The organism is Streptomyces sp. NPDC042336, from assembly GCF_055581985.1.
Genome location: NZ_JBVJEA010000001.1, coordinates 982226 through 1037789 on the forward strand (window position 1 = coordinate 982226; position 55564 = coordinate 1037789).

53 protein-coding genes (2 of these 53 cut by a window edge) are annotated in these 55564 nt (G+C 72.7%); 17 read left to right on the forward strand and 36 right to left on the reverse strand.

Annotation, left to right across the window (positions count from 1 at the left end; genetic code table 11):
• From ACZ6IM_RS04540 to ACZ6IM_RS04560, 5 genes are all read right to left on the reverse strand, one after another.
• Window positions 1–431, reverse strand: partial view of an SDR family oxidoreductase gene (locus ACZ6IM_RS04540; protein WP_469554185.1) — the 5' portion only. 655 nt of this gene lie to the left of the window's left edge; the window shows 431 of its 1086 coding nt (coding positions 1–431); the start codon lies at window positions 429–431; its stop codon lies beyond the left edge, outside the window.
• A gap of 71 nt (window positions 432–502) precedes the next feature.
• The gene (locus ACZ6IM_RS04545) at window positions 503–1135 is read right to left on the reverse strand and encodes a winged helix-turn-helix domain-containing protein (RefSeq protein WP_469554187.1); all 633 of its coding nucleotides are present in this window, start codon (window positions 1133–1135) and stop codon (window positions 503–505) included.
• Window positions 1136–1474: 339 nt separating this feature from the next.
• Window positions 1475–2383, reverse strand: a complete 909-nt coding sequence (locus ACZ6IM_RS04550) for a DUF6891 domain-containing protein (protein WP_469554189.1) — start codon at window positions 2381–2383, stop codon at window positions 1475–1477.
• 40 nt (window positions 2384–2423) lie between these two features.
• A complete protein-coding gene (gene glnII / locus ACZ6IM_RS04555; protein WP_052839915.1) occupies window positions 2424–3455 on the reverse strand; it encodes a glutamine synthetase in 1032 nt (343 codons plus the stop codon).
• A 136-nt stretch (window positions 3456–3591) separates the two neighbouring features.
• Window positions 3592–4068 carry a MarR family transcriptional regulator gene (locus ACZ6IM_RS04560; protein WP_469554191.1) on the reverse strand — a complete coding sequence of 159 codons (477 nt, stop codon included), beginning with the start codon at window positions 4066–4068 and terminating at the stop codon, window positions 3592–3594.
• Between the two features lie 117 nt (window positions 4069–4185).
• Here ACZ6IM_RS04560 and ACZ6IM_RS04565 point away from each other — a divergent pair, with 117 nt between their 5' ends.
• On the forward strand, window positions 4186–5058 hold the full coding sequence (locus tag ACZ6IM_RS04565) for an alpha/beta fold hydrolase (RefSeq protein ID WP_469554193.1): 873 nt from the start codon (window positions 4186–4188) through the stop codon (window positions 5056–5058).
• A gap of 3 nt (window positions 5059–5061) precedes the next feature.
• Here ACZ6IM_RS04565 and ACZ6IM_RS04570 read toward each other — a convergent pair whose 3' ends face one another.
• Together ACZ6IM_RS04570 and ACZ6IM_RS04575 are read right to left on the reverse strand one after the other, a co-directional pair.
• The gene (locus ACZ6IM_RS04570; protein WP_469554195.1) at window positions 5062–5730 is read right to left on the reverse strand and encodes a hypothetical protein; all 669 of its coding nucleotides are present in this window, start codon (window positions 5728–5730) and stop codon (window positions 5062–5064) included.
• Window positions 5731–5847: 117 nt separating this feature from the next.
• Window positions 5848–6207: an arsenate reductase family protein gene (locus ACZ6IM_RS04575; protein WP_052839912.1), complete on the reverse strand. Its 360-nt coding sequence runs from the start codon at window positions 6205–6207 to the stop codon at window positions 5848–5850.
• Between the two features lie 175 nt (window positions 6208–6382).
• Here ACZ6IM_RS04575 and ACZ6IM_RS04580 point away from each other — a divergent pair, with 175 nt between their 5' ends.
• Entirely contained in the window at window positions 6383–6697 is a 315-nt protein-coding gene (locus tag ACZ6IM_RS04580; RefSeq protein ID WP_052840238.1) for a hypothetical protein, read from the forward strand.
• Window positions 6698–6815: 118 nt separating this feature from the next.
• On the opposite strand, the gene pspAB is transcribed toward ACZ6IM_RS04580, so the two are convergent.
• The 3 genes from pspAB to ACZ6IM_RS04595 form a co-directional block, all read right to left on the reverse strand.
• Entirely contained in the window at window positions 6816–7394 is a 579-nt protein-coding gene (gene pspAB, locus ACZ6IM_RS04585; RefSeq protein ID WP_469554197.1) for a PspA-associated protein PspAB, read from the reverse strand.
• A 9-nt stretch (window positions 7395–7403) separates the two neighbouring features.
• Window positions 7404–8318 carry a zinc metalloprotease HtpX gene (gene htpX / locus ACZ6IM_RS04590; protein WP_052840237.1) on the reverse strand — a complete coding sequence of 305 codons (915 nt, stop codon included), beginning with the start codon at window positions 8316–8318 and terminating at the stop codon, window positions 7404–7406.
• An 80-nt stretch (window positions 8319–8398) separates the two neighbouring features.
• Complete coding sequence (locus tag ACZ6IM_RS04595; protein ID WP_052839910.1) at window positions 8399–8770, reverse strand: winged helix-turn-helix transcriptional regulator; 372 nt, start codon at window positions 8768–8770, stop codon at window positions 8399–8401.
• A gap of 93 nt (window positions 8771–8863) precedes the next feature.
• Here ACZ6IM_RS04595 and ACZ6IM_RS04600 point away from each other — a divergent pair, with 93 nt between their 5' ends.
• Entirely contained in the window at window positions 8864–9703 is an 840-nt protein-coding gene (locus tag ACZ6IM_RS04600) for an SDR family oxidoreductase (RefSeq protein WP_469554200.1), read from the forward strand.
• 39 nt (window positions 9704–9742) lie between these two features.
• Here the strand turns inward: ACZ6IM_RS04600 and ACZ6IM_RS04605 are convergent, their stop codons facing one another.
• Window positions 9743–10003, reverse strand: a complete 261-nt coding sequence (locus ACZ6IM_RS04605; RefSeq protein ID WP_171987129.1) for an SCO2583/SCO2584 N-terminal domain-containing protein — start codon at window positions 10001–10003, stop codon at window positions 9743–9745.
• Window positions 10004–10174: 171 nt separating this feature from the next.
• Entirely contained in the window at window positions 10175–11584 is a 1410-nt protein-coding gene (glnA, locus tag ACZ6IM_RS04610; protein ID WP_052839907.1) for a type I glutamate--ammonia ligase, read from the reverse strand.
• A gap of 220 nt (window positions 11585–11804) precedes the next feature.
• On the opposite strand from glnA, the gene ACZ6IM_RS04615 reads away from it, so the two are divergent.
• A complete protein-coding gene (locus ACZ6IM_RS04615) occupies window positions 11805–12272 on the forward strand; it encodes an RDD family protein (protein WP_052839906.1) in 468 nt (155 codons plus the stop codon).
• Window positions 12273–12378: 106 nt separating this feature from the next.
• On the opposite strand, the gene ACZ6IM_RS04620 is transcribed toward ACZ6IM_RS04615, so the two are convergent.
• From ACZ6IM_RS04620 to lipB, 4 genes are all read right to left on the reverse strand, one after another.
• Window positions 12379–13083 carry a DUF4191 domain-containing protein gene (locus ACZ6IM_RS04620; RefSeq protein ID WP_030189212.1) on the reverse strand — a complete coding sequence of 235 codons (705 nt, stop codon included), beginning with the start codon at window positions 13081–13083 and terminating at the stop codon, window positions 12379–12381.
• Window positions 13084–13173: 90 nt separating this feature from the next.
• Window positions 13174–13389 (reverse strand): SCO2195 family GlnR-regulated protein, encoded by a 216-nt coding sequence (locus ACZ6IM_RS04625; protein WP_052839905.1) that lies wholly within the window; start codon window positions 13387–13389, stop codon window positions 13174–13176.
• Window positions 13390–13633: 244 nt separating this feature from the next.
• A complete protein-coding gene (gene lipA, locus ACZ6IM_RS04630) occupies window positions 13634–14587 on the reverse strand; it encodes a lipoyl synthase (RefSeq protein ID WP_469554204.1) in 954 nt (317 codons plus the stop codon).
• 174 nt (window positions 14588–14761) lie between these two features.
• Entirely contained in the window at window positions 14762–15559 is a 798-nt protein-coding gene (lipB, locus tag ACZ6IM_RS04635) for a lipoyl(octanoyl) transferase LipB (protein ID WP_052839903.1), read from the reverse strand.
• Between the two features lie 234 nt (window positions 15560–15793).
• Here lipB and ACZ6IM_RS04640 point away from each other — a divergent pair, with 234 nt between their 5' ends.
• Window positions 15794–17257: a hypothetical protein gene (locus ACZ6IM_RS04640; protein WP_052839902.1), complete on the forward strand. Its 1464-nt coding sequence runs from the start codon at window positions 15794–15796 to the stop codon at window positions 17255–17257.
• 29 nt (window positions 17258–17286) lie between these two features.
• On the opposite strand, the gene ACZ6IM_RS04645 is transcribed toward ACZ6IM_RS04640, so the two are convergent.
• Together ACZ6IM_RS04645 and ACZ6IM_RS04650 are read right to left on the reverse strand one after the other, a co-directional pair.
• Window positions 17287–18690 (reverse strand): NAD(P)/FAD-dependent oxidoreductase, encoded by a 1404-nt coding sequence (locus tag ACZ6IM_RS04645; RefSeq protein WP_052839901.1) that lies wholly within the window; start codon window positions 18688–18690, stop codon window positions 17287–17289.
• A 260-nt stretch (window positions 18691–18950) separates the two neighbouring features.
• Window positions 18951–19883: a TIGR01777 family oxidoreductase gene (locus ACZ6IM_RS04650; RefSeq protein ID WP_469554260.1), complete on the reverse strand. Its 933-nt coding sequence runs from the start codon at window positions 19881–19883 to the stop codon at window positions 18951–18953.
• Between the two features lie 161 nt (window positions 19884–20044).
• Between ACZ6IM_RS04650 and ACZ6IM_RS04655 the strand changes: the two genes are divergently transcribed.
• The gene (locus ACZ6IM_RS04655; RefSeq protein ID WP_052840235.1) at window positions 20045–20569 is read left to right on the forward strand and encodes a GNAT family N-acetyltransferase; all 525 of its coding nucleotides are present in this window, start codon (window positions 20045–20047) and stop codon (window positions 20567–20569) included.
• On the opposite strand, the gene ACZ6IM_RS04660 is transcribed toward ACZ6IM_RS04655, so the two are convergent.
• Window positions 20559–21743: a MarP family serine protease gene (locus tag ACZ6IM_RS04660; protein WP_052839900.1), complete on the reverse strand. Its 1185-nt coding sequence runs from the start codon at window positions 21741–21743 to the stop codon at window positions 20559–20561. The genes ACZ6IM_RS04655 and ACZ6IM_RS04660 overlap by 11 nt on opposite strands.
• 108 nt (window positions 21744–21851) lie before the next feature.
• Here ACZ6IM_RS04660 and ACZ6IM_RS04665 point away from each other — a divergent pair, with 108 nt between their 5' ends.
• On the forward strand, window positions 21852–22775 hold the full coding sequence (locus tag ACZ6IM_RS04665; protein WP_052839899.1) for a peptidoglycan recognition protein family protein: 924 nt from the start codon (window positions 21852–21854) through the stop codon (window positions 22773–22775).
• A 24-nt stretch (window positions 22776–22799) separates the two neighbouring features.
• Here the strand turns inward: ACZ6IM_RS04665 and ACZ6IM_RS04670 are convergent, their stop codons facing one another.
• The 7 genes from ACZ6IM_RS04670 to ACZ6IM_RS04700 form a co-directional block, all read right to left on the reverse strand.
• Window positions 22800–23321, reverse strand: a complete 522-nt coding sequence (locus ACZ6IM_RS04670; protein ID WP_469554262.1) for a DUF4240 domain-containing protein — start codon at window positions 23319–23321, stop codon at window positions 22800–22802.
• Window positions 23322–24015: 694 nt separating this feature from the next.
• Window positions 24016–24996, reverse strand: coding sequence for a helix-turn-helix transcriptional regulator (locus ACZ6IM_RS04675; protein WP_052839897.1), 981 nt, complete (start codon window positions 24994–24996; stop codon window positions 24016–24018).
• Between the two features lie 71 nt (window positions 24997–25067).
• The gene (aceE, locus tag ACZ6IM_RS04680) at window positions 25068–27773 is read right to left on the reverse strand and encodes a pyruvate dehydrogenase (acetyl-transferring), homodimeric type (RefSeq protein WP_052839896.1); all 2706 of its coding nucleotides are present in this window, start codon (window positions 27771–27773) and stop codon (window positions 25068–25070) included.
• Between the two features lie 436 nt (window positions 27774–28209).
• Window positions 28210–28833 (reverse strand): GntR family transcriptional regulator, encoded by a 624-nt coding sequence (locus ACZ6IM_RS04685; protein ID WP_052839895.1) that lies wholly within the window; start codon window positions 28831–28833, stop codon window positions 28210–28212.
• 208 nt (window positions 28834–29041) lie between these two features.
• Complete coding sequence (gene sucB, locus ACZ6IM_RS04690) at window positions 29042–30817, reverse strand: 2-oxoglutarate dehydrogenase, E2 component, dihydrolipoamide succinyltransferase (RefSeq protein WP_469554208.1); 1776 nt, start codon at window positions 30815–30817, stop codon at window positions 29042–29044.
• 62 nt (window positions 30818–30879) lie between these two features.
• A complete protein-coding gene (gene lpdA / locus ACZ6IM_RS04695; RefSeq protein ID WP_052839893.1) occupies window positions 30880–32268 on the reverse strand; it encodes a dihydrolipoyl dehydrogenase in 1389 nt (462 codons plus the stop codon).
• Between the two features lie 397 nt (window positions 32269–32665).
• On the reverse strand, window positions 32666–34204 hold the full coding sequence (locus ACZ6IM_RS04700) for a leucyl aminopeptidase (protein ID WP_052839892.1): 1539 nt from the start codon (window positions 34202–34204) through the stop codon (window positions 32666–32668).
• Between the two features lie 251 nt (window positions 34205–34455).
• On the opposite strand from ACZ6IM_RS04700, the gene ACZ6IM_RS04705 reads away from it, so the two are divergent.
• The gene (locus ACZ6IM_RS04705; RefSeq protein ID WP_052839891.1) at window positions 34456–35250 is read left to right on the forward strand and encodes an endo alpha-1,4 polygalactosaminidase; all 795 of its coding nucleotides are present in this window, start codon (window positions 34456–34458) and stop codon (window positions 35248–35250) included.
• Window positions 35251–35259: 9 nt separating this feature from the next.
• Here the strand turns inward: ACZ6IM_RS04705 and ACZ6IM_RS04710 are convergent, their stop codons facing one another.
• Window positions 35260–36042: an adenosylcobinamide-GDP ribazoletransferase gene (locus tag ACZ6IM_RS04710; protein WP_052839890.1), complete on the reverse strand. Its 783-nt coding sequence runs from the start codon at window positions 36040–36042 to the stop codon at window positions 35260–35262.
• A gap of 60 nt (window positions 36043–36102) precedes the next feature.
• Between ACZ6IM_RS04710 and ACZ6IM_RS04715 the strand changes: the two genes are divergently transcribed.
• A complete protein-coding gene (locus ACZ6IM_RS04715; protein ID WP_469554211.1) occupies window positions 36103–36843 on the forward strand; it encodes a hypothetical protein in 741 nt (246 codons plus the stop codon).
• A 640-nt stretch (window positions 36844–37483) separates the two neighbouring features.
• Here ACZ6IM_RS04715 and cobT read toward each other — a convergent pair.
• Entirely contained in the window at window positions 37484–38542 is a 1059-nt protein-coding gene (cobT, locus tag ACZ6IM_RS04720) for a nicotinate-nucleotide--dimethylbenzimidazole phosphoribosyltransferase (RefSeq protein WP_052839889.1), read from the reverse strand.
• 154 nt (window positions 38543–38696) lie between these two features.
• Here cobT and ACZ6IM_RS04725 point away from each other — a divergent pair, with 154 nt between their 5' ends.
• A complete protein-coding gene (locus ACZ6IM_RS04725; protein ID WP_469554213.1) occupies window positions 38697–39410 on the forward strand; it encodes a class I SAM-dependent methyltransferase in 714 nt (237 codons plus the stop codon).
• Here the strand turns inward: ACZ6IM_RS04725 and ACZ6IM_RS04730 are convergent.
• The gene (locus ACZ6IM_RS04730; RefSeq protein ID WP_469554215.1) at window positions 39399–40598 is read right to left on the reverse strand and encodes a bifunctional adenosylcobinamide kinase/adenosylcobinamide-phosphate guanylyltransferase; all 1200 of its coding nucleotides are present in this window, start codon (window positions 40596–40598) and stop codon (window positions 39399–39401) included. The two genes, ACZ6IM_RS04725 and ACZ6IM_RS04730, sit on opposite strands and share 12 nt — an antisense overlap.
• Before the next feature lie 184 nt (window positions 40599–40782).
• Here ACZ6IM_RS04730 and ACZ6IM_RS04735 point away from each other — a divergent pair, with 184 nt between their 5' ends.
• Window positions 40783–41031, forward strand: coding sequence for a hypothetical protein (locus ACZ6IM_RS04735; RefSeq protein ID WP_052840234.1), 249 nt, complete (start codon window positions 40783–40785; stop codon window positions 41029–41031).
• Window positions 41032–41062: 31 nt separating this feature from the next.
• Here ACZ6IM_RS04735 and ACZ6IM_RS04740 read toward each other — a convergent pair whose 3' ends face one another.
• The 3 genes from ACZ6IM_RS04740 to ACZ6IM_RS04750 form a co-directional block, all read right to left on the reverse strand.
• Window positions 41063–42151, reverse strand: coding sequence for a S1C family serine protease (locus ACZ6IM_RS04740; RefSeq protein WP_469554218.1), 1089 nt, complete (start codon window positions 42149–42151; stop codon window positions 41063–41065).
• 79 nt (window positions 42152–42230) lie between these two features.
• Entirely contained in the window at window positions 42231–42932 is a 702-nt protein-coding gene (locus ACZ6IM_RS04745) for a class I SAM-dependent methyltransferase (RefSeq protein WP_052839885.1), read from the reverse strand.
• An 83-nt stretch (window positions 42933–43015) separates the two neighbouring features.
• Window positions 43016–43654 (reverse strand): DUF3043 domain-containing protein, encoded by a 639-nt coding sequence (locus ACZ6IM_RS04750; RefSeq protein ID WP_469554263.1) that lies wholly within the window; start codon window positions 43652–43654, stop codon window positions 43016–43018.
• Window positions 43655–43939: 285 nt separating this feature from the next.
• On the opposite strand from ACZ6IM_RS04750, the gene ACZ6IM_RS04755 reads away from it, so the two are divergent.
• The 5 genes from ACZ6IM_RS04755 (at window position 43940) to ACZ6IM_RS04775 (ending at window position 50321) form a co-directional block, all read left to right on the forward strand.
• Window positions 43940–44737 carry a PspA/IM30 family protein gene (locus tag ACZ6IM_RS04755; RefSeq protein WP_469554219.1) on the forward strand — a complete coding sequence of 266 codons (798 nt, stop codon included), beginning with the start codon at window positions 43940–43942 and terminating at the stop codon, window positions 44735–44737.
• A gap of 22 nt (window positions 44738–44759) precedes the next feature.
• Window positions 44760–45044 carry a PspA-associated protein PspAA gene (pspAA, locus tag ACZ6IM_RS04760; RefSeq protein ID WP_052839882.1) on the forward strand — a complete coding sequence of 95 codons (285 nt, stop codon included), beginning with the start codon at window positions 44760–44762 and terminating at the stop codon, window positions 45042–45044.
• A 61-nt stretch (window positions 45045–45105) separates the two neighbouring features.
• Window positions 45106–46347, forward strand: a complete 1242-nt coding sequence (locus ACZ6IM_RS04765; protein ID WP_052839881.1) for a sensor histidine kinase — start codon at window positions 45106–45108, stop codon at window positions 46345–46347.
• A complete protein-coding gene (locus ACZ6IM_RS04770) occupies window positions 46344–47027 on the forward strand; it encodes a response regulator (RefSeq protein ID WP_052839880.1) in 684 nt (227 codons plus the stop codon). Before ACZ6IM_RS04765 ends, ACZ6IM_RS04770 begins: the two co-directional genes overlap by 4 nt.
• Window positions 47028–47207: 180 nt before the next feature.
• A complete protein-coding gene (locus tag ACZ6IM_RS04775; protein ID WP_469554222.1) occupies window positions 47208–50321 on the forward strand; it encodes an efflux RND transporter permease subunit in 3114 nt (1037 codons plus the stop codon).
• Window positions 50322–50384: 63 nt separating this feature from the next.
• Here ACZ6IM_RS04775 and ACZ6IM_RS04780 read toward each other — a convergent pair whose 3' ends face one another.
• The 3 genes from ACZ6IM_RS04780 to nadA form a co-directional block, all read right to left on the reverse strand.
• Window positions 50385–51893, reverse strand: coding sequence for a DUF4246 domain-containing protein (locus ACZ6IM_RS04780; protein ID WP_469554223.1), 1509 nt, complete (start codon window positions 51891–51893; stop codon window positions 50385–50387).
• Between the two features lie 98 nt (window positions 51894–51991).
• Window positions 51992–52147, reverse strand: a complete 156-nt coding sequence (locus tag ACZ6IM_RS04785) for a hypothetical protein (protein WP_469554224.1) — start codon at window positions 52145–52147, stop codon at window positions 51992–51994.
• Window positions 52148–52346: 199 nt separating this feature from the next.
• On the reverse strand, window positions 52347–53531 hold the full coding sequence (gene nadA / locus ACZ6IM_RS04790) for a quinolinate synthase NadA (RefSeq protein ID WP_469554225.1): 1185 nt from the start codon (window positions 53529–53531) through the stop codon (window positions 52347–52349).
• Between the two features lie 291 nt (window positions 53532–53822).
• On the opposite strand from nadA, the gene ACZ6IM_RS04795 reads away from it, so the two are divergent.
• The gene (locus ACZ6IM_RS04795; RefSeq protein ID WP_052839876.1) at window positions 53823–54179 is read left to right on the forward strand and encodes a HesB/IscA family protein; all 357 of its coding nucleotides are present in this window, start codon (window positions 53823–53825) and stop codon (window positions 54177–54179) included.
• Window positions 54180–54282: 103 nt separating this feature from the next.
• Here ACZ6IM_RS04795 and ACZ6IM_RS04800 read toward each other — a convergent pair whose 3' ends face one another.
• A protein-coding gene (locus tag ACZ6IM_RS04800; RefSeq protein WP_469554227.1) for a hypothetical protein crosses the window boundary here: on the reverse strand, window positions 54283–55564 show its 3' portion. 260 nt of this gene lie beyond the right edge of the window; 1282 of the gene's 1542 nt are visible here — the last part of the coding sequence; the start codon falls outside the window, past its right edge; the stop codon is at window positions 54283–54285.

The window sequence follows — 55564 nt, forward strand, 5'->3', positions numbered from 1 at the left end:
TCCGCGCCGAAGGCGTCCAGGACGGCCAGCTCGGCGCCCCGCTTGTCCCGGGCGTAGTCGCTCTGCCCGGCGTGCGCCGAGGCGCCCTCGACGAGCGGGGCGTCCTCGGCGTACCCGGCGGGCGGGGCCCAGGCGTACACCGAGCAGCTCGACACGTACACGTACCGTCCGGCGCGGTCCCGCAGCAGCCGCGCCGCGTCCCGCACCGCGCGGGGCGCCGCCGACCAGGTGTCGACGACGGCGTCCCACGTGCCCTCGGCCAGCGCGGCGAGCCCGTCGGGCGCGGTGCGGTCGCCGTGCAGCGCCCGCGCTCCGGGGGGCGGGGCGTGCCGTCCGCGGTGCAGGACGGTCACCTCCCAGCCGCGGCCGAGCGCCGCCTCGACCACGGCCCGCCCCACGAACTCCGTACCGCCCAGCACCAGTAGTCTCATGCCGCCACTGTGCCGGGCGCGGCGGCCGCGGGGAACGCCCCTCTGCCGTCAGCAGAGAGGCGGATGCCGGCTCAGCGTCCCGCGGGCGGCGTGTACTTGTAGCCGACGCGCCGCACGGTCTGGATCGTGTGCCGGTGCTCCGCGCCGAGCTTCCGGCGCAGCCGGGCCACGTGCACGTCGACGGTGCGGCCGTCGCCCACGTGTCCGTAGCCCCACACCGTGGTGACCAGCTGGTCCCGGGTGTGCACCCGGTGCGGATGTGTGACGAGGTGCGCGAGCAGTTCGAACTCCAGGTAGGTCAGGTCCAGTTCACGTCCTTCCACGGCGGCGATGCGCCGCGCGGGATCGATCCGGACGAGCGGGGCGTCGTCCTGAACCCGGTCCTGGGCGCGGCCCCGGGTCCGGCCCCGGGCGCCGTCGCCGTGGTCCTCGGGCGAGGGTCCGGCCACGCCCAGCGGACGGAACGGCGGCTGCTGGTCCGCCGGGACCAGTACGAGGTAGCCGACCATCGGCGGGTGCCCCGGCAGCGCGGGCAGGGTGTGCGCGGGCGCGGGCAGCCAAGTGGCGCCCGGCGGCAGCAGATCGGCGACGTCCACCACCTCGTCCCGGTCCACGGCGCGCAGCCGGTGCCGGGGGCCGCCGGAGTCGGGGCGGACGGTGGGGGAGTCGAGGGTGACGGTGGACAGGGAACGGGTGGTCGCCATGAGACGTCAGCTCTTTCGCGCGAGAGGTTCGTCGGGAAGGGCGACGGGCGCGAGTCGTGGTCGGGCGCGTCGCGGGACGTACGTCGTGCGCACCGGCGGAAGGCGCAGAAGGCCTGGGATGTGCGGCTTCCTAGCGGGCCGGCGCGATCGTCGCGCGGCAACACACCCGGTCGAAGTCGTCGTGCTGACGGGAAGGCCAGAAGGGCTCGAGGTCATGGCGACCCGTCGCTGCGTACTTCCGGAAACTGGCCATGGACCCATTGAAGCAGACGGCGGCAAAGGAGAGGAGACTCCTCTCAGTGCGTGGACGCCCTTGGCGTGAACCAGCCCCCGGGCCGGTCAACCCTCCAGCCGTTTGCGCCAGTCCAGCGGGGTGACGGAGATGGCGCTGCCCGGATCGCCGTCCCACTCCGTGGACAGCCCGGACCCCGCGAACGCCGCCACGACCTCGTGTCCGACGGCCGTGGTGGTCTCCTCGGAGCCGTCGAAACCGCCGTAGTACAGCATGAGGCCGTGCCCCTCGGCGGCGGCCTCGGTGCTCTGCCGGTGGAAGAAGACGAAGCCCCGGGCGCCCTCGCGCTCCGCGCCGATCTCGGCGGTGCCGCAGCCCCGGCAGCAGGCGAAGTTCTCCCGGGCGGTGACACCGGCCGCGTCCAGGGCCCGGAAGACCCGGGTGAGCCGGTCCGGGTCGGTGGTCTCCTCGCCCCAGGCATCCTGCTCGGCCAGCCGCTCCAGCCACAGCCGGTCCACCAACTGCCGGGCCTGGGCGCGGGACACGGGCCGCTCGCCGTACGCGCCGCCGACGAGGTGTTCCTCCGCGATCTCGGACAGCGTCCCGCGGTCGTCGTAGCCGCAGCGGAGCTGCTCGCGCACCCGCCGCTCGACCTGCGCGCGGACCTCGTCCGGCAGGGCCGGGACCTCTTCCTGCGGCGGGACGGGCACCGGCTCCCAGGCGACGCCCGCGTCCCAGCCGGTCAACAGGCCGGCGACGCGGTGGGGGTCGTCGAGGTCGGTGCCGAAGAACGCGTCCACGGCGGCCCGGTGCTCCAGCCGGTACGCCCCGCCCTCCTCGTGCCACACCTGCGCGAACACGTCCGGGACGTCCGGGATTCGCTGGAGCACCAGGAAGCGGTCGCCGGCGGAGCCGATGCGGGTCACCAGCTCCCGCAGCTCCGCCGCCCGGATCCGGGTGCGCGTCTGCCAGTTCTCCGTCTCGACCCTGATGGCGAGGACCCCGTCGATCTCCATGTCCCCACCGTCGCACGTGCCACTGACAGCGCGGTGTGGGTCAGACCTGGCCGGCCTTCTCCAGGGCCGTGCAGCAGGTGTCGACGAGCAGGCGCGTCACGACGTACGGGTCGACGTTGGCGTTGGGACGCCGGTCCTCGATGTAGCCCTTGCCGTCCTTCTCGACCTGCCACGGGATGCGCACCGAGGCGCCGCGGTCGGAGACGCCGTAGGAGTACTCGTTCCACGGGGCGGTCTCGTGCAGGCCGGTGAGGCGGTCGTCGATGCCGGCGCCGTAGTTCTTGACGTGGTCGAGGGGCTTGGAGCCCTCACCGAGTGACTCGGCCGCGGTGATGATCGCGTCGTAGCCCTCGCGCATCGCCTTGGTGGAGAAGTTGGTGTGCGCGCCCGCGCCGTTCCAGTCGCCCTTGACCGGCTTGGGGTCGAGGGTGGCGGAGACCTCGAAGTCCTCCGCGGTGCGGTAGAGCAGCCAGCGGGCCACCCACAGCTGGTCGGAGACCTCCAGCGGCGCCAGCGGGCCGACCTGGAACTCCCACTGGCCGGGCATGACCTCGGCGTTGATGCCGGAGATGCCGAGACCGGCCTTCAGGCAGTTCTCCAGGTGGGCCTCGACCACCTCGCGGCCGAAGATCTCGTCCGAGCCGACACCGCAGTAGTAGCCGCCCTGCGCGGCCGGGAAGCCGCCCTCGGGGAAGCCGAGCGGGCGGGCGCCCTTGAAGAAGGTGTACTCCTGCTCGATGCCGAAGACCGGCTCCTGCGCGGCGAAGCGCTCGGACAGCTCGGCCAGCGCGGCGCGGGTGTTGCTCGGGTGCGGCGTCATGTCCGTGTCCAGGACCTCGCACAGCACCAGGATGTCCTCGCCGCCGCGGATCGGGTCGGGGCAGGAGAAGACCGGCCGGAGCACGCAGTCCGAGGAGCTGCCCTCGGCCTGGTTGGTGGAGGAGCCGTCGAAGCCCCAGATCGGCAGGGCGTCCAGGCCGGCGGGGGCGTCCGTGATGATCTTCGTCTTGGAACGGAGCTTGGCCGTCGGCTCGGTGCCGTCGATCCAGATGTACTCGGCCTTGAAGGTCACGGGGCCACATCCTTCGGGGTGGGTCTCGGCGCACGTGCGGGTGCGGCGGCGCGGGGGCGGCAGGGGTGCCGCGTCTACTGCGGTGCAGCGTGCCAACGGGCGATTTCCCGACCGTTGCCCGTATGTGAACCCCGTGTTACCCGGGGTCGTTGTGGTGCGGCTCACGCCCCTCGTCCCCGGACGCCTCCCGTACGCCGGTCAAGAAGCCCCTGATCGCCGCCAGTTCCCGCTCGTCGTACCCGCGCAGCAGGTCCACCGCCCGCCCGATCAGCGGTCCGAAGTGGGACCAGCCCAGCGCCACGGCCCGTTCGTCCACCTCGACGGTGACCCTGCGCCGGTCCCGTCCGTCGCGCACCCGGCGCACGTGGCCGGCCCGCTCCAGCCGGTCGACCAGCGCCGTCGTCCCCGCGGAGTTCAGCCCCAGCGCGGCACCCAGGCGTCCGGCGGTCATCGCCTCGCCCGACCGCGCGGCGTCCATGAGCGCGATGAGCGCACGCACGTCGGTGGGGTGCATGCCGTTGCGCTGGGCGAACCGGGCGCTGTGCGCGCCCAGTTCGACGGCGACCGCGCGCAGGAGGTGGACGAGCTCCATCTCCGGTCCCTGCTCGGACATGGGGGCGCTCCCTTCGGCCCCTTCGGGCGATCGCCTCGCTCGACAAGTATCTCGTTGAGCGAGATAATACCGGGAAAGCAGGGAACAGGGGAACGAACGATGCAGGGGGGACCGCTCATGAGCGCTCGCGGCGCGTACGACGCAGGCCGTTTCCGGGACGCCTACGACAAGGTCATGGCCAAGTGGCCCGCCGGGACCGAGGCGGTGACCGTGCCCACCCCCTTCGGCGAGACGCACGTCAACGTGACCGGCCCGGCCGGCGGCCGTCCCCTCGTCCTGCTGCCGGGCGGCGGCGCGGCGACCTCCGCGTCCTGGTTCGAGCAGGCCGCCGAGCTGTCCCGTACCCACCGCGTCCATGCCGTCGACCTGATCGGCGCCCCCGGCCGCAGCACACCGGCCGGCGACCGCCACCCCCGTACGGTCGCCGACCTCACCGGCTGGCTGGACGCCCTCCTCGACGGCCTCGGCATCGAGGAGACAGACCTCGGCGGCCACTCCTACGGCGCCTGGATCGCCCTGCACCACACCCTGCACGCACCCGGCCGGGTACGCCGCCTGTTCCTCCTGGACCCGACCCAGTGCTTCGCCGGGTTCAAGGCGGCCTACCTGCTGCACGCGCTGCCGATGCTGCTGCGGCCCACGCCCCGCCGGGTGCGTGCCTTCCTGGACTGGGAGACCGGCGAGATCCCCCTCGACGCCGACTGGCTCGCCCTCCAGGAGGCCGCCGTCGGCTTCCCCGAGCGCAAGCCGGTCACCGGACCGCGCCCGGCCCCGGAGGCACTGCGCGCCCTGGAGGTGCCGGTCCTGCTGCTCCTGGCCGGGAGCAGCAGGACGCACGACCCCGCCGAGGTGGCGGACCGGGCGCGGACCCTGCTGCCGCTTGTGGAGACGGACATCCTGCCGGGCGTGTCCCACCACGCGCTGCCGCAGTCCGCGCCGTCCGGCCTGGGCCGCCGCCTCGGCGACTTCCTGGCCGCGCCGGGGGACTGAGCCTCAGCCGACCTTCTCGATCAGCGCCCGCCGGATCAGGAACCTGCCTTCCTCGCGGACCTGCTCGAACGCCGCGTCGTTGAGCAGCGCACAGCTTCCCGAGACCGAGTTCACCTCCACGGTCGTGGACTTGCCGTTGTCGAGGTTGGTCACCCTGAGCCTGGTGCCCACCGGGAACTGGTTGCTGGAGGCGGCGGGCGCGCCGGCCTCGCCGGAGAGGGTGACGGTGGAACCGGCACAGACCTGCTCGCCGGCCTGCGCGGCGTCCTGGCCGCTGCCCTGGCCCGCCTCCTGCCCGGTCTGGGGCGGCTGCGCGGTCTGGGGCGGCTGCGCGGCCTGGGAGTCCTGAGCCGACTCCCCGACCGCGCACCCGGAGGCCGCCTGCTTGCGCTCGATCTCCGCGACGACTGCCTCGCGGTTCTCGATCCGGGCCTGCGACTGCGCGTCGGGAGCGGCCCGCTGGCCCTCGATGAACCGCTGGTTGTTGCCGAGCGCGGTGGCCAGGCCCTGGCAGACGCCCGAGTCCTGGGCGGCCTTCGTCCGCGCGTCCTGGGTGGTCTGCGCGGCGTTCGAGGCGTTCGCCATGACGAAGGCGCTGCCACCGGCCATCGTGGCGGCGCCGACCAGCAGGGCGATCTTCTTCTTCGTACCGAGAGTTCTCCTGCGCGACATCCGCGCCTCCTGAAGAGGTAGGGGAGCGTACGCCGCTACGTACGAGATACCGAACGGAGTTGCTCACGGTCGCGCCGATGCGCGCACGTAACCTGCGTCACACCGTCGGGCCCCGGACTACCGGGACAGGGCGTCGCGGACCGCCTCGTCGGTGCGGCCCACCACGGCCGTTCCGTCGTCCGCCGTGATGATGGGGCGCTGGATCAGCTTGGGGTGTTCGGCGAGCGCGGTGATCCAGCGCTCGCGTGACGCCTCGTCACGGGGCCAGTCCTTCAGGCCCAGTTCCTTGGCGGCCGCCTCCTGGGTGCGGGTGATGTCCCACGGTTCGAGTCCGAGCCGGGTGAGCACCTCGCGGATCTCGTCCGCGCTCGGTACGTCCTCCAGGTAGCGGCGGACGGTGTAGTCGGCCCCTTCGGCGTCGAGCAGGCTGATCGCGCTGCGGCACTTCGAGCAGGCCGGGTTGATCCAGATCTCCATGCCGCACACGGTAGCCGGAGGGGTCCGGAAACCCGTTCACCACGTGGGTCACAGCGACCCCGAAAGCCCTTGTGGGCAGGGACTTTTGTCAGTGGTGGGCGGTAAAATAGAAGCAGTGTTCGAGGGTGTCGCCGGGAAGTCCGGACGGCGCCCCGACCGCGTCAGGAGGATGCCCGTGCCCGCTGCCGCACTGAAGCCGAAGCCGTTGCCCACCCAGTCCACCGCCAAGCGGCCCGTCCTGCTCGACCTGCCGTACGCACCCGTGGAGAAGCGCCCGCTGCCGGCGGGCCGCCCCCGCGAGTGGTACGTGACGCACAACCGCCGGCTCAAGGCGATGCGCCTCGCCATCGCCCTGCTCGACTCCGGCGTCTACCTGCCCGACCAGGCGCGCAACGAGAGGATACGGAGCGCCGCGCTGGCGATCGGGGTTCATCCGCCGTCGGACACGACGTGCCACATGGTGCGGGCGTTGATGCGGTACTCGCGGTGAGCGGGGCGCCGGGTGCCGTGTCTTCTCCGGTGCCCGGCGTTCGCGTTGCCGTCCCCGGGGCTGCGCCCCCAGACCCCCGCCGCGGCCCGGGCGGCCTCGTCCTGAGGTGCCGGACGGGTCAGAGGCCGGGCGCTCCCCACACGGGGAACCAGCGGCCCAGGTCGCCCTCCACCGGCAGCTCGTCGGCGAGCGCCGCACGTATCCGCAGCTCCAGGGCGTTGTCCCGCTGCTGCCGTTGGCCGGGCAGGGGCGCGAAGGGGTAGAACGTACCTCGCTTGTAGAGGTAGACGAGGGCGAGCCGCCGCCCGTCGTCGGCCGCGAAACCGGCCAGGGAACACAGCAGCCGTGGGCCGAACCCGGCGCCCTCCAAGGTGCTGTTCACCGCGTGCAGGTCGTTCACCAGGAGCGGCAGCTCCCCCGGGGAGCGGTGCGAGACGAGCCAGGAGTAGCCGTAGGAGTCGTGGGTCAGCTCCACCGGCGTGCGGCCCGCGTCTGCGTCCAGCAGGGCGCGGATCTCGCGGTGCGTGCGCTCGAAGGCGGCGCCCTCGACGGTCGCGAAGCACACCGCCCCCTGCCCGGTCGGCTGGAACCCGGCGGCGGCCTCCAAGCCCACCGCCGCCGAGGGCAGGGCGAAGAGCCGGTCGAGATCCGGGCCCACGGCCCTGGACCGGCCGAGCAGGATGTCCAGCAGTCCCATGCCCGCGCCTCAGGCCCTGCCGGGGGTCGTCGCCTCACCCAGCTCGGCGGAGATCCGGCCCAGTTGGCCGAGCCGCTGCTCCAGGCTGGGATGGGTGGCGAAGAACCGGCCGAGGCCGGGGTCGCTGCCGAAGGCCGGGGTGAAGTAGAAGGCGTTGAAGGCCTGGGCGGTGCGCAGGTCCTTGGTCGGGATGCGGGCGATGTCGCCGGTGACCTTGGTGAGGGCGGCCGCCAGGGCCGAGGGGCGCCCGGTGAGCAGGGCCGCGGCCCGGTCGGCCGCCAGCTCCCGGTACCGGGACAGGGCCCGGATCAGCAGGAAGCTGAGCGCGTACACGGCCGCCGAGACGCCCATCACGACCGCCAGGACCGCCATCGTGTTCTGGTCCCGGCGCCCGCCGAACAGCTGGGAGTAGAAGGCGAACCGCACGATCAGCCCCGCGATCACGCCGAGGAACGACGCCACCGTGATCACCGCGACGTCCTTGTGCGCCACGTGCGACAGCTCGTGCGCCAGCACGCCCTCCAGCTCCGCGGGCTCCAGCCGCCGCAGCAGCCCGGTGGTGACACAGACCACCGCGTTGTCCGGGTTGCGGCCGGTGGCGAAGGCGTTGGGCATCTCCATCTCCGACACCGCGACCACCGGCTTCGGCATGTCGGCCATCGCCGCCAGCCGGTCCACCACCCCGTGCAGCTCCGGATACTCGTCCCGCTCCACGATCCGGCCGCGCATCGCGAACAGCGCGATCCGGTCGGAGAACCAGTACTGCGCCGCGAACACCAGCGCCACGATCACCACGACCAGGACCCAGGACTTCAGCAGCGCGATCAGCGCGGCGACGAACCCCACGTACAACAGGCCGAGCAGGAACAGGGTGATCCCCATGCGCACGGTCAGTCGCCGGTCACTCCGGAAGCGGCTCCGCATCTCCACCACCTCACAGTCGGGCACTCGTCCCGCTGTCCAGTGTGCACCCGTCGCCCCGGAGGCCAGGGGTGCCGGCACCCCTAGGGCGGGCCGAGCGGCGACAGCCGGCGGGTGATCCGGTCGAACAGGTCCGTCAGCGGCTCCCCGATGTCCCGGCCGAACTCGGTCAGGCCGTACGTGACCTGCGGCGGCGTCGTCGGCTCGACCTTCCGCCAGACCAGGCCGTCGGCGACCAGTGTGCGCAGGGTCTGGGCCAGCATCTTCTCGCTGATGCCCTGGATGCTCTCGCGCAGCTCGTAGAACCGGAGGTCGTTGCGCCGCAGGGAGATAAGCACCCAGATGCCCCACCTGCTGGTGACGTGGTCGACCACGTCGCGCGCCAGGCAGTCGGTGTGAAACACGTCATACCGCTCGCCGGTCCCGGCCCGTCTGCGCTGCACGCCTTCCGTCATGTCATGAGCTTACCTTCAGGTATGCCCTTACCGAAAGTTAGTTCACGCTCCTAGCGTGAAGGCCCACAGAGGACATCCGAGAAGGAGCTGGACATGATCGTGGTGACTGGGGCTACCGGGAACATCGGGCGGCCGCTGACGCGGGCGCTGGCCGAGGCGGGCGAGCAGGTGACGGCGGTGTCACGGCACCCGGCGGCGGTGCCGGACGGCGTCCGCCACATGGTGGCCGACCTCGCCGAACCGGCCGGGCTGCGCCCCGCGCTGGCCGGGGCGAAGTCGCTGTTCCTGCTGCTCTCCGGCGATCTGCACGCCCGCGGGGCCGAGCCCGCCGACCTCATCGGCGAAGCCGCGGACAGCGGGGTCCGCCGCATCGTCCTGCTCTCCACGCTCGGCGTGGTGACCAGGCCCTTCGGGGCGACGCGGATCGCGATGCGCGCGCTGGAGGACACGCTGCGAGCATCCGGACTGGAATGGGCCCTCCTGCGGCCCGGCGGCTTCGCCTCCAACGCACTGTGGTGGGCCGAGTCCGTCCGCGCCCGACGGGTCGTCGCCGCGCCCTTCGGCGACACCGGAGTGCCGGTCGTCGACCCCGCGGACATCGCCGCGGTGGCCGCGGCCTGTCTGCTGGAGGACCGGCACACCGGCGGCGCGTACGAGCTGACCGGCCCGGAGGTGATCACTCCGCGCGGGCAGACGGAGGCCATCGCCGCCGCGCTGGGCGCGCCCGTGGCGTTCCACGAGCTGACCCGCGACGAGGCCAGGGCCGTCATGGCGCGGAGCATGCCGGCCGAGCTCGCCGACGACACCCTGGACATCCTCGGCAACCCGAGCCCGGCCGAACTGCGCGTCAGCCCGGACGTCGAGCGCGTCCTCGGCCGCGCCCCGCGCCCCTTCGCCGACTGGGCCGCCCGCAACGTCGACGCCTTCCGCTGAGACCGGCGCCACCGGCGCCACCGGCAGGCCCTGTCAGGTCTAGTAGGGCGCCCGGAAGTTGATGTAGCCGAGCAGCACGATCACCGCGGCCACACAGCCGAGCACCACGGCGGTGGACACCCACGACGACCGGCGCCCCGAGCCCACGTGATCGGGGTCGGCGCGGAACGGGACCGGGCCGGGAGGGTTCTCCTTCCAGCGCGCGGCGAGCATCCGGGCCCGCGCCGAGGGCTCCTTGTGCTCGGCGCCCTCCGCCCACCTCAGGTCGTACTCGCGCTCCTCGTCGTCGCGCTCCGGCATCTCCGGCACTCTCCCCGTCCCCCTGACTCGAACAACCGTGTCAGTGGACATGATCCCGGTCCGTCCGCACCCTGTGAAGGGTTTTCGGCCACGCACGACGGCGCCCCCGCCCCCGTGGGAACGGGGACGGGGGCGCCGGTCAGCCGGTCAACGGGCCGGTCGACGAGTCGATCACACGTCGAAGTACATCTCGAACTCGTGCGGGTGCGGGCGGAGCTGCAGCGGCGCGATCTCGTTGGCGCGCTTGAAGTCGATCCACGTCTCGATCAGGTCCGGCGTGAAGACGTCGCCCTGGAGCAGGAACTCGTGGTCCGACTCGAGGCGGTCGAGGACCGCGCCGAGGGAGGTCGGGACCTGGGCCACGTTGGCGTGCTCCTCGGGAGCCAGCTCGTAGAGGTCCTTGTCGATCGGCTCGGCCGGCTCGATCTTGTTCTTGATGCCGTCCAGGCCCGCCAGCAGCAGCGCCGAGAAGGCCAGGTACGGGTTGCCGGAGGCGTCCGGGGCGCGGAACTCGACGCGCTTGGCCTTCGGGTTCGAGCCCGTGATCGGGATCCGCATCGCGGCCGAGCGGTTGCGCTGCGAGTACACCAGGTTCACCGGCGCCTCGAAGCCCGGCACCAGGCGGTGGTACGAGTTCACCGTCGGGTTGGTGAAGGCCAGCAGCGACGGGGCGTGCTTGAGGATGCCGCCGATGTAGTACCGGGCGGTGTCCGACAGACCGGCGTAGCCCTGCTCGTCGTAGAAGAGCGGCTCGCCGCCCGACCACAGCGACTGGTGGACGTGCATGCCCGAGCCGTTGTCACCGAAGATCGGCTTCGGCATGAAGGTCGCCGTCTTGCCGTTCTTCCAGGCCACGTTCTTCACGATGTACTTGAAGAGCTGGAGGTCGTCCGCGGCCGCGAGCAGCGTGTTGAACTTGTAGTTGATCTCCGCCTGGCCGGCGGTGCCCACCTCGTGGTGCTGGCGCTCGACCTTCAGGCCGGACCGCTCCAGCTCCAGGGAGATCTCGGCGCGCAGGTCGGCGAAGTGGTCGACCGGCGGGACCGGGAAGTAGCCGCCCTTGTAGCGGACCTTGTAACCGCGGTTGTCCTCCAGAGCACCGGTGTTCCAGGCGCCGGCCTCGGAGTCGATGTGGTAGAAGGACTCGTTCGCGCTGGTGGCGAAGCGGACGGAGTCGAAGACGTAGAACTCGGCCTCGGGACCGAAGAACGCCGTGTCGGCGATGCCCGTGGAGGCCAGGTACGCCTCGGCCTTCTTCGCCACGTTCCGCGGGTCGCGGGAGTACTGCTCGCCCGTGATCGGGTCGTGGATGAAGAAGTTGATGTTGAGCGTCTTGTCCCGGCGGAACGGGTCGACGCGCGCGGTCGACAGGTCGGGGCGCAGGGCCATGTCCGACTCGTGGATGGCCTGGAAGCCGCGGATCGACGATCCGTCGAAGGCCTGCTCGGCGTCGGGGTCGAACGCCTCGGCGGGCAACGTGAAGTGCTGCATGACGCCCGGCAGGTCGCAGAACCGGACATCGACGAACTTGACGTCCTCGTCCGCGATGAACTTCTTGACGTCGTCGGCGTTCTGGAACATCCAGCTCCTCCTACTCCCGACCGTCCCGCCGGGCTGGTAGATCGTTCGTGCGGCCAGTGCGGGTGGCACACGCTTCGTCGACCCTAGGGACGGGTGATTTCTCGGGCGTGACCCATTTGTTTCACAGAAGTTAACCGGCTCCCTCCCCAGCCTAGGCCGGATGGAGGGCCCGCACACCCCGCCGTTCCCGGTACGTATACGGGCGCAGTACCGTGTTCGGGTGGACAACAGGCAAGCAATCGGATCGTGGCTCTCCGGTCCCCGCGCGGCCGTGGAAGAGGCCGGCGCCGATCTCGGACACCGCGGCGAGCAGCTCGGTCTGCCCGAGGAGGGACCGGGCTCGATCGCCCGCCCGGGCAGGCGGCTCGGCGCGCTGGCCGTCGACTGGGCCCTGTGCTCCCTGATCGCATACGGGCTGATCACGGGCAGCTACGGACAGACGGCGAGCAACTGGGCGCTGCTGATCTTCTTCGTGCTGAGCGTGCTGACCGTCGGCACGGTCGGCTTCACCCCCGGCAAGCGCCTGCTGGGCCTGCGGGTCGTGGACCTCGCCACCGGCCGCCCCAGCCCGCTGCGCGCCCTGCTCCGCTCGGTCCTGCTGTGCCTCGCCCTCCCGGCGCTGATCTGGGACCGCGACGGCCGGGGCCTGCACGACCGGCTGGCACGCACCGTGGAAGTCCGGATCTGACCCACGCACCACGACGCGGGCCGGAGGGCCGGTACGGCGATGGGGGGCCGCCCGAGTGATCGGGCGGCCCCCCATCGCCGTACCGGCGTCTCGGAGTCCTGCGGGGTCAGCGCTGCCTGGGGTTGCCGCCGCGGGGCATCCGCATGCCCTTGGGCATCGGGCCCTTGGGCAACGGCATGTTGCTCATCAGGTCGCCCAGGGCGCGCAGCCGGTCGTTGGTCACGGTGACCTGCGGGCCGCTCAGGACGCGGGGGAGCTTGAGCATGGTCGTGCGGAGCTTCTTCAGCTCGACCTGACCCTCGCCGGTGCCCACGAGCAGGTCGTGCACGGGGACGTCGGCGACGATGCGGTTCATCTTCTTCTTCTCGGCCGCGAGCAGGGACTTCACCCGGTTCGGGTTGCCCTCGGCGACCAGCACGATGCCGGCCTTGCCGACCGCGCGGTGCACCACGTCCTGGTTGCGGTTCATCGCCACCGCGGGGGTCGTCGTCCAGCCCCGGCCGATGTTGTCCAGTACGGCCGCCGCCGCGCCCGGCTGTCCCTCCATCTGCCCGAAGGCCGCCCGCTCGGCCCGGCGCCCGAAGACGATCGCCGTCGCGAGGAAGGCGAGCAGCAGGCCCAGGATGCCGAGATAGATGGGGTGACCGATCAAGAAACCGATCGCGAGGAGGACACCGAAGACGACGATGCCGACACCCGCGAGCACAAGACCGATCTTCTTGTCGGCCTTGCGGGTCATCTTGTAGGTCAGAGCGATCTGCTTCAGTCGCCCGGGATTCGCAGCGTCCGCTGCAGGTTCCTTCCTCGCCATGGCACGAAGTCTACGTGCCCCCGAAAGCGCCGACGACGCCAGTGCCCGGCAGCGCCCGGCCGTGCCCGTCGGGGGAGGGGCGGGACGTGGTCAGGGGCGGCCGACGACGGACTGCCGCAGCGCGCGCTCCGTCTCGATCCGGTCCTTGGCGCGGCGGCGGTCCTCCAGGACGGAGTTCCAGGCGTTGCGCCGGGCGGTGCGCTGGCCGCCGCTCATCAGCAGCGACTCGACGGCCCGCAGGGCGGTGGTGAACGACGGGATGGCGGTGGCGCGGACGGCGGTGGGGCGAACGGGTGCGGCCTGCATGGTGGAGGTCCCCCCTCGGTACGGCTCCGGGTACGGAGACGGGTGTACGTGATGGTGTACGTGCTGTGATTCCAGGGTCACTGATTGGTGTTACCAGGGCGTGACCCGCCGGTCAAACGGACATGAAGCCGCGTTGCCGGCTCCTGGAACGGGCTCGCGGCCCCGACCGGTGTCCTCATCAGCGAGGACGGTCGGGGCCGCGGCGTATCGGCCATTACTGGCCAGTAGGGACTTGTGCGGGAATTCACACGGTGGCGGACCGGCGCTGCTCCATGGCCATTCCGTAGAGCCGTCCGGCCCGGTACGACGAGCGGACCAGCGGGCCCGACATCACGCCGGAGAAACCGATCTGCTCGGCCTCCTCCTTCAGCTCCACGAACTCCTGCGGCTTGACCCAGCGCTCCACGGGGTGGTGGCGCACGGACGGACGCAGGTACTGCGTGATGGTGATCAGCTCGCAGCCGGCCTCGTGCAGCTGCTTCAGCGCCTCGCTGATCTCCTCGCGGGTCTCGCCCATGCCGAGGATCAGGTTCGACTTGGTGACCAGGCCGTAGTCGCGGGCCTCGGTGATGACCTTCAGGGAACGCTCGTAGCGGAAGCCGGGGCGGATGCGCTTGAAGATCCGCGGGACGGTCTCGACGTTGTGCGCGAAGACCTCGGGGCGGGAGTCGAAGACCTCACGGAGCAGCTCCGGCACCGCGTTGAAGTCGGGGGCCAGCAGCTCGACCTTGGTGCGGCCGGCCTCGCGGCCGGCGGTCTGCTGGTGGATCTGGCGCACCGTCTCCGCGTACAGCCACGCGCCGCCGTCCGGGAGGTCGTCGCGGGCGACGCCGGTGATGGTGGCGTAGTTCAGGTCCATGGTGACCACGGACTCGCCGACGCGGCGCGGCTCGTCGCGGTCGAGCGCCTCGGGCTTGCCCGTGTCGATCTGGCAGAAGTCACAGCGCCGGGTGCACTGGTCGCCGCCGATGAGGAAGGTCGCCTCGCGGTCCTCCCAGCACTCGTAGATGTTGGGACAGCCGGCTTCCTGGCAGACCGTGTGCAGGCCCTCGCTCTTCACGAGGTTCTGCATCTTCGTGTACTCGGGGCCCATTTTCGCCCGGGTCTTGATCCACTCGGGCTTGCGCTCGATGGGGGTCTGGCTGTTGCGGACCTCCAGGCGCAGCATCTTGCGTCCGTCGGGTGCGACTGCGGACACGACCGGCTCCCTAGCGTTTGATTCTTCGGCGTTCTTAAGCGTACGCCCGTTGATTTGAATGCCCGGCGAGGGTGCTGGCCGCTGGGGGCTGCCGCCCCCAGGCCCCCGCTCCGGCCCTGGACGGACCTGGTCCTCAAACGCCGGACGGGCTGGGTTTATGCCCCGTTGCTGGATTCAGGCCGGTGTCTTCTCGATGACCCTCGGCTTGAGTTCCGCGTTCTCCAGGACGTCCCGGAGGTGGCGCTCGACCACCGGGAGGACCTCCTCGATGGTCACGTCGCGGCCGAGTTCGCCCGCCAGGGAGGCGACGCCCGCGTCCCGGATGCCGCAGGGGATGATCTTGTCGAACCACTTGTTGTCGGGGTTCACGTTGAACGAGAAGCCGTGCATCGTGACGCCCTTGGCGACCCGGATGCCGATCGCGGCGATCTTGCGGTCCTCGCGGCGCTGGCCGGCGTTGGACGGGGCGTAGTCGGGGCCGTTGAGCCGGGGGTCGAACTCCTCGTCCGTCAGACGCGGATCGAAGTCCAGGGACAGGCCGCCGAGCTTCGGGCGCTGCTCGACCGGGTCGCCGAGGACCCAGACGCCGCTGCGGCCCTCGACCCGGGTGGTCTGGAGACCGAACTCCGCGCAGGTGCGGATCAGGGCCTCCTCCAGGCGGCGCACGTGGGCCACCACGTCGACCGGACGCGGGAGCTTCTGGATGGGGTAGCCCACCAGCTGGCCCGGGCCGTGCCAGGTGATCTTGCCGCCGCGGTCCACGTCGATCACCGGCGTGCCGTCCAGGGGACGCTCGCTGTCCTCGGTGCGCCGGCCGGCGGTGTAGACCGGCGGGTGTTCGAGGAGCAGCACGGTGTCGGGGACCTCGTCGGCGAACCGCGCGGCGTGCACCCGGCGCTGTTCGTCCCACGCCTCCCGGTACTCGACGCGTTCGGCACCGAAGCCCATCCGGACGAAGCGCAGCTCACTCACGGCACGTGCCTCCCTGCAAGGTCGTAAGGCACGAAGCGTGCCCCCGCCACTGTACGACCGCCCGCTCGTCGTCAGCCGGGCGGGCAATCCTCACACGATCGGATGAATGCTGGGCGAATTGTGCGATCGGGTGCTTACTCTCCGCTACATTCACGCCGTTCACGAGGCCATAAGGGCTGCTCACAGGCGCTCCGGGCATTCGAACGCCCGGAAGGCAGGAGACCGCACCGCACCATGACGGAACGACCCGCGCAGCGCACCCCCAACCGCCAGCTCGCCGCGCTCATCGCCGAAGCGGGGTTCTCGAACGCGGGTCTCGCGCGTCGCGTCGACCAGCTCGGACTCGAACACGGCCTGGACCTGAGATACGACAAGACGTCCGTCACCCGGTGGCTGCGCGGCCAGCAGCCCCGCGGCACCACCCCGGCCCTGATCGCCGAGGTCTTCACCCGGCGCCTGGGCCGCCGCCTGACCGCCCAGGACCTGGGCCTGGACGCCTGCGCGCCCGTCTACGCGGGCCTGGAGTTCGCCGGGAGCCCGGAAGAGGCGGTCGACATCGTCGCCGGGCTGTGGCGCAAGGACTCCGGCAGCCACGCCGAGCTGCGGAAGATCGCCTTCACCCCGGCCGGGCTCGTCGTGCCCAGCCGCGACTGGCTGATCGGCCGCGCCGACGAGAAGGTGGCCCGCACCGAGGTGCCCGTCCGCATCCCCGCGCAGGGCCGCCCCTCGGCCCCCCGGCTCGCCGTTCCGCTCGACCCGTCCAGGCGCCGGGCCCCCGCCGAGCGCGGCCCCGGCCAGAAGGTCAGCGGCGGCGACCTCGCCGCGCTGCGCTCGGTCGGCGAGCTGTTCCGCAGCCTCGACGACCGGTACGGCGGGGGCCACGCCCGCCAGGCCCTCGTGCGCTACCTGGAGCACGAAGTGGAGCCGATGCTCCGCGGCACCTACGGCGAGCAGACCGGCCGGCGCCTCTTCGCGGCCGCCGCCGACCTCACCCGGCTCGCGGGCTGGACCTCGTACGACATCGCCGCGCACGGCCTCGCCCAGCGGTACTTCGTGCAGGCGCTGCGGCTGTCGCAGGCCGCGGCGGACCGGGCGTACGGCTCGTACGTGCTGGTCACCATGAGCCGGCAGGCCGTCTACCTGGGCCACGGGCGGGAGGCCGTGCAGCTCGCGCGGGTGGCGCAGCAGGGCGTGGGGACCTCCGCGCCGCCGGTGGTGCAGACCCTGCTGCACGCCGCCGAGGCGCGGGCGCACGGCGTCCTCGGGGAGGTGCGGGCGTGCACGGCGGCGCTGGTGCGGGCCGAGCGCGCGATGGAAGCCGCCCGGCCCGGCGACGAGGTGCCGCACTGGGCGCGCTTCTTCGACGAGGCGCAGCTCGCCGACGAGTTCGGGCACTGCCACCGCGACCTCCAGCAGTTCCGCGCCGCCGCCCAGCACGCGGAACGCTCACTCCAACTGCGCGCCCCCGTCTACGCCCGCAGCAGGCTGTTCTGCCGGGTCGTGCTCGCCACCGCCCGGCTCGGCCTCGGCGAGCTCGACCAGGCCTGCCAGCTGGCCGCCGAGGCGGCGGGGCAGGCGGCCGAGATGCGCTCGGTGCGGGCCGCGGAGTACGTCCGCGACTTCGAACGCCGCCTGGAGCCCTACCGGGACGCCGCCCCGGTGCGGGGGTACCGGGACAAGGTGGCCGCCCTGGGGTGAGCTGCCCGGGCCGCCCGGGCGGCCCGGTGCTAAGCCGCTCGGGTCGACGCCGGGGCCTCCGCCGTGTGCATCGGCCGGCTCGCGCCCAGGTCGGCCAGGATCGCCGCCGAGGCCCGGTGGCCCGAGTGCAGGGCGCCCTGGGCGGTGCTGGTGTCACGGTGGTCGCCGCACACGTACAGCCCGGCCAGCAGCCGTACCGGCCTGCGCGGGTCGTGCGGCGGGCGCATCGCGGGCACCGCCTCGGGGGTGTGGTGCACGGCGAGCGTCTCCCAGCGGGTGGTCGAGGTGCCGTAGAGCCGGGACAGGTGGATGCGTACGGCGGTGTCGAGGCCGGCCCGGGGAGGGCCGAGGACCGTCGACGAGACGAGGGTGCGTCCGGCGGGTGCGCGGGACGGGTCCACCTGGCTGACCTGCGCCGTGTGGGCGACCGGGCCGCCCCGGTCGGCGTCAAGCAGCAGGGCCGCGCCGGTGGTCGTCGGCTCGTCGGTCGTGTGGTGGACCACCGTCACCGGGTGGAAGTCCGGCACCCGCAGCCCCGGCAGCAGTTCGGCCGCCGCGCGGGCGTCGGTCGCCACCAGGACGGCCCGGCAGCGGATGACACCGTGCTCCGCGGTGGTCACGGCGTTGGTCGCGACCGAGGTGACGCGGACCCCGGTGTGCACGGTGCCCGGCGGCAGCGGCCGCGCCATGTGCTCCGGCAGGGCTTCGGCGCCGCCCTCCGGCAGCGCGAGCCGCCCACCGGCGAAGGCGCGCAGCGCGAGGTCCGCGCACCGGCTGGACGTGGTGAGGTCCGGGTCGTACAGCAGGGCGGCGAGCAGCGGGCGCAGGAAGCCGTCGATCGTGCGGGCCGGCAGTCCCCGGGCCGCCAGCGCCCGGGCGGCGGGCAGCTCCGGCCGGGCCAGCAGACGTTCGGCCGGCGTGTGCGCGAGCCGGGCCAGCGCGGCGCCGAGCCGGGCCTGGTCCACGGCGGTGCCGAGCGGGGCGCCGGCGCGGGTGCGGGGCGCGGCGACGGGCCCGCCGGACGCGCTGGGCGGGTTGATCGCGCGCCGGGGCGCGGGCATCGAGCGGGGGGCGCTCGCCAGGGCGCGCACCGCATGGAGTGCGCCCCGTGCGCTTCGTCCGCCCGCCGGGGCGCCCGCGCGATGGTGACGGCCCTCGCTGTGCAGCAGGACCCCGGGGGCGAAGGGCAGCAGCGCGAGACCGTCGAGCCCGGGGGTGCTGCGCAGTTCGGGATAGGCCGTGGACAGCAGCTGTCCGATTCTGTCGAGCCGGAAACCGTCGACCTTCTCGGTGGCCATCCGGCCGCCCACCGTGTGGGCGGCCTCCAGGACCGTGGTCGTCACTCCTGCGCTGGTCAGCCGTTGCGCCGCGGCGAGTCCGGCGATCCCGGCCCCCACGACGACGACGTCCGCCTGGTACGCGGGCTCAAGCACGTGCCCCTCCTCGAGGTTGCGCGGCCGCTGGAGACGTGATGCCCCCAACAGGCTTGAGGAATACCCGAGTTCGAGACGAGGTTAGGGCCCGGACCGGTCAACGGGAATCGTGCGGGGGCAGCACACGGTCGCACAGTGGTCGCATACGGGTGGGACACGGTCGCCAGGAGGTCGCGATGCGGGCGCCATGTGGTCGCGATGTCGTCGTGAAGCGACCGGCACGCGGTGGGTACGCGGTCGGTACACGTCGCCGGGCGCGGCTACAGGGCCGCCCGGATCGCCCCGTCGATCTCCGGGAACGCGAAGCGGAAGCCCGACTCCAGGAGGCGGGCCGGCAGGACCCGGGCGCTGCCGAGGACGTCGCCCGCCATCTCGCCGAGCGCCGCCCGCAGGACCGGCGCGGGCACCGCGAACGGCGCCGGGCGGTGCAGCACCCGGCCCATGGCCACCGTCACCTCACGGTTCGTCACCGGCCGCGGGGCGGTCAGGTTGAAGGGGCCGGACAGGTCGTCCCGGTCCATGAGGTGCCGGATCGCCGCCACCTCGTCGTGCAGCGCGATGAACGACCAGTACTGCGAGCCGTCGCCCAGCCGTCCGCCGAGCCCCGCCCGGAAGAGCGGGAAGAGCCGGCCCCAGGCGCCGCCCCCGCGCGCGACGACCAGTCCGGTGCGCGTGAACACCGTCCGCACGCCCGCCTCCCGGGCGGGGGCCGCCGCGGCCTCCCACTCCACGCACAGACCCGGCAGGAAGCCCTCCCCGGCGGGTGCGCTCTCGTCCACGGGCCGGTCGCCGGTCTCCCCGTAGTAGCCCATCGCACTGCCGTTCACGAAGACGCGCGGCGGCCGCTCCATCGCGGCGACGGCCTCCGCCAGCGCCGTCGTGCCGTGCACCCGGCTGCTGCGGATGCGGGTCTTGTACGCGTCGGTCCAGCGGCGGTCGCCCACCCCGGCCCCGGCCAGATTGACCACGGCGTCGCAGCCCTCCAGCCCGGCCGCGTCCACCCGCCCGTTCTCCGGGTCCCAGCGGACCTCGTCCGCGCCCTGCGGTGCGCGCCGCACCAGACGCACCACCCGGTGCCCGTCCGCCGTCAGGGACCGGGCCAGCGCGGCGCCGATCAGACCGGACGCACCGGCCACCGCGATGCGGGAACGACCCCTGTCGGGGTGTCCGCCGTCCATGTGCCGGCCGTCCATGTGTCCGCGCTCCATGTGCCCGTCGTCCATGTGTCCGCCCGCCATGTGCCCGTCGTCCATGTGCCCACCGCCCACGTGCCCGTCCTCCATGGGCCCATCCTGCCGGGTGGCCAGGAGAAATCGACGGAACGGCCCCGGCACCGCGTCGTACAGTGATCGTCATGCCAGCCCCGCACATACGCCGCGCCAGGCCCGAGGACGAGCACCCGCTGCGCCGGATCGACCACGAGACCTGGTCCTACCTGCACGCCGTCTCGCCCCCGCCGGCACCGGACGACCCCTTCTTCCGCGACACCTGCGGGCCCGACGCCCACCTGGTCGCCGAACTCGACGGCGCCGTCGTCGGCTATGTCCGCCTCGGTTTCCCCACCCCGTTGGCCTCCAACACCCACGTCCGCCAGATCCGCGGCCTCGCCGTCGCCGGCGCGGCCCGCGGCCACGGCGTGGGGCGGGCACTGGTCCGGGCCGCCGTCGAGGAGGCCCGGCAGGAGGGCTTCCGCCGCATCACCCTGCGGGTCCTCGGTCACAACACGGCAGCGCGGAAGCTCTACGAGTCGGAGGGCTTCGTCGTCGAGGGCGTGCAGCCCGAGGAGTTCCACCTCGACGGCCGGTACGTCGACGACGTGCTGATGGGACAGATGCTGACCGGCCCGGACCGCCCGGCCGGGGACGCGCTCACGACGTGACCGGCTCGCCCGTGTCCACCGCCCGCGTGGCGTCCGCCGCGGCGCGGGCGTCGGGAGCCACCTCGGCCGCCGTCAGCACGTAGCCGGTCTCGGCGTCGGAGGTGGAACGGGCGAACACCACGCCGTACACCCGCCCGTCGGTGGTCAGCAGCGGTCCGCCCGAGTTGCCGGGGCGGACCGTGGAACGGATCGAGTAGATCTCCCGGGTCACGTTCTCGTCGTTGTAGATGTTCTGGCCGGTGGCGCGGACCCGGTTGGCCACCGTCGCCGCCCGCAGGTCCAGGTCGCCGTTCTGCGGGTAGCCCGCCACCACCGCGGAGTCGCCGCGCGAGGCGTCCTCGTCGAACCGCAGCACCGGTGCCCTCAGGCCGGGCACGTACAGCACGGCCACGTCCTTGTCCGGGTCGAACAGCACCACCCGCGCTTCGTGCGCCGGGCCCACCCCGCCGACCCGCACACCGGGGTCGTCGATGCCGGCCACCACGTGGGCGTTGGTCATCACGTGCTCCGGCGCGTACACGAAGCCGCTGCCCTCCCGGCCCTGGGTGCCGGTCACCCCCTCCACCTTCACCGTGCTGAGCTTGGCCGCGCGGGTGGCCGCCGGCGTGACGCTGTCGCCGGTCGGCTCGGCGACCTCGGCGGCCGACTCGTTCTCGAACGGGTTGAAGACCTGCGGGAACCCGGCCTCGGCCAGCGCGGACGTCGCCCCCGAGAACCACGCCGGGGTGGTGTCCGGCATCACCCGCTGCACCGCGCCCAGCAGCGTCGAGTCCCGGATCGCCGAGGTGAGCAGCGAGGACGAGGAGGCCGCGAGCACGCTCGCCGCCACCCACGCCACGATCAGCGCCGCCGCCGAGTTCGCGACCGCCCCGCCGACCTCGTCGGCCACCCGGAGCGGACCGGCGTCCAGCTCCCGGCGCAGCCGCAGCGCGAGACGCCCCGCCAGCTCGTGACCCACCATCGCCGGGAGCAGCACCGTGACCACCGCGACCACCGTCGCCTCGGTCGAGCCCCGCGCCACCAGGTCCGTCGCCCACGGCAGGACCCACACGCCGAGCACCGCACCGCCCACGAAGCCGGCCAGCGACACACAGCCGGCCACCAGCCCGCGCCGGTAGCCGGAGGCCGCGTAGACCAGCACCACCAGTGCCAGCACGATGTCGAGCAGGTCCACGCGAACCGCCTTTCTACCGGACCCCGGGACCCTCAGTACGCGCCGTACCGGGCCGATGATCAGCCTGAGGCGCACGGGGGTCCGAAAACCGGCCACCCGTGCGAGCGAATGTGTGCGGTCACCCCTGAAACGCCGCGCACCGGGACGATGGTTCCACCGGGTGGCACACCCCACATCGCGGACAGGGCGGATCGGCCGGACAGTAGGACCATGCGAGTCTTCCGAGGACCGCGCCGGGCCCGGGAGCGACGGCCCGCCCGCATACCCGGCGCCGCCCGCATGCCGGCCGCGGCCCGGGCGCTGCTCGGCGCCCTGCCCGGGCTGGCCGCCGTCGCCGCGCTCTTCCTGTGCGCGAACGGCGTGGAACGGGCGGCCGACGCCGACGCCGACGCCGCCCCGGCCGCCGCCACCGACCGGTACGCCGCGCCCCGGCCCGACATCGTGCCCCGGTCGGTCTGGCTGGGCGACGCAGCCCGTGCCCAGCCCGCCCCCCGCTACGACGACAAGGTGATCGCCGTCTTCGTCCACCACACGGACACGCCGAACGGCTACGACTGCGCAGACGTGCCGGCCATACTCCGCGGGGTGTACCAGGGCCAGACCGGCGCCCGGGACTGGGACGACATCGGCTACAACTTCGTCGTCGACCGCTGCGGCACCGTCTACGAGGGCCGCGCCGGGGGCATCGACCGCCCCGTCACCGGCGCCCACACCCAGGGCTTCAACCACCGCACCACCGGGATCGCCGCCCTCGGCACCTACACCGCCGGGGTGCCCGTGCCCCGCGAGCTGACCGACGCGATCGCCGCCGTGGCCGCCTGGAAACTGGGCGAGACCGGCACCGACCCGCGCGCGAAGGTCGCCCTGGTCTCCAGCAACGGCCTCAGCCGGTTCGCCGCGGGCGCCACCGCCACACTGCCCGCCGTGGCGGGCCACGACGACGGCTACGCCACGAGCTGCCCGGGCGCCGCGCTCAGCGCCCGCCTCGGCGACATCAGGGACACGGCGGCCCGCCTCCAGGGCCGGGTCTGACCCCGGCGGGGCGGGCGGGGTGCCTCACTCCGGTCCGAACCTCGCCCACAGACGGGGCAGGCGCTCGGCGAGGGCCCGGTCGTCCTCCAGGTCGATCGGGGTGCCCAGCGGTTCGGCGGGCGCGGGCGCGATGCCCAGGTCCGGGGCGACGGTGCCGGTGAGCTGCTCGTAGGCCTCGTCGGCGGCGTAACCCAGCTCCTCGCCGTCGCCGTCCAGCTCCTCGTCGAAGTCGTCCAGCAGCTCGGCGAGCGAGTCGGGCTCGTGCACCGCGCCCTCGTACACCTCGCGGCCCTGGCCGATCAGCCAGCACCGGAAGTAGTCGAAGGCATCGTCGCTGGCCCCGCCGAGCAGCAGCCACGCGGCACCCCACAGGTCCCAGGTGCAGGCGCGGTTGTAACGGGCCTCGAAGTGGCGGGCGAAGTCGAGCACCAGGTCCGGGTCCATGTCGAGGAGCCGCTCCACCAGCAGGTCGGCCTGGTCCTCGGGATCGCCGTCGGCGCCCTGCCGGGCGGCGTCGATCAGCTCCCAGAACTCCGTCTCGTCCATCACGGGTCCAGCATCGGCCCTGGGCGGGGGCCGCGCACGCGGAGTGCGGCGGATCGTTATCTACGGGGTGCCTGCGGCGCCTGTGCGGGGTGGAGAGCGCGGCCCGGCGCTTACGGGGTGCCGCTGCGCCCACTCTCCCCATCGCCCCAGCAGCACGACTGCCCGCAGCTAAGCGGCATGGCGACGGCCCGCAGCGAGGGCGAGGACCACGGCCCGCAGCGAGGGCGACGGACGACGGCCCGCAGCCGGGGCGGCGTGGCGACGCGGCGGGAGAGCCGCGTACGGCGGGCCGGGGCAGCGCGGCGTCGGCGGGCCGCAGCCGCGTACGGCGAGAAGGGGTCGTGTCGGGGGGTGTCCGCCCGCAGCGGTTGGCGCGTCCGCGCCGGGGGAGATCTGTGGCCGACCGATTCCGCGCCGTTCCGAGGACGGACACCCCCCGGCGCGGCCCCGACCCACCCACAACGCACCGCGCACCGCGCACCCCCACCGAACCCGCACAGGCGCCGCAGGCCCCCCCACCGAACCGGCGCCGCAGGCACCCCCAACCCGAACCCGCACCGCACGGCCGCCGCAGGCACCCCCCACCGAACCCGCACAGGCGCCGCAGGCACCCCGCACCCCCACCAACCCGCACAGGCGCCGCAGGCACCCCGCACCCCCACCGAACCCGCACAGGCGCCGCAGGCACCCGTGCTCAGCCCCCGTACAACCCCGCCAACCGCCGCGCATCCCGCGCGAAGCGCTCCCGCAGTGTCGCCGGCGCCAGTACCTCCACCTCCGGCCCCAGCCCCCTGAGCTGCGTGTGCGCGACGTCCTCCGACTCCACCGGCAGCGTCACCCTCACCCAGCCCTCCGCGTCCGGCGCCCCCGCGGCCTCCAGCGCCTCCCGGGCGGACAGCGCGTCGACGGCGTACGGCAGCGCGCGCACGCCCCGCTCCGAAAGCCGCACCACGACCTCCGCCCGCAGGATCGACCGCGCGAACTGCTCGGCCCGCTCCGCCCAGAACGCGGGCAGGTCGAATCCCTCGTCCCGGGTGAAACGCTCCTCGCCCGCCTCCACCGCCGTGAACCGGTCGATGCGGTACACGCGGAAGGGCCCGTCGCCCGCCCCCGAGACCCGCGCGCACAGGTACCAGACCCCGGCCTTCAGCACGAGCCCGTACGGCTCCAGCTCCCGGACGACCTCGTCCGCCCCGCGCCGGTAGCGTGCGGCGACGCGCCGGTCGTCCCAGACCGCGTCCGCCACCTCTGGCAGCAGCTCGGGCGTCTCCGGCTCGTGGAACCAGTTCGGCGCGTCCAGGTGGAAGCGCTGGGCCGCCGTACGGGAGGCGTCGCGCAGGGAGGGGAGCAGGGCCGCCGACACCTTCAGGCGGGCCGCCGAGGCCGCGTCCTCCAGACCCATCTCGCGCAGCGCCCCGGGGACTCCGGACAGGAACAGCGCCTCCGCCTCGCCCCGGGCCAGCCCGGTCAGCCGGGTGCGGTAGCCGCCGATCAGGCGGTAGCCGCCGGCCCGCCCCCGCTCCGCGTACACCGGCACGCCCGCCTCCGACAGCGCCTGCGCGTCCCGTGTCACGGTCCGCTCCGACACCTCCAGCTCCCGGGCCAGCTCGGCGGCGGTCATCGACGGGCGGGACTGGAGGAGCAGCACCATCTTGATGAGGCGGGCAGCACGCATCCCCACATGATGCAGGAGGACGCGGAAGGCCCCCGCCGCGGCGGGGGCCTTCCGGTGGTCGCTGGGGACCTCTACAGGCCGTAGCGCTCGCGCGCCTCCTTCACGGCCGTCGCCTGGACCTCGCCGCGCTTGGCGAGCTGGGCCAGGGCCGCGACGACGATGGACTCGGCGTCCACGCCGAAGTGGCGGCGGGCGGCGTCGCGAGTGTCCGACAGACCGAAGCCGTCGGCGCCCAGCGAGGACCAGTCCTGCTCGACCCACTGCGCGATCTGGTCCGGGACCTGGCGCATGTAGTCGGAGACCGCGAGGACCGGACCCTCGGCGCCCTGGAGCGCCTGACGGACGTACGGCACCCGGTCCTCGCCGCGCAGCAGCGCCGCGTCGGCGTCCATGGCGTCCCGGCGCAGCTCGGTCCACGAGGTCGCGGACCACACGTCGGCGGCCACGCCCCACTCCTCGGCGAGCAGCCGCTGCGCCTTGAGCGTCCAGTGGATCGCGGTGCCGGAGCCCAGCAGCTGGATGCGCGGGGCGTTGGCGGCCGGGGTCAGGCCCGCCGTCTCCGCCGTGTTGAAGCGGTACAGGCCCTTGACGATGCCCTCGTCGACGCCGGCGCCGGACGGCTTGGCCGGCTGCGGCATCGGCTCGTTGTAGACCGTCAGGTAGTAGAAGACGTTCGGGTCCTCGCCCGGGGCCGTCTCGCCGTACATGCGGCGCAGACCGTCCTTGACGATGGTCGCGATCTCGTACGCGAACGCCGGGTCGTAGGACAGCGCGGCCGGGTTGGTCGCCGCGATGGCGGGGGAGTGGCCGTCCGCGTGCTGCAGGCCCTCACCGGTCAGGGTGGTGCGGCCGGCCGTCGCGCCGACCAGGAAGCCGCGGCCGAGCTGGTCGCCGAGCTGCCACATCTGGTCGGCCGTGCGCTGCCAGCCGAACATCGAGTAGAAGATGTAGAACGGGATCATCGCCTCGCCGTGCGTCGCGTACGCGGTGGACGCGGCGATGAAGTCGGCCATCGAGCCGGCCTCGGTGATGCCCTCGTTGAGGATCTGGCCGTTCTTGGCTTCCTTGTAGTACATCAGCTGGTCGCGGTCGACCGGCTCGTACGTCTGGCCCTTGGGCGAGTAGATGCCCAGGGACGGGAAGAGGCTCTCCATGCCGAAGGTGCGCGCCTCGTCGGGGACGATCGGCACCCAGCGCTTGCCGGTCTCCTTGTCCCTGACCAGGTCCTTGACCAGGCGGACGAAGGCCATGGTGGTGGCCACGTTCTGCGAGCCGGAGCCCTTGTCGAAGGACGCGAACGCCTTGTCGGCGGGCGCGGGCAGCGGCGCGATCGGGTGCACGCGGCGGGCCGGGGCCGGACCGCCGAGGGCGGCGCGGCGCTCCTGGAGGTAGCGCACCTCCGGGGAGTCGGCGCCCGGGTGGCCGTAGGGGACCACGCCGTCGACGAAGTCGCTGTCCTTGATCGGCAGGCCGAGCAGGTCGCGCATGTCCTTGAACTCGTCCACCGAGAGCTTCTTCATCTGGTGGTTGGCGTTCTTCGACGCGAAGCCGGTGCCAAGGGTGTGGCCCTTGACCGTCTGGGCCAGGATCACGGTCGGCGCGCCCTTGTGGGCGAGCGCGGCGCGGTAGGCGGCGTAGACCTTGCGGGACTCGTGGCCGCCGCGCGAGTAGTGGAAGCACTCGAGGATCTTGTCGTCGCTCAGCAGCTTCGCCATCTCGACGAGCGCCGGGTCCTTGCCGAAGAAGTCCTCGCGGATGTAGGCGGCGTCGCGCGTCTGGTACGTCTGCACCTGCGCGTCCGGTACCTCGCGCAGGCGGCGTACGAGGGCGCCGGTGGTGTCGAGCTGGAACAGCTCGTCCCAGGCGGTGCCCCACAGCGACTTGACGACGTTCCAGCCGGCGCCGCGGAACTGGGCCTCCAGCTCCTGCACGATCTTGAAGTTGGCGCGGACCGGACCGTCGAGGCGCTGCAGGTTGCAGTTGATGACGAAGGTCAGGTTGTCCAGGCCCTCACGGGAGGCGAGGGTGAGCGCGGTGGTGGACTCCGGCTCGTCCATCTCGCCGTCACCGAGGAACGCCCACACGTGGGAGTTGGTGAGGTCCTTGATGCCGCGGCTGGTCAGGTAGCGGTTGAACCGCGCCTGGTAGATCGCGGAGATCGGGCCGAGACCCATGGAGACGGTGGGGAACTCCCACAGCCAGGGCAGACGGCGCGGGTGCGGGTAGGACGGCAGGCCGTTGCCGCCGGCCTCGCGGCGGAAGTTGTCCAGCTGCTCCTCGGACAGGCGGCCGTCGAGGAAGGCACGGGCGTAGATGCCGGGGGAGGCGTGGCCCTGGACGTAGAGCTGGTCGCCGGAGCCGTCACCCTCCTTGCCCTTGAAGAAGTGGTTGAACCCGGTCTCGTAGAGCCAGGCCGCGGAGGCGAAGGTGGCGATGTGGCCGCCGACGCCGTACTTGCTGCCGCGGGTCACCATCGCCGCCGCGTTCCAGCGGTTCCAGGCGGTGATCCGCTGCTCCATCGCCTCGTCGCCGTCCACGGTGGGCTCGTCGGCGGTCGGGATGGAGTTGACGTAGTCGGTCTCCAGCAGCTTCGGCAGCGCCAGGCCCGCGCCCTCGGCGCGCTCCAGCGTGCGGCGCATCAGGTACGCGGCACGGTGCGGCCCGGCCGCCTTGGTGACGGCGTCCAGGGAGGCCTGCCATTCGGCGGTCTCCTCGGGGTCGCGGTCCGGGAGCTGGTCGAGCTCGCTCGGCTGGATGGCTTTGGGGTCGGTCGTCATGTCGCCGCCTTCCTCAGTCGAAGGGGGTTCCCTCATCGGCAAGGGTTCGGGGGTGCCCTAGGTCTTTGGCAGGACAGGGCTGGGGCTTGGGTGGAAGCCCGTCTGTGACTGTAACTCCCTGATCGATGATCGATCAAAGGGTTGAGAGGCAAAAACTCTTGATCACGAGAAAGTCGGCACGGGGTGCCTTCGGCGGTGGCACGGGGTGACCGTCCCGCCGGGGATACGTGCAGGTGAGAGGGGTCAGGCGCGGATGAGCTCGGGGGGCCCGGTCGAGTGGCGTCCGCGGGTGGTTTGTGGCTGATCGCGCAGTTGCCGCGCCCCCTGGAACGGCTGCGCCGTTCCTCGGGGGCGCGGGGAACTGCGCAAAAGGGGGTCTGGGGCCGGAGCCCCCAGGGACGGGAAGGGAAGGGGCGGCGGGGGCGGAGGAAACCCGTCAGGCGCGGGGCGCGCAGCCCAGGACGTGGGACTTGACGATCTCCGGGATGCGGGGGTCGCGGCGGCGGAAGGCCGCGACCAGTTCCTCGTGCTCCTCCGCGTACGACTGCTGCACCGTCCCCAGCCACCGTATCGACAGGGCCGTGAACACCTCGATCCCCAGCCCCTCCCAGGTGTGCAGCAGCACCGAGTTGCCCGCCGCCCGCACCAGCTCACGGTGGAAGCCCACCGTGTGCCGCACCTGGCCGGTGCCGTCGGAGACCCGGTCGGCCTCGTACAGCGCGGCGACGTGCGGCTCCAGGGCCGAGCAGTCCAGGGCGAGCCGGTCCGCCGCCAGTTCGGCCGCGATCGCCTCCAGGCCGGCCCGGACGGGGTAGCTCTCCTCCAGGTCGGCGGCGGTCAGGTTCCGCACCCGCACGCCCTTGTTCGGCGCCGACTCGATCAGCCGCAGCGACTCCAGCTCCCGCAGCGCCTCCCGCACCGGCGTCTGGCTGACCTCCAGCTCGGTCGCGATCCGGCGCTCCACGATCCGCTCGCCCGGCTGCCAGCGTCCGCTGATGATCCCTTCCAGGATGTGCTCGCGGATCTGTTCGCGCAGCGAATGGACGACGGGCGCGGTCATGAGAGCTCCTTCGGGAGGGTCCCCTTCGGACCCCTGGGGCGGCTGACGCTTAGACAATACGGCCGTCACGGCGGGCGGGAAGGGCGCATGGGGGCGCTTTTACGCAGGTGAGACGAGACTTACACAGCGTGCCCCGGCCGGAACACGGCGATGCCCCCGCCCGGGAAGTTCCGGGCGGGGGCATCGCAGGGGCCCACTGGCGGGGGGACTACAGGCCGAGCTCGACCTCGAACTCGCCCGCCTCCAGGATCGCCTTGACCGCCGTCAGGTAGCGGGCGGCGTCGGCGCCGTCCACCAGACGGTGGTCGTAGGACAGGGTCAGGTACGTCATGTCGCGGACGCCGATGACCGGGCCGTCCTCCGTCTCGATGACGGCCGGACGCTTGACCGTGGCACCGATGCCGAGGATGGCGACCTGGCCCGGCGGCACGATGATCGTGTCGAACAGCGCGCCGCGCGAACCGGTGTTGCTGATGGTGAAGGTCGCACCGGCCAGCTCGTCCGGGCTGATCTTGCTGGCCCGCACCTTGCCCGCCAGGTCGGCGGTCGCCTTGGCGATGCCGGCCAGGTTCAGGTCACCGGCGTTCTTGATGACCGGGGTCATCAGGCCCTTCTCGGAGTCCACCGCGATACCGATGTTCTCGGTGTCGAAGTAGGTGATGGTCCCCTCGGCCTCGTTGATCTTGGCGTTGATCGGCGCATGCGCCTTCAGCGCCTGGGCCGCGGCCTTGACGAAGAACGGCATCGGCGAGAGCTTGACGCCCTCACGCGCCGCGAACGCGTCCTTGGCACGGGCGCGCAGCTTCATCAGACGGGTGACGTCGACCTCGACGACCGACGACAGCTGGGCCTGCTCGTGCAGGGCCTTGACCATGTTGTCGCCGATGACCTTGCGGATGCGCGGCATCTTGACGGTCTGGCCACGCAGCGGGGAGGCCTCCAGGGTGGGGGCCTTCTTCGCGGCGGGCGCGGCAGCGGCAACCGGAGCCGGAGCGGCGGCCTTGGCGGCATCGGCGGCGGCGATGACGTCCTGCTTGCGGATACGGCCACCGACGCCGGTGCCCTTGACGGTGGACAGGTCGACGCCGTTCTCGGCGGCGAGCTTGCGCACCAGCGGGGTGACGTAGGCGCCGTCGTCCACCGGCTGGGCGGCGGCCGGGGCAGCCGGAGCGGCGGCCGGGGCCGGCGCTGCGGGCTGCGGGGCGGGGGCCGACGGTGCCTGCGGGGCAGGCGCAGGTGCCGGGGCGGCCGGAGCCGGAGCGGCCTGCGCGGGAGCCGGGGCCGGAGCCGCCGGAGCCGGGGTGGGCTCGGGCTGGGCCGGGGCGGCCGGGGCCTCCTGGGCCGGGGCGGCCGCCGGTGCGGCACCCGCCGCGCCGATGACGGCGAGCTTGGCGCCGACCTCCGCGGTCTCGTCCTCGCCGACCACGATCTCCAGCAGGGTGCCGGAGGCGGGCGCCGGGATCTCGGTGTCGACCTTGTCCGTCGACACCTCCAGCAGAGCCTCGTCCTCCTCGACGCTGTCACCGACCGACTTCAGCCAGCGGGTGACGGTGCCCTCGGTGACGGACTCGCCGAGCGCGGGCAGGACCACGTCCGTGCCCTCGGCGGAGCCGCCGGCGGCGGCGTCGGCCGTGGGAGCGGGCGCCGGGGCGGCCTGCTCGGTGGAGGGGGCGGCCGGGGCGGGCTCGGGAGCCGGCTCGGCGACCGGCTCGGCCTGCGGGGCCTCAGCGGCGGCGGGGGCGCCGGAACCGTCGTCGATCAGCGCCAGCTCGGCGCCGACCTCGACGGTCTCGTCCTCGGCGACCTTGATGGAGGACAGCACGCCCGAGGCGGGGGCCGGGATCTCGGTGTCGACCTTGTCGGTCGAGACCTCGAGCAACGGCTCGTCGGCCTCGACGCGCTCACCCTCGGCCTTCAGCCAGCGGGTGACGGTGCCCTCGGTGACGCTCTCGCCGAGCGCCGGAAGGGTTACGGAAACCGCCATGGTTTCGGTTGCTCCTTACGAATTGCGGAAGTCTGTGTCGTCGCGCCCGAAGACCGAAGCGGTCAGTCGTGCATGTGGAGCGGCTTGCCGGCCAGCGCCAGGTGAGCCTCGCCGAGCGCCTCGTTCTGCGTCGGGTGGGCGTGGATGAGCTGCGCCACCTCGGCGGGCAGCGCCTCCCAGTTGTAGATCAGCTGCGCCTCGCCGACCTGCTCGCCCATGCGGTCGCCGACCATGTGGACGCCGACCACGGCGCCGTCCTTGACCTGGACCAGCTTGATCTCGCCCGCGGTCTTCAGGATGCGGCTCTTGCCGTTGCCGCCCAGGGGGAACTTGATCGAGACGACCTTGTCCGCGCCGTAGACCTCCTTCGCCTTGGCCTCGGTGAGACCGACGGAGGCGACCTCCGGGTGGCAGTACGTCACCCGCGGCACGCCGTCGTAGTCGACCGGCACGGTCTTCAGGCCGGCGAGCCGCTCCGCCACCAGGATGCCCTCGGCGAAGCCGACGTGCGCGAGCTGGAGGGTGGGGACGAGGTCACCGACGGCGGAGATGGTCGGGACGTTGGTCCGCATGTACTCGTCGACGAGGACGAAGCCGCGGTCCATCGCGACGCCGTTCTCCTCGTAGCCCAGGCCCTGCGAGACCGGGCCGCGGCCGATGGCGACGAGCAGGACCTCGGCCTCGAACTCCTTGCCGTCGGCGAGGGTGACCTTGACGCCGTCCTGGGTGTACTCGGCCTTCTGGAAGAAGGTGCCCAGGTTGAACTTGATGCCCCGCTTGCGGAAGGCGCGCTCCAGGAGCTTGGAGCTGTTCTCGTCCTCGACCGGGACCAGGTGCTTGAGGCCCTCGATGACCGTGACCTCGGAACCGAAGGACTTCCACGCGGAGGCGAACTCGACGCCGATGACGCCGCCGCCCAGCACGATCGCGGACTTCGGCACGCGGTCGAGCGTGAGGGCGTGGTCCGAGGAGATGATCCGGTTGCCGTCGATCTCCAGGCCCGGCAGGGTCTTCGGCACGGAGCCGGTCGCCAGCAGGATGTGGCGGCCCTGGACACGCTGGCCGCCCACGTCGACGGAGGTGGGGGAGGAGAGCCGGCCCTCACCCTCGATGTAGGTGATCTTGCGGGAGGCGACCAGACCCTGCAGCCCCTTGTACAGGCCGGCGATCACCTCGTCCTTGTACTTGTGCACGCCGGCCATGTCGACGCCCTCGAAGGACGTCTTGACACCGAACTGCTCGCTCTCGCGGGACTGGTCGGCGACCTCGCCCGCGTGCAGCAGGGCTTTGGTCGGAATGCAACCGTTGTGCAGGCAGGTGCCGCCGAGCTTGTTCTTCTCGATCAGGGCGACGTCCAGGCCCAGCTGTGCCCCGCGCAGGGCCGCGGCGTACCCACCGCTGCCACCGCCGAGGATCACTAGGTCGAAAACGGTGCTGGCGTCGTTCGCCACGTCACGTCCTCCATGCATGTGCGCCACGCCGGTCTCCAGTGACCGGTCGGCGGCTGGTGTCCGGCCGCTCATTGTTCTCGGCCCTTGGGTGGGCCCTGTCCTGCCGGGCTCCATCTTCGCACTTGTGAGAGGCGAAGGAGACGCGGGGCCGGGGTGTGAGACGCCCCACGTTCAGCTGAGCGGAACCGGCACAACCCGTCACCCAGGGCGGAGACAGCCCCGCTAGGGGCGCGGGGCTGTGTCCGATCTGCGGCTCCGCCGCGTGGGCGCGACGTTCCGGGGTTCGTCCTGGCCGAGGCCGGGACAGCCGACCCGAGGGGCGCGGGGAGCTGCGCGACAGGCCACGACGGACCCGCGGTCGCGCGATCACCCGCACCCCCGGGCTCTCAGGCGTACGTCAGCCGAGATCGCCGAGGGCGACCCGCTCGGCGACCCGTACCAGCGTCCGCACCGCCGTACCCGTGCCGCCCTTCGGCGTGTACCCGAACGGCCCGCCCTCGTTGAAGGCCGGACCCGCGATGTCCAGGTGCGCCCAGGTGATGCCCTCGCCGACGAACTCCCGCAGGAACAGGCCCGCCACCAGACCGCCGCCCATCCGCTCGCCCATGTTCGCGATGTCCGCGGTCGGCGAGTCCATGCCCTTGCGCAGGTGCTCCGGCAGCGGCATCGGCCACGCCGGCTCGCCGGACTCCTCCGCCGCCTCGTGCACCGCGGAGCGGAACGCGTCGTCGTTCGCCATGATCCCGTACGTACGGCTGCCCAGCGCGAGCATCATCGCGCCGGTCAGGGTCGCCACGTCGATGATCGCGTCCGGCTTGTCCTGCGAGGCCGCCCACAGCGCGTCGGCGAGCACGAGCCGGCCCTCCGCGTCGGTGTTGAGCACCTCCACCGTCTTGCCGCTGTACATGCGCAGCACGTCACCGGGGCGGGTGGCGGAACCGGACGGCATGTTCTCGGCCAGCGCCAGCCAGCCGGTCACGTTGACCTCCAGGCCGAGCCGCGCGGCGGCGACCACGGCGGCGAACACGGCGGCGGCACCGGCCATGTCGCACTTCATCGTCTCGTTGTGCCCGGCCGGCTTCAGGGAAATGCCGCCCGAGTCGTAGGTGATGCCCTTGCCGACGAAGGCGAGGGACTTCTTCGCCTTGGGCGAGGTGTACGACAGCTTCACCAGCCGCGGACCCGACGCCGAACCGGCGCCGACGCCGAGGATGCCGCCGTAGCCGCCCTTGACGAGCGCCTTCTCGTCGAGCACCTGCACCTTGATGCCGTGCTCCTTGGCGGCCGCCTGCGCCACCGCCGCGAAGGCCTCCGGGTTGAGGTCGTTCGGCGGGGTGTTGACCAGGTCGCGGGCGCGGTTCAGCTCCTCGGCGACGGCGGCGGCACGCTCGACCGCCGCCTTGTACGCCTTGTCGCGGGGCTTGCCGCCCAGCAGCGCGGCCTCCGCCAGCGGGGCCTTGCCGTTGCCCTTGCCCTTGGCACCCTTGGCGTCGTTGGCGGACTCCTTGTACGCGTCGAAGGAGTACGCGCCCAGCAGCACGCCCTCGGCGACGAAACCGGCGTCGGCGGCCTCGGCGAGCGGCAGGGCGAAGGCGGCCTTCTTGGCGCCGGCCAGGGCACGGGCGGCCGCACCGGCGGCCCGGCGCAGCGCCTCGGCGTCGAAACCGGCGTCCTTCTCGGGCTCGGCACCGAGGCCCACCGCCACCACGACGGGCGCCTTGAAGCCGGCCGGAGCGGGCAGCTTCGTGACCTCGCCCTCGGCGCCGGACGCGCCGAGGGTCTCCAGGACGCCGGCGAGCCGGCCGTCGTACGCCTTGTCCACGGCCTCGGCGCCCGGGGCGACGGACGGGCCGCCTGCGCCCTTGGCGACGCCGATCACGATCGCGTCGGCCCGGAGGCCGGGCGCCGCGGCGGTGGAGAGAGTGAGAGCAGTCACGGTGGTGAAATCTCGCTTCCGTATGAAGTCTGGTGTGGCCGAATGCGGGTGGGTCGACCGGGCCCGACATCCGACCCTAGATCCCTCCTGCGATGCGGTCCTCGCCTGGGCAGGCGAACACTCGGCACGAGCCTACGCTCGCGCCCCGCCCGGCTCCTTCCCGCGGGGCCGCGGTTTCCCCGTCGGAGTGCGGATGGGAGATCATTCCGGACGTACGCCGCACACCTCTCCCGCACTCTGGAGCACCTCCCGTGAGACGCCCGGTCCTGTCGACAGCCCTCCTCCTGCTGCTGCTCGCGGGCTGCACGTCGGCCCCCGGCGACGACGGCGGCGACGGCGAGGGCGCCGGCCGCTGGCGGCCGACGCCCGGCACCACCTGGCAGTGGCAGCTCAGCGGGAAGCTCGACACCTCCGTCGACGTACCGGTCTACGACATCGACGGCTTCGACCACGGCAAGGCCACCGTCGCCGGCCTGCACGAGGACGGCCGCAAGGTCATCTGCTACGTCTCCACCGGCGCCTGGGAGGACTTCCGGCCCGACGCCGACGAGTTCCCGGCGGAGGTGCTGGGCAAGGGCAACGGCTGGGAGGGCGAGCGGTGGCTGGACATCCGCGCGACGGACGTCCTGGAGCCGCTGATGGCCGAACGCCTCGACATGTGCCGCGAGAAGGGCTTCGACGCGGTCGAGCCGGACAACATGGACGGCTACAAGAACGAGACCGGCTTCCCGCTCACCGGCGACGACCAGCTCCGCTACAACCGGCTGATCGCGAAGCTCGCCCACGACCGCGGGATGGCCGTCGGCCTGAAGAACGACCTGGACCAGATCCCGGAACTGGTGGACGACTTCGACTTCGCCGTCAACGAACAGTGCGCCCAGTACGGCGAGTGCGCCGACAACCAGCCGTTCATCGACGCCGGCAAGGCCGTCTTCCACGTCGAGTACGAGCTGCCGACGGAACGCTTCTGCGCCGACTCCCGTGAGCTGCGGCTCAGTTCGATGCTGAAGAAGTACGAACTGGACGCGTGGCGGGAGGCCTGCTGAGCCCGCGGCTCAGCCGAGGACGAGGACCACGAGGGCGGTGGTGGCCGCCGTCTCCGCCACGCCGCCGAAGACGTCGCCGGTGACGCCGCCGAAGCGGCGGACGCAGTGGCGCAGCAGGAGTTCGGCGACCACGACGGCGCACACCACGGCGAGTGCCGTGCGCAGGGCGTCGTACGGGCCGAAGTACGCGCCCGCCGCCGCGCCGGCCAGGGTGACGACCGCCGCCGCGGCCAGCACCCCGCCGGCCGGAACCACTCCGGCGACCGCCGCGCCCAGTCCCTCCGGACGGGCCGCGGGCACCCCGGCCCGGGCCGCCGTCGTGAGCGCCAGCCGGGCGGCGGTCGCCGAGACCACGGCGGCGAGCGCTCCCCGGGTCCACGAGCCGTCGTAGGCCTGGGCGAGGGCGGCCACCTGGGCGAGCAGCGTGAACAGCAGGGTGAGCACGCCGAACGGTCCGATGTCGGACTGCTTCATGATCCGCAGGGCGTCCTCGGCGGGCTTGCCGCTGCCCAGGCCGTCGGCGGTGTCGGCCAGTCCGTCCAGGTGCAGTCCGCGGGTGAGTACGGCGGGGACGGCGGCCGTGGCGACCGCCGCGAGCAGGGTTCCCGCGCCCAGGAGCAGCAGGAGGAGCCCGGCGCCCGCGGCGGCGACACCGACGGCCAGTCCGGCCAGCGGCGCGCACAGCATGCCGCCGCGCGCGGCGTCCCGGTCCCAGCGGGTGACTTCGACCGGGAGCGCGGTGAGGGTGCCGAAGGCGAAACGGAGGCCGTCGGGGGAGGGGGTCCTGAGCACCGGCGCAGACTACCCGGCGGTCGGAGGGGCGTGGACGGGCCTCGGGGATAAAGTGCGCATATGGGAGATTGGTGGCAGCGCAACATCGTGGAACCGGGCAAGCTGCCGCTGCTTCTCGCGCTGGCGGCGTTCGTGCTGACGTTCGTGATCACCCGGGTCGTCACCCGTCTGATCCGGGCGGGCAAGGGGCCGTTCGGGAACGTCAAGGCGGGCGGGGTGCACATCCACCACGTGGTCCCGGGGATCGTGCTCACCGTCGTCGGCGGCTTCGGCGCGGTCGCGGGGGGCCGGCACGGGTTCGGGTCGGCGCTCGCGGCGGTGGTCTTCGGGATCGGGGCGGGGCTCGTGCTGGACGAGTTCGCGCTGATCCTGCACCTCGACGACGTGTACTGGACCGAGGCGGGGCGCAAGAGCGTGGAGGTCGTGGTGCTCACCGCGGCCCTGGTGGGGCTGGTCCTCGCGGGATTCACGCCGTTCGGTGTCGACGGGATGTCCCAGGGCGAGTTGCAGGACCGCGCGAACGTCATCGGGACCGTCGCGGGGAACTTCGTCTTCTCGCTCCTCGCCCTGGCCAAGGGCAAGGCGCGGCTGGCCGTCTTCGGGGTCATCGTGCCCGTGGTCGCCCTGATCGGCGCGGTCCGGCTGGCTCGGCCCGGGTCTCCGTGGGCCCGCCGGTTCTACGCCCGTCGCCCGCGCGCCCGCGCTCGTGCCCGGTTGCGTGCCTATCGCCACGACCGCCGCTGGTCGGGGCCGCGCCGTGTGGTCCAGGACTGGATCGGGGGGCGGCCGGATCCGCGGTGAGGGTGCCTGCGGCGCCTGTGCGGCTCCGGTGGGGGTGCCTGCGGCGCCCGTGCCGGTTCGGTGGGGGGTGCCTGCGGCGCCTGTGCGGGTTCGGTGGGGGTTCGCGGTGCGCGGTGCGTTGTGGGTGGGTCGGGGCCGCGCCGGGGGGTGTCCGTCCTCGGAACGGCGCGGAATCGGTCGGCCACAGAAGTGGAACTCCGTTGACGCGCCAACCGCTGCGGGCGGACACCCCCCGACACGACCCCTTCTCGCCGTACGCGGCTGCGGCCCGCCGACGCCGCCCTGCCCCGGCCCGCCGTACGCGACTGCGGCCCGCCGACGCCCGCGCTGCCCGGTCCGCCGTACGCGGCTCTCCCGCCGCGTCGCCATGCCGCCCCGGCTGCGGGCCGTCGTCCGTCGCCCTCGCTGCGGGCCGTCGCCATGCCGTGTAGCTGCGGGCAGTCGTGCCGCTGGGGCGATGGGGGTCCCCCGGTCGAGCGAAGCCGAGAGTGGGGGAGGGTGGGCGCAGCGGCACCCCGCTATGCCGGGTCACGCTCCCCTCGCGCTCGGCACCCACGCTGGGTAGCTTGCTACGCCGGGCCGCGCCCCCGCGCCACACCCGCGCCGGGTGACCAGGAATTCCGGGTCCACCTGGCCGCGTTCACTCGCTGCCGGCGGAGCCCTCCGGCAGCTCCGCCGCCAGTGACGCCGCCGCTTGGACCAGGGGAAGCGCCAGCAGCCCACCCGCGCCCTCGCCCACCTTCACGCCCTGGGACAGCAGCGGCTCCATGGCCATCCGGTCCAGCGCCTTGGCCTGGCCCGGCTCCCCGCTGTCGTGCGCCGCCAGCCACCAGTCCGGGGCCCGGAAGGCGACCCGCTGTCCGACCAGCGCGCACGCCGCCGTCACGACGCCGTCCAGGATCACCGGCATCTTCCGCACCGCGCTCTGCAGCAGGAAGCCCGTCATGGCGGTGAGGTCCGCGCCGCCCACCGTGGCGAGGAGTTGCAACTGGTCGCCGAGGACGGGCCGCGCGCGGCGCAGCGCGTCACGGATCGCCGCGCACTTGCGCATCCACGCCAGGTCGTCGATCGGCAGCCCGCCCCGGCCGGTGACGACCGACGCGTCCGTCCCGCACAGCGCCGCGACCAGCACGCCCGCCGCGGTCGTACCGCCCACGCTCACGTCGCCGAGGACCACCAGGTCGGTGCCCGAGTCGGCCTCCTCGTCGGCCACCGCCATCCCGGCCCGGAAAGCGGCCTCCGCCTCCTCGAGGGTCAGCGCGTCCTCGATGTCGATGCGGCCGCCGCCGCGCCGCACCCGGTGGCCCGACACCTCGGCCGGCAACGTCTCCGGTTCGCAGTCCAGGGCCATGTCGACGACGCGTACGGGTACGTCCAGGCGCCTGGCGAGCACCGACGCCGGCCGGCCGCCCTCCAGCACCTCGCGCACCAGCTCACCGGCACCGCCCGCGGGCCGCGCCGACACGCCCAGCTCGGCGACCTTGTGGTCACCGGCGAAGAGCACCACCCGGGGACGTACGACGGGGCGCACCGGCACGGCGGACTGGGCCGCCGACAGCCACTCGCCCAGGTCGTCGAGGCGGCCCAGCGATCCGGGCGGAACGGCCTGGCGCTCCCGCCGCGCCTCCGCATCGCGGCGTACCCCGCCGTCGGGGCGCTCGATCAGGTCGGTGAAGTCGTCGAGATTCAGCGAGCTCATTCGCCGAACAGTACCGGCCCCGGTCGAACCGGAAGCAGGGCCCGTGGGCAGCACGCCCGGGCGGCGTCGTTGCGCCCCGGAGCGCACTCACCTACGTAACGTTTTGCCTGGAATGTCGTAGGTGCCCATGTACATCTCGTGTCGGGAGCAGCGCGTGTCCGGAACCTCCGCCCCCTCGGTGCCGCCCCTGCCCTCGTACGCGCCCTACCGCGAGGACTGCCCCTGGTGCGGCTCGCGGCGGCTGCGGGCCCGGCGGCGCGGTGACGGGCCGCGGCAGGGAGCACCCCACCGGTCTCCCGTCGAGCGGTGCTCCGACTGCCGGCACGTCTTCCGGAATCCGCCGCTCCCGCCCGGGCCCCGACACCCCGTGGTCCGGGCCGGTGTACGGCTCAGACACGCGCTGGCCGCGCGGGCGATGGTCCGCCGCTGTCCCGAGCCCGAGAGCTGGCTGGACGTCGGCACCGGGGACGCCGACTTCCCGCGGACCGCCCGTGCGTACTTCCCGTACACCTCGTTCGACGGCCTGGACCCCGCCCCCCGTGTGCTGCGCGCCCGCGCCGTCGAGCGGGTGGAGGAGGCGTTCGTCGGACGCTTGACAGACCGTCATGTCGCGGCCCGGGTGCGGGAGCGCTACGACGTCGTGAGCCTCTTCCAGTACCTGGAGCGTGTTCCGGACCCGCGGGCCGAACTGCGGGCCGCGCTGGGAGCGCTGCGGCCCGGCGGGCACCTGCTCGTCGACGTGGCCGACCCGCGCCGCCTGACGCCCGGCCATCCCGTCGGACTGGGCGCCGAACTCCTGGCCCAGGGCTGCACGGTCCTCACCGGGGGGCACCGCGTCATCGCGCGCAAGGACGCCTCAGCCCCGTAGCACCAGTGCCTGGCCCGCCACGACGAGGAGGACCTGCTCGCACTCGGCGGCGAACGCCGCGTTGAGGCGGCCGAGTTCGTCGCGGTAGCGGCGGCCGGACGCCGTGGCCGGGACGATGCCCGAGCCGACCTCGTTCGACACCGCCACCAGCGTGCGCCGGGTGGCGCGCACCGCCTCCGTCAGCTCCTGCATGCGGTCCCTGAGCGCCCGTTCGCCGCCGTCGGCCCACTCCGCGTCGTCCCACGCGCCGACCGCGTCCATCGCGTCCGTCAGCCACAGGGACAGGCAGTCGACGAGGAGGGGCGGGCCCTCGTCCTTCAGGAGCGGCACGAGGTCGCAGGTCTCGGTGGTACGCCAGGATCCGGGGCGGCGCTCCCGGTGCGCGCAGACCCGGGCCGCCCACTCGGTGTCGCCGTTCCGGGAGCCGCCGGTGGCGACGTAGAGCACCTCGGGGAAGGACTCCAGCCGGCGCTCCGCCTCCACCGACTTGCCCGACCGGGCGCCGCCCAGCACCAGGGTGCGCCGCGGTACGTCGGGCACGTCCTCGTACGAGCCCACCGACAGCGTCGTGCCGTCCGGCACCGCCCGCGCGCCGGCCGCCGCGAGCCGCCGCGCCAGCTCCCGGCCCGGCGGCACGTCGTGGTCCAGGTGGACCGCCACGACGTCCGTCGTCGGGCCCGCCGCGCCCACCACGCGCAGCTTCGCCAGCGCGTCCGGCCGCCCCACGACGTCCGCGAGGACCAGGTCGTACGGCTCCGCGGGCTCCTCAAGGCCCGCCGGGGCGCCGCCCGGCGGCAGGTAGAGGAGCCGCCCGCCGTCCGGACCCGTCACCGCGTACCCGGTGCCGGGCGCGTCCAGCGCCACCGCGCGCACCCGGTGCCCGGTCAGCAGCGCCAGCTCCCGCCCGTCCGGCACCCGGCCCGGCTGCGGCAGCCCGGCCGGCACCTCCACGGCGGGCCCGTCGTGCGGGTGGGAGAGCAGCACCTGCCGTACGCCGGCCAGGGAGCGGCCGGCCCGCGCGGCGGCGAACACGGCGCCGGGCGTCAGGTCGAGCAGCAGCGCCCCGTCCACCAGCAGCGCGGTCGCCGCGCGCGCGTACTCGCCCTGCGCCGCGGCACAGGCCGCGCAGGGACAGTCGGGGCGGGGCAGTCCCGCCGGGGCACCGGTGCCGAGCAGAGTCACGTCCACGCACCGATTTTCACCGGTCGCCGGGCGACCTGCCCCCCAGGGGGCGCCCGACGGGGCCGTTCCCGTCACCGGATCCCGTCTCCCGGCCTTCTGCGGTGGGCCCGGCTCAGCGCATAGGCTGCGGGCGGGAGCCGGACCAGGATCCGGCTTCCGCTCTGCATGTGCTCACATCTTGGAGGCGTACATGGCGGCATGGACGTGGCGGTTCGAGACGGCCGACGGGACGGAGGTCCAGCCCGCGGTCCAGCCCGAGGAGTTCACCACGCAAGGGGACGCCGAGTCCTGGATCGGGGAGCAGTGGAAGGACCTCCAGGCGGGCGGCACCGACCAGGTGCGGCTCTTCGAGGACTCCACCGAGATCTACGGCCCGATGAGCCTGCACGCCGAGGAGGCGGAGGCGGAGGCCGAGGCCGAGGCGGGGACCGAGGCCTGAGGGCCGGGGGGCGGGGGCGGCTCCGCCCCCGTCACTGCTCGCCCAGCGTCACCTCGGCGGTGCGCTCGTCGCCGTCGCGGGTGTACGTCACCTTCGTCCGGTCGCCCGGCCGCATCGACGCCAGCGCCTCGGACAGCGAGGTGATGGTGGTGATGTCCGTGTCCCCGAGCCCGACGATCACGTCCCCGGGCCGCAGCCCGGCGTCGTCGGCGGCCCCGCCGTCGCTCACCTCGACGACGGCCACCCCGGCCGGACGGAAGCCGTCGTCGACGACCGTACGGGCCGTGATGCCCAGCGCGGCCCGGCCCGAGTCGGTGACCTTGCCGTCCTCGACGATCTGCCCGGCCACCGTCGTCACCATCGACGCCGGGATCGCGAACCCGATGCCGGGCGCCGCGCTGTCGCCGAGGGCCGGATCGGTGGCCGCCAGCGTCGGGATGCCGATCACCTGACCGTCCAGGTTCACCAGGGCGCCCCCGCTGTTGCCGGGGTTGATGGCCGCCGACGTCTGCACCATGTTGGCGATGGTCGCGCCCGTGCCGCCCCCGCTGCTGCCCTCCGTCACGGTCCGCCCGGTCGCCGACACGATGCCCTGCGTGACACTGGACGACAGGCCGAGCGGCGAGCCCATCGCCAGCACGATCTGTCCGACCTCGACCTTCGCGGAGTCCCCGAAGCGGGCCGCCTTCATGCCCTCGGGCACCTTGTCCAGCTTGATGACGGCCAGGTCCTGCTCCGGGTACGAGGAGACCAGCTTCGCGGTCAGGGTGCCCTCCGCGCGGGCCGTCGTCACCCGGAACGACTTGGTGTCCCCGACGACGTGGGCGTTGGTGACGACGTGCCCCTTGTCGTCGTACACGATGCCCGACCCCAGCGAGTCGCCCGCCTGGATCTGGACGACCGACGGCAGTACGTCCTTGATCACCCGCTCGTAGTCGGCCTCCAGCTCACTGGCCGCGCGCGGCGCCGCGGCCTGCGCCGGGTCGCCCTCCCGCGCGCTCCCGGAGCCCCGGTCGGTGCCGGAACCGGCGTCGGAACAGCCGGTCGCGAGCAGCAGGGAGGAGAGCGGCACGGCCACCGAGGCGAGCAGACGGCGCGGACGGGCGCGGGAAGTGTCCATGGCCCGAGTCTCACCGTGCCCCCGGCACCCGGCCCCCGGTGAACACCCGAACGGGCGCCTGAGCCGGGCTGTCGGCCGTCTAGCCCCGCACCCCGCACAGGTGCAGCAGGGCCGCGACCGCGCGGTACGGGTCGGTCCGGCCGGCCCGCTCCTCGGCGGCCAGCAGGGCCTCGAAGTCGTCGGGCGGCGCGGTCCCGTCGGGCGCCGTGTCCGTGAAGACCCGTACGCCGTACCAGGTGTGCAGCGGGGCGCCGATGCCCGCGAGCTTCGCCGTCAGCGTCGACAGGCGGTCCGCGCGGACGTCGAGGCCCAGGCGGTCGCGGTAGTTCGTGGTGTCGAAGGCGGCCAGCGCGCCCGCCCAGTCGGCCCGCAGGCCGGGACGCAGCGCGAGCGCGTCGGCGTTGCGCACCACGAGCGAGAGCAGACCGCCGGGCGCGAGCATCCGCGCCAGCCCCGCGAGCAGGGGGTCGGGCTCCTCGACGTACATGAGCACGCCGTGGCACAGCACCACGTCGAAGCTGCCCGGCAGGAAGTGCACGCCGGTGTCCCGGCCGTCGCCCTCGATGATCCGCATCCGCTCCCGGATGCCCTCCGGCTGCCCGGCCAGCGCCTCGCGCGCCGCCGCGATCATGGTCGTGTCCCGCTCCACGCCGGTCACCTGGTGCCCGGCCCGGGCCAGCCGCAGCGCCTGGCCGCCCCGGCCCATCCCGACGTCCAGCACGCGCAGCCGCCTGCCCACGGCGAAGCGCCCGGCTATCTGCTCGTCCAGCTGCCGGGCCACCAGCTCCTGCCGTACGACGCCCCGAAGCCCGGACAGCCCCGCTGTCCAGGCCTCGGCCGCGTCCCCGGTGAACGGCGCCGTGCTCAGGGCCGCTCCCCACGCTTGACCTGGGGCTTGGGCAGCCGCAGCCGGCGCATCTGGAGCGAGCGCATCAGCGCGTACGCGACCGCACCGCGGCGGCGCTCGTCCGGGAAGCGCTCGGCGAGCCGCTTCTTCAGCCGGAAGCCGGTGACGATCGAGTCCAGCACGATCAGCACGATCACGACCAGCCACAGCAGCAGCGCGATGTTCTGCAGCGAAGCCACCCGGATCATGCTCAGCACGAGGATGATCACGGCCATCGGCAGGAAGTACTCCGCGATGTTGAACCGCGAGTCGACGAAGTCGCGCGCGAACTTGCGGACCGGGCCCTTGTCGCGGGCCGGCAGGTACCGCTCGTCGCCCTTCGCCAGCGCCTCGCGCTGGCGGGCCATTGCGGTCCGCCGCTCCTCGCGCTGCCGCTTGGCGGCGTCCTTGCGCGTCATCGGCGTATTGGCGACGCTGCGGCGCTGGGACTGGGCCGCACTGCGCTTGGGCGTGGGCCTGCCCTTCGGGGCCTGCGGGTCGCGGGGCTGCTTGGAGTCGGTCACCGGCGCGCTGACGGCGCTCTGGGCCTTCTCATCCTTGGCACGGCTTCGGAACACAAAACCCAAGGGTACGGGGTGCCGGGGTGTGGACCCCAGTCCGGTGGGGAACGATCCGGCAACGCCGGTCGTCTGTAAGTGGACAGAGCGGATGTTACAGAGCGGATGGTGCGTACAGCCCCGGACACCGGGACTTTCCGGACAACCCCGGGAAGCACCTACTCCCTGCGCCGGACGGGGAACGTACGCAGTCGTCCTTGGGGATGAGCGCATCCGTCCCCGAACAGTGCGGTAATGGATGCAGGGCCCGTACTGTGGGTTCTGTTGCAGTCGCTGGAGCTGGAGTCGGTCAGAAGGGGGCGCGCGAAGCCCATGAGCGGTGTCATGAAGCGTATGGGGATGATCTTCCGCGCGAAGGCCAACAAGGCCCTTGACCGGGCCGAGGACCCGCGCGAGACCCTCGATTACTCGTACCAGAAACAGCTGGAGCTGCTGCAGAAGGTGCGCCGCGGCGTCGCCGACGTGGCGACCAGCCGCAAGCGACTGGAGCTTCAGCTCAACCAGCTCCAGTCCCAGTCGGGCAAGCTGGAGGACCAGGGCCGCAAGGCGCTGGCGCTGGGCCGCGAGGACCTGGCCCGCGAGGCGCTCTCCCGGCGCGCGGCACTCCAGCAGCAGGTCACCGACCTGGAGACGCAGCACGCCACGCTCCAGGGCGAGGAGGAGAAGCTCACTCTGGCGGCCCAACGCCTCCAGGCCAAGGTGGACGCCTTCCGCACGAAGAAGGAGACCATCAAGGCCACCTACACGGCGGCCCAGGCGCAGACCCGGATCGGCGAGGCGTTCTCCGGCATCTCCGAGGAGATGGGCGACGTCGGCCTGGCCATCCAGCGCGCCGAGGACAAGACCGCCCAGCTCCGGGCCCGGGCCGGCGCCATCGACGAGCTGCTCGCCTCCGGCGCCCTCGACGACCAGTCCGGCATGCACAAGGACGACATCCAGGCCGAGCTGGACCGGCTCTCCGGTGGTACGGATGTAGAGCTGGAACTGCAGCGCATGAAGGCCGAGCTGGCCGGGGGCTCCACCGCCGACCGCCAGGCCATCGAGGGCGGCCAGGGACAGGGCCAGGCCCCGTCGCAGTCGCAGCAGCAGCCGCAGGACACCCCGCGCTTCGACAAGCAGTAGCCCCACGCCTAGGAGGGCCGACATGATCGTACGGATCATGGGGGAGGGACAGCTGACGCTGGCCGACGGCCGGCTCGGTGAGCTGAACAAGCTGGACGACGAACTCCTGGCCGAGATGGAGAACGGCGACGGGCCCGGCTTCCGCGCGACCCTCCAGGCCCTCCTGGCCAAGGTCCGCGAACTGGGCGAGCCCCTCCCGGACGACAGCCTGGAGCCTTCCGACCTCATCCTCCCGTCCCCGGACGCCACCCTGGAGGAGGTCCGGGAACTCCTGAGCGACGACGGCCTGATCCCGGGGGGCACCTGACGAACGCGGGCGACCGCAACCGGTCCGTAGGACACGGCCACTGCGGCTACCGTAAAAAACCGTGACCACCCTCGCGAGAGCCCGCTGCGTCTTCGGCGCCCACCCCTCCGCCATGGACACCGCCCTCGCCCTGGCCGTCCTGGTCTGCATGGTCGCCGGCTCCTTCGTCGACCCGCACGGCCCGGAGGGCGTCAGCTGGGGCCTGCGCACCCCCGACGCGCTCAGCCTCGCCCTGATGACCGCCGGCGCCGCGGCGCTCGCCTTCCGCCGGCGGGTGCCGATGGCGGTCCTCGTCGTCACCGGCGGTGTCTCCGTCGTCGAGAGCGTCACCGGTGACCCGCGCGCCCCGGTCGTCATGTCCGCCGTCATCGCCCTCTACACCGTCGCCGCCTCCACCGACCGGCACACCACCTGGCGGGTCGGCCTGCTCACCATGACGGTGCTCACCGGCGCCGCCATGCTGGCCGGACCCCTGCCCTGGTACGCGCAGGAGAACCTCGCCGTCTTCGCCTGGACCGGCATCGGCGCCACCGCGGGGGACGCCGTCCGCAGCCGCCGCGCCTTCGTGCAGGCCATCCGGGACCGGGCGGAGAAGGCCGAGCGCACCCGGGAGGAGGAGGCGCGCCGCCGGGTCGCCGAGGAACGGCTGCGCATCGCCCGCGACCTGCACGACGTCGTCGCCCACCACATCGCCCTGGTCAACGTGCAGGCGGGGGTCGCCTCGCACGTCATGGACAAGCGGCCGGACCAGGCCAAGGAGGCGCTCGCCCACGTACGGGAGGCCAGCCGGAGCGCGCTGGACGAACTGCGGGCCACCGTCGGGCTGCTCCGCCAGTCCGGCGACCCGGAGGCGCCGACCGAGCCCGCCCCGGGCCTGGCCCGCCTCGGTGAACTCGTGGGCACCTTCCACCACGCCGGGCTGCGGATCGAGGTGGCCCGCACCGACCAGGGCACCGAGCTGCCCGCCGCCGTCGACCTGGCCGCCTACCGCATCATCCAGGAGGCGCTGACCAATGTGCAGAAGCACGCGGGGCGACAGGCGAAAGCGGAGGTCAGCGTCGTGCGGGTGGGGCCGAACATCGAGGTGACGGTGCTCGACGACGGCATCACCGAGGGCGAGGCCGCCGACACCCCCGCCGAGGGCGGCGGGCACGGTCTGCTCGGCATGCGCGAGCGCGTCACCGCCGTGCGCGGCACCCTCACCACCGGTCCCCGCTACGGAGGCGGTTTCCGCGTGCATGCGATCCTTCCGGTCAAGAACCGCACCGACGCCGCCACCGACGCCACCAAGGACCCCGTATGACGATCCGTGTCCTGCTCGCCGACGACCAGGCGCTGCTGCGCAGCGCCTTCCGGGTGCTGGTCGACTCCGAGCCCGACATGGAGGTGGTGGGGGAGGCGTCCGACGGCGCGGAGGCGGCCCGGCTGGCCGCCGAGCGGCGGGCCGACGTGGTGCTGATGGACATCCGGATGCCCGGCACGGACGGTCTCGCCGCCACCCGCATGATCAGCGCCGACCCGTCCCTCGCCCACGTCCGCGTGGTCATACTGACCACCTTCGAGGTCGACGACTACGTGGTGCAGTCGCTGCGCGCCGGTGCCTCCGGCTTCCTGGGCAAGGGCTCGGAGCCCGAGGAGCTGCTCAGCGCGATCCGGGTCGCGGCCGGCGGCGAGGCACTGCTGTCGCCGACCGCCACCAAGGGGCTGATCGCCCGTTTCCTGGCCCAGCAGGACACGGCCGACGCGGAACGCGACCCGGCCCGCGCCGAGCGTCTCGAGTCGCTGACCGTGCGGGAGCGCGAGGTGCTGGTCCAGGTCGCCGGCGGGCACTCCAACGACGAGATCGCCGAGCGCCTCGAGGTCAGCCCGCTCACCGTGAAGACCCATGTGAACCGGGCCATGGCCAAGCTGGGCGCCCGCGACCGCGCACAGCTGGTCGTCATCGCGTACGAATCCGGACTGGTACGTCCAAGGGTGGAGTGACCTCTACCCGCGTGTACTGCGGAGGGAGTAGGCGCGGGATAAGGAAATGGACCTGGGGCCTAGGGATGGGGGGCCGTCCATGGCTCAGGGTGTTGGGGTGGGCGCTCACCTGTGTCGCCCGCGACCGGCGCTGCCATGTGCCCCGTCCCCCGCTCGGCCACAGAAGAGAGACCCTGATCCATGTCCTGGCTGTCGAGATTCAGCCTCGCGCAACGGGCCCTGATAGGGCTCATGTCGATCGTCGCGCTCGTCTTCGGGGCGATCGCGATCCCCCAGCTCAAGCAGCAGCTGCTGCCCACCATCGAACTGCCCATGGTGTCGGTGCTGGCCCCGTACCAGGGAGCCTCGCCGGACGTGGTCGAGAAGCAGGTCGTCGAGCCGATCGAGGACAGCCTCGAGGCCGTCGACGGGATCTCGGGCGTCACCTCCACGGCCAGTGAGGGCAACGCCGTCATCATGGCGTCCTTCGACTACGGACCGAACACCCAGCAGCTGGTCGCCGACGTCCAGCAGGCCGTGAACCGGGCCCGCGCCCAGCTCCCGGACGACGTGGACCCGCAGGTCATCTCCGGTTCGACGGACGACATCCCGACCGTCGTCCTCGCCGTGACCTCGGACAAGGACCAGCAGGCGCTGGCCGACCAGCTCGACAAGACGGTCGTCTCCGAGCTGAAGGACATCGACGGGGTCGCCCAGGTCGTGGTCGACGGCGTCCGCGACGTCCAGGTCACCGTCACGCCGGACCCGGCGAAGCTGGCCGCGGCCGGGGTGAGCCCCCAGGTGCTCGCCCAGTCCCTCCAGGCGGGCGGCGCGACCGTCCCGGCCGGGTCCTTCGACGAGGGCGGCGCCAACCGCACCGTCCAGGTCGGCGGCGGCTTCACCTCGATCAAGCAGATCCAGGACCTCATGGTCACCGGCGAGGGCGTCGACAAGCCGGTCCGCCTCGGCGACGTCGCCACCGTCAAGGAGGAGGAGGCCAAGGCCGACTCCCTCACCCGCACCAACGGCAAGCCGTCCCTCGCGGTGGCCGTGACGATGGACCACGACGGCAGCGCGGTCTCCATCTCGAACGCCGTCGAGGACAAGCTCCCCGGCCTGCGCGAGCAGCTCGGCTCCGGCGCGACCCTCACCGTCGTCAGCGACCAGGGCCCGGCGGTCTCCAAGGCCATCTCGGGCCTGACCACGGAGGGCGGGCTCGGCCTGCTCTTCGCCGTGCTGGTCATCCTGGTCTTCCTGGCGTCGATCCGCTCCACCCTGGTCACCGCGGTCTCCATCCCGCTGTCGGTGGTGCTGGCGCTGATCGTCCTGTGGACGCGCGACCTGTCGCTCAACATGCTGACGCTGGGCGCGCTGACCATCGCCATCGGCCGCGTCGTCGACGACTCGATCGTGGTCCTGGAAAACATCAAGCGGCACCTCGGCTACGGCGAGGAGCGCAAGGACGCCATCCTGGGCGCCGTCCGCGAGGTCGCCGGAGCGGTCACCTCGTCCACCCTCACCACGGTCGCCGTGTTCCTGCCGATCGGGCTGGTCGGCGGCATGGTCGGCGAGCTGTTCGGCTCCTTCAGCCTCACCGTCACCGCGGCGCTGCTGGCCTCCCTGCTGGTGTCGCTGACGGTCGTCCCGGTGCTGTCGTACTGGTTCCTGCGGCCCCCGAAGGGCACGCCCGAGGACGCGGCCGAGGCCCGCAGGCTGGCCGAGGAGAAGGAGGCCAAGAGCCGCCTCCAGCGCTTCTACGTCCCCGTCCTGCGCTTCGCCACCCGCCGCCGGCTGACCAGCGTCGCCATCGCGATCGTCGTCCTGGTCGGCACCTTCGGCATGGCGCCGCTGCTGAAGACCAACTTCTTCGACCAGGGCGAGCAGAAGGTCCTCAGCATCAAGCAGGAGCTGAAGCCCGGTACGAGCCTCGGTGCGACCGACGAGCAGGCCAAGAAGGTCGAGAAGCTGCTCGGCGACACCGAGGGCGTCAAGGACTTCCAGGTCACCATCGGTTCGTCGGGCTTCATGGCCGCCTTCGGCGGCGGCACGGACACCAACCAGGCCTCGTACCAGCTGATGCTGGAGGACTCGGCGAACGCCGACGACGTCCAGGACCACATCGAGGACGGGCTGGCGAAGCTCGACGGCATCGGCACCACCACCATCGCCGCCGGTGACGGCTTCGGCAGCCAGGACCTGAGTGTCGTCGTCAAGGCGGCCGACGCGCAGGTGCTCCGTGAGGCCGCCGAGCAGGTCCGCAAGACGGTCGCCGGCCTCGACGACGTCACCGACGTCACCAGCGACCTGGCGCAGAGCGTGCCGCGCATCTCGGTCAAGGCCAACGCCAAGGCAGCCGGGGCCGGCTTCACCGACCAGACCCTCGGCGCGGCCGTCGCCCAGGCGGTGCGCGGCACCCCGGCCGCCAAGGCGACCCTGGACGACACCGAGCGCGACGTGGTCATCAGGTCGGCCCGGCCCGCCGAGACGATCGCCGAGCTGAAGGCGCTGAACCTGGGCCCGGTCGAGCTCGGTGACATCGCCACCGTGCAGCTGGTGGACGGACCGGTGTCGATGACCCGCATCGACGGGCAGCGCGCGGCCACCATCACCGCCAAGCCGACCGGCGACAACACCGGCGCGGTCGGCGCGGACCTCCAGTCGAAGATCGACGGACTGGACCTGCCGGCCGGTGCCACGGCCGAGATCGGCGGAGTCACGGCGGACCAGGACGAGGCCTTCGTCAACCTGGGCCTCGCCATGCTCGCGGCGATCGCCATCGTGTTCATGCTGCTGGTCGGCACCTTCCGGTCGCTGGCCCAGCCGCTGATCCTGCTGGTGTCCATCCCGTTCGCGGCGACCGGCGCGATCGGCCTGCTGATCGTCACCGGCACCCCGATGGGCGTCCCGGCGATGATCGGCATGCTGATGCTGATCGGCATCGTGGTCACCAACGCCATCGTGCTGATCGACCTGATCAACCAGTACCGCAAGCAGGGCTACGGCGTCGTCGAGGCCGTGATCGAGGGTGGCCGCCACCGTCTGCGGCCCATCCTCATGACGGCCCTGGCGACGATCTTCGCCCTGCTCCCGATGGCGCTGGGCGTCACCGGCGAGGGCGGCTTCATCGCCCAGCCGCTCGCGGTGGTCGTGATCGGCGGTCTGATCACGTCGACGCTGCTGACCCTGCTCCTGGTCCCGACGCTCTACGCGATGCTGGAGCTGCGCAAGGAGCGGCGGGCGAAGAAGCGGGCCGCGAAGAAGGGCCTGCCCGAGCAGTCGCAGCCCTCGGAGGAACCGGAGCCGGCCCAGGTCTGACACCCGCCGGTACGACGAAGGGCGCCCTCGTGGACTCTCCACGGGGGCGCCCTTCGCGACTCCTCAGTGCTCACACAGGGAGAACTCGCGCTCGTAGAGCTGCTCGTTGTGCTCGTCGACGAAGAACTTGCGTTCCCGCATGAGCTGTTCGCGATACTCCTTGGCCTCGTCCAGCGTCATGGTCGAGGTGTCGGACCACGGCTGCTGCGGCGGCACGTCGGAGGTCGAGACGATCGTCTCCGACGGGTCGACCAGGAAGAACGCCAGAATCTTGCGATGCCCCGGGCGGCTGGGGTCAGCGAGGCGGAACGGGCCGACGCGGTGCTGCAGGACGTTCGGGAAGGCCAGGCAGCGGCCCGCCGGGGTCGACGCCGATCCCAGCACCTGGTTCAGCGCGTCCTCGTTCTCCAGGCCGTAGACCTCACGCAGACCGTTGTGGTCGTTCTGCTCGTAGGAGGGGTCGTCGAGCGCCGCCCGGAAAGCCAGCCGGCTCTCGGTGATGTTCTCGCTGTCCCAGTAGTAGATGCCGGTGGAGACGATCCGCTCGTTCAGCATCCCCTCGACATGCCACGAACCTCCCGCGTACTCGGGCTTGTCCGGGGTGAGGTGCACGGTGGCGAGCTTGACGACGACCTGGAGACGGCGGCCGCGCAGATCGACGCGGGCGGACTCGTCGGGCACCTCGGGCGGGGTGAAGTCCGGGGCGTCGGGGACGACCGGGCGGCGGTTCTCCCACCAGTCGTCCTGGGCCTCTTCGTAGGCCAGGACGGCCTCTTCGTAGGCGCTCTCGTCACTGAAGGCGTCCTCGTCCGGATACTCCGGCTCCGAGTCGTACCACCCGTAGGGGTCGGCCTCGATCCGCAGGGCTCGCGGATGGCGCAGGTCGGTCAGCACGTTCTCCAGCAGCGGGCGCATGCGCGCGAACAGGTCCGGGAGGACACCGGCCAGTTCGCGATGGGTCTCCGGGTGGACGTTGTTCACGTACGAACGGAAGGTGACGGCGCCGTCCGCACTGACGTCGGCGTCGGTGGGCAGCCACTGGAACCGCTCCGAGAACTCGTGCCGGGAATACCGGTCCGTCGGATTCCGCCAAGCCCGCTCGGGCGCGCCACTCACCTCCCTCACCAGGCAGAACAGTGAGGGATGCACCAGATCCAGTACCTGGCCGCCGGATCCGGGGTGCCAGTCCCGGTCCGCTTCGGGGACCTGCTCCAGCACCCGGACCGCCTCGCGCAGCCGGGACCTGAGCGCGTCGTCGACCAGGGTGTCCGACTGCCACACCCCGTCGACGGCGGACACCTCGATGCCGGTCCGTCCGTCCCGCAGCGCGGCGTAGTGCGCGAGTTCGGCGAGGACGTAGCGGACCTGCGCCTCGGTGAGGCCCTGGTCGACGGCTTCCCGCGTCCACCTGGCCACTATCTCGGGGTCGTTCCTCTTGTCGTACCACCCGGGCTTCGCCCGGATATGGGCACTGCACCGCATCATCTGCAGTTCCCGCAGTGTCCGGGGGGTCGCGAACGCTGTGGAGCGAGAAGCGTGAAAGGGCAGCGGGAAAGCGGACAGGCCGGTCAACTCCGGATCCTCCCAGTCGGGTGTGCGGCGGCCGGAAGCCTACGGCAGCGCACTGACACCGGTGTCGGGGAGGCGGCGCGGCATGCGGGCCTGGCGCGTCAGTGCCCGGACAGCGCGGCGATGCCGCCGAACAGCACGACCGCCATGAGGATCACCAGAGCCAGCAGCACCCCCATGCAGAATCCGCACCCCTGCCCCGCCCCGCGGCCGAACGAACCGCCGTCCCCGCCGGGAACCTGCCCCTGACCTGCCATGACAGCCCTCCACTCTCTCCCGGACCTCACCGTCGCACAGGCGTCCCCGCGAGCCAACGAGTCGGCCGAAGGTGTGCGCTCAGCGCCTGACCTTCCTGCGCGAATCGAGAAGACCGACGTGGAACGAGAAGACGGAGAAGGGCCCCGTCCGATCACCGGAGCGGTGATCGGACGGGGCCCTCGCGCGCAGGGGAGCGGGTTACGGCAGCGCCAGCATCCGCTCCAGCGCCAGCTTGGCGAACGCCTCCGTCTCCTTGTCGACCTCGATGCGGTTGACCAGGGTGCCCTCGGCCAGCGACTCCAGCGTCCAGACCAGGTGCGGGAGGTCGATGCGGTTCATGGTCGAGCAGAAGCAGACCGTCTTGTCGAGGAAGACGATCTCCTTGTCCTCGGCGGCGAAACGGTTCGCCAGTCGCCGGACCAGGTTCAGCTCGGTCCCGATGGCCCACTTGGAACCGGCCGGGGCCGCCTCCAGGGCCTTGATGATGTACTCGGTCGAGCCGACGTAGTCCGCCGCCGCGACGACCTCGTGCTTGCACTCGGGGTGCACCAGGACGTTCACGCCCGGTATGCGCTCCCGCACGTCGTTCACCGAGTCGAGGCTGAAGCGGCCGTGCACCGAGCAGTGACCCCGCCACAGGATCATCTTCGCGGCGCGCAGCTCCTCGGCCGTCAGCCCGCCGTTCGGCCGGTGCGGGTTGTAGACGACGCAGTCCTCCAGGGACATGCCCAGGTCCCGCACCGCCGTGTTGCGGCCGAGGTGCTGGTCCGGCAGGAAGAGGACCTTCTCGCCCTGCTCGAAGGCCCAGTTCAGGGCGCGCTCGGCGTTGGAGGAGGTGCAGATGGTGCCACCGTGCTTGCCGGTGAACGCCTTGATGTCCGCGGACGAGTTCATGTACGACACGGGCACCACCTGCTCGGCGATCCCGGCCTCGGTCAGCACGTCCCAGCACTCGGCGACCTGCTCGGCGGTGGCCATGTCCGCCATGGAACAGCCGGCCGCCAGGTCGGGCAGGACCACCTTCTGGTCGTCCGAGGTCAGGATGTCGGCCGACTCCGCCATGAAGTGCACACCGCAGAAGACGATGTACTCGGCCTCCGGGCGCGCGGCCGCGTCCCGGGCCAGCTTGAAGGAGTCGCCCGTGACGTCGGCGAACTGGATGACCTCGTCACGCTGGTAGTGGTGACCGAGGACGAAGACCTTGTCACCGAGCTTCTCCTTGGCCGCGCGGGCGCGGGCGACCAGGTCCGGGTCGGAGGGCGAGGGCAGGTCGCCGGGGCACTCCACACCGCGCTCGCTCCTCGGGTCGGCCTCGCGGCCGAGCAGCAGCAGGGCGAGGGGCGTCGGCTGTACGTCGAGCTCCTGGGTTTGGGCGGTGGTCACGACACGCACCCTTTCTACTTATCGTCGACCCTTTTCGTCGAACTGACGCTATATATCATAACCGGTTCACGTCACTTTGACGATGCCGATAGTGTCGGTGTGACGTGAATCCCGGTGCGAATCGCGGTGTCCGAGCAGCCGCTGCCCACAGCCCCTGACCCTCGGCGGGGGCGTGTGCGAGCATGAAGGGAACGCCGAGGACAAAGACTCGGCTCCGCCCGGAATGAATCCGCGGCTCCGTCGGTTGAAACCGTCGGCAAGCAGTCTCCGTACAACCCGGGAGAGATGTAGATGTCCGTATCGGACGAGACCACCACCGTCACCGACGGCATCATCCTGACCGACGCCGCCGCGTCGAAGGTCAAGGCGCTGCTCGACCAGGAAGGCCGTGACGACCTCGCGCTGCGCGTCGCCGTCCAGCCCGGCGGCTGCTCCGGCCTGCGGTACCAGCTCTTCTTCGACGAGCGCTCGCTCGACGGCGACGTGGTCAAGGACTTCGGCGGCGTCAAGGTCACCACCGACCGCATGAGCGCCCCGTACCTCGGCGGTGCCACCATCGACTTCGTGGACACGATCGAGAAGCAGGGCTTCACGATCGACAACCCGAACGCGACGGGTTCCTGCGCCTGCGGCGACTCCTTCAGCTGACGGGTGGCGCCGCCGCGCGGCACCGAGCGTGAGAAGGGCGGTGGCCCGGGGATTCCTCCCCGGGCCACCGCCCTTCTGCCGCGTCTGCCCCCGGCCGTGGACGTCACCGGCCCGCGGACGGAGCCGGCAGCCGCGCGCCCGGCTTGTGCACGGGGATGTCCTTGCCGTCCGAGCCCACGACCGTCCGGTCGCCGAGCGGCTCGTCCAGCGGCACCGTCCGCTCGTACTCCTTGGCGATCAGGATGCAGACCTTGTCCGGGTGCGGGGTCTCGGTCACCGTGACGGTCACCTTCCCGCCGCTCTCCCGGGCCTCGGCGGCGTAGTCGGAGCACACCCCGCCCGTGAAGTGCACGGTCAGCTCACCGTCGGCGGCCGTGTAGCCGCTCACCCGCACGTCCCGCGGCTCGCCGGGCTTCGAGGCGGGCTCGTCGGACGGGGCCGGGGACGGCTCGGCGGGGGCCGCGGTGGTCAGGTACTCCGGCTCGACCGCCGGGTACGTGACCGTGACGGCGTCGTCCGCGCCCGGCGCCCGCACCTCGAACAGCCAGGACGGCACCAGCGTCTGGCGGCCCCGCACCGGATGCGCGGCCAGCCCGAACACGGCGTCCTCGACGGTGGCGACCTGCTTCTTCCCCGTCCCGGGCCGCTCCGGAGCGCCGGTCGGCGGCGCGCACGGCGGGTCCGCGCGGTCCTCGTGCGGTACGGGGCCGGTGCAGCCGCCGATGCCGCCGGCACCTCCGGTGTCCGCCCCGGTCCCGGCACCCGGCGCGTTCAGCAGCGCCAGCGTCTTCTCGGCGTCCAGGACGGGATACGTGTCCCCCTTGACCGGCGCCTTCACCTGGCCGCTGCCGCCGACCACCTCGCCCCGCGCGTCGACGACGACTCCGGTCGTCCAGCCGTACGTGGGCAGCCCGCCCACCGCGGGTTCCGCGTTCACGGCCCGCCGGGCACCCATGACCTGGCTCGCGTCCAGCTTGGCGTCGTCCTGGCCCAGTGCCTTCAGCACCGGCGTCGCCGCCTTCTTCGCGGCCGTCTCGCCCACCGGGTCCCCGTCGGCGGCGGGGCCCTTGCAGACGGCGCCCTTCTTGCAGTTGTCGGTGCCGGGTGCGTAGCGGTGGAAGGTCCAGGTGCCCGGCGCCTGCCGGCTCACCGTGAGCAGGGGCCCGGAACCGTCCGCCGCGTTGCCCACCTTCCACGCCTCGCCCTGGGTGCGGGGCGCGCCCTCGACGCCCAGGGCCTCGGCCAGCCGGGCCACCTCGGCCTCGGTGACGTCGCCCTCCGCCCGGTACACCGGCGCCGAGCCGGGCCCCTCGGGGAGCGGCCCGTCGGCCCGGTAGGTGACGCCGTACGGGTCGGGCTCGCCCGGCGCGATGCCGTTCGAGCCG

Coding starts and splice junctions, on each gene's coding strand:
- ACZ6IM_RS04735 (WP_052840234.1), top strand. CDS start 40,783: ATGGCGGCATGGACGTGGCGGTTCGAGACGGCCGACGGGACGGAGGTC.
- ACZ6IM_RS04795 (WP_052839876.1), top strand. CDS start 53,823: ATGTCCGTATCGGACGAGACCACCACCGTCACCGACGGCATCATCCTG.
- ACZ6IM_RS04600 (WP_469554200.1), top strand. CDS start 8,864: ATGATCGTGGTGACTGGGGCTACCGGGAACATCGGGCGGCCGCTGACG.
- htpX (WP_052840237.1), bottom strand. CDS start 8,318: ATGCGGAGCCGCTTCCGGAGTGACCGGCGACTGACCGTGCGCATGGGG.
- pspAB (WP_469554197.1), bottom strand. CDS start 7,394: ATGGGACTGCTGGACATCCTGCTCGGCCGGTCCAGGGCCGTGGGCCCG.
- ACZ6IM_RS04620 (WP_030189212.1), bottom strand. CDS start 13,083: ATGGCGAGGAAGGAACCTGCAGCGGACGCTGCGAATCCCGGGCGACTG.
- ACZ6IM_RS04785 (WP_469554224.1), bottom strand. CDS start 52,147: ATGGCAGGTCAGGGGCAGGTTCCCGGCGGGGACGGCGGTTCGTTCGGC.
- ACZ6IM_RS04640 (WP_052839902.1), top strand. CDS start 15,794: ATGACGGAACGACCCGCGCAGCGCACCCCCAACCGCCAGCTCGCCGCG.
- ACZ6IM_RS04565 (WP_469554193.1), top strand. CDS start 4,186: ATGAGCGCTCGCGGCGCGTACGACGCAGGCCGTTTCCGGGACGCCTAC.
- ACZ6IM_RS04755 (WP_469554219.1), top strand. CDS start 43,940: ATGAAGCGTATGGGGATGATCTTCCGCGCGAAGGCCAACAAGGCCCTT.
- ACZ6IM_RS04625 (WP_052839905.1), bottom strand. CDS start 13,389: ATGCAGGCCGCACCCGTTCGCCCCACCGCCGTCCGCGCCACCGCCATC.
- ACZ6IM_RS04665 (WP_052839899.1), top strand. CDS start 21,852: ATGTGTGCGGTCACCCCTGAAACGCCGCGCACCGGGACGATGGTTCCA.
- glnA (WP_052839907.1), bottom strand. CDS start 11,584: ATGTTCCAGAACGCCGACGACGTCAAGAAGTTCATCGCGGACGAGGAC.
- ACZ6IM_RS04655 (WP_052840235.1), top strand. CDS start 20,045: ATGCCAGCCCCGCACATACGCCGCGCCAGGCCCGAGGACGAGCACCCG.
- ACZ6IM_RS04715 (WP_469554211.1), top strand. CDS start 36,103: ATGGGAGATTGGTGGCAGCGCAACATCGTGGAACCGGGCAAGCTGCCG.
- ACZ6IM_RS04545 (WP_469554187.1), bottom strand. CDS start 1,135: ATGGCGACCACCCGTTCCCTGTCCACCGTCACCCTCGACTCCCCCACC.
- ACZ6IM_RS04685 (WP_052839895.1), bottom strand. CDS start 28,833: ATGACCGCGCCCGTCGTCCATTCGCTGCGCGAACAGATCCGCGAGCAC.
- ACZ6IM_RS04675 (WP_052839897.1), bottom strand. CDS start 24,996: ATGCGTGCTGCCCGCCTCATCAAGATGGTGCTGCTCCTCCAGTCCCGC.
- ACZ6IM_RS04650 (WP_469554260.1), bottom strand. CDS start 19,883: ATGGACGGCCGGCACATGGACGGCGGACACCCCGACAGGGGTCGTTCC.
- sucB (WP_469554208.1), bottom strand. CDS start 30,817: ATGGCGGTTTCCGTAACCCTTCCGGCGCTCGGCGAGAGCGTCACCGAG.
- ACZ6IM_RS04670 (WP_469554262.1), bottom strand. CDS start 23,321: ATGGACGAGACGGAGTTCTGGGAGCTGATCGACGCCGCCCGGCAGGGC.
- ACZ6IM_RS04550 (WP_469554189.1), bottom strand. CDS start 2,383: ATGGAGATCGACGGGGTCCTCGCCATCAGGGTCGAGACGGAGAACTGG.
- ACZ6IM_RS04570 (WP_469554195.1), bottom strand. CDS start 5,730: ATGTCGCGCAGGAGAACTCTCGGTACGAAGAAGAAGATCGCCCTGCTG.
- ACZ6IM_RS04775 (WP_469554222.1), top strand. CDS start 47,208: ATGTCCTGGCTGTCGAGATTCAGCCTCGCGCAACGGGCCCTGATAGGG.
- ACZ6IM_RS04595 (WP_052839910.1), bottom strand. CDS start 8,770: ATGACGGAAGGCGTGCAGCGCAGACGGGCCGGGACCGGCGAGCGGTAT.
- ACZ6IM_RS04770 (WP_052839880.1), top strand. CDS start 46,344: ATGACGATCCGTGTCCTGCTCGCCGACGACCAGGCGCTGCTGCGCAGC.
- ACZ6IM_RS04740 (WP_469554218.1), bottom strand. CDS start 42,151: ATGGACACTTCCCGCGCCCGTCCGCGCCGTCTGCTCGCCTCGGTGGCC.
- cobT (WP_052839889.1), bottom strand. CDS start 38,542: ATGAGCTCGCTGAATCTCGACGACTTCACCGACCTGATCGAGCGCCCC.
- ACZ6IM_RS04560 (WP_469554191.1), bottom strand. CDS start 4,068: ATGTCCGAGCAGGGACCGGAGATGGAGCTCGTCCACCTCCTGCGCGCG.
- pspAA (WP_052839882.1), top strand. CDS start 44,760: ATGATCGTACGGATCATGGGGGAGGGACAGCTGACGCTGGCCGACGGC.
- ACZ6IM_RS04605 (WP_171987129.1), bottom strand. CDS start 10,003: ATGCCGGAGCGCGACGACGAGGAGCGCGAGTACGACCTGAGGTGGGCG.
- ACZ6IM_RS04575 (WP_052839912.1), bottom strand. CDS start 6,207: ATGGAGATCTGGATCAACCCGGCCTGCTCGAAGTGCCGCAGCGCGATC.
- aceE (WP_052839896.1), bottom strand. CDS start 27,773: ATGACGACCGACCCCAAAGCCATCCAGCCGAGCGAGCTCGACCAGCTC.